Annotated in this window: 60 protein-coding genes and 1 tRNA gene (2 of these 61 running past the window's edge); 49 read left to right on the top strand and 12 right to left on the bottom strand. The window is 45.6% G+C overall.

Annotated features, from left to right (window positions below; all coding sequences use genetic code 11):
• From AAEU32_RS02465 to AAEU32_RS02450, 4 genes are all read left to right on the top strand, one after another.
• Positions 1–1,319: the 3' portion of an efflux RND transporter permease subunit gene (locus AAEU32_RS02465; protein ID WP_421968941.1), read on the top strand. It extends 1,792 nt beyond the left edge of the window; the window shows 1,319 of its 3,111 coding nt (coding positions 1,793–3,111); the start codon falls outside the window, past its left edge; the stop codon is at positions 1,317–1,319.
• A 128-nt stretch (positions 1,320–1,447) separates the two neighbouring features.
• Positions 1,448–1,762: an HI1450 family dsDNA-mimic protein gene (locus AAEU32_RS02460; protein WP_421968940.1), complete on the top strand. Its 315-nt coding sequence runs from the start codon at positions 1,448–1,450 to the stop codon at positions 1,760–1,762.
• Positions 1,763–1,771: 9 nt separating this feature from the next.
• Positions 1,772–2,587 carry a DUF481 domain-containing protein gene (locus AAEU32_RS02455; protein ID WP_421968939.1) on the top strand — a complete coding sequence of 272 codons (816 nt, stop codon included), beginning with the start codon at positions 1,772–1,774 and terminating at the stop codon, positions 2,585–2,587.
• A gap of 56 nt (positions 2,588–2,643) precedes the next feature.
• Complete coding sequence (locus AAEU32_RS02450; protein ID WP_421968938.1) at positions 2,644–3,081, top strand: hypothetical protein; 438 nt, start codon at positions 2,644–2,646, stop codon at positions 3,079–3,081.
• A 50-nt stretch (positions 3,082–3,131) separates the two neighbouring features.
• Here the strand turns inward: AAEU32_RS02450 and AAEU32_RS02445 are convergent, their stop codons facing one another.
• Both AAEU32_RS02445 and ygfZ read right to left on the bottom strand, forming a co-directional pair.
• A complete protein-coding gene (locus AAEU32_RS02445) occupies positions 3,132–3,617 on the bottom strand; it encodes an FKBP-type peptidyl-prolyl cis-trans isomerase (protein WP_421968937.1) in 486 nt (161 codons plus the stop codon).
• Positions 3,618–3,629: 12 nt separating this feature from the next.
• Positions 3,630–4,535 (bottom strand): CAF17-like 4Fe-4S cluster assembly/insertion protein YgfZ, encoded by a 906-nt coding sequence (gene ygfZ / locus AAEU32_RS02440; RefSeq protein WP_421968936.1) that lies wholly within the window; start codon positions 4,533–4,535, stop codon positions 3,630–3,632.
• A gap of 193 nt (positions 4,536–4,728) precedes the next feature.
• Between ygfZ and AAEU32_RS02435 the strand changes: the two genes are divergently transcribed.
• A complete protein-coding gene (locus tag AAEU32_RS02435) occupies positions 4,729–4,980 on the top strand; it encodes an FAD assembly factor SdhE (protein ID WP_421968935.1) in 252 nt (83 codons plus the stop codon).
• Positions 4,967–5,398, top strand: coding sequence for a protein YgfX (locus tag AAEU32_RS02430; RefSeq protein ID WP_421968934.1), 432 nt, complete (start codon positions 4,967–4,969; stop codon positions 5,396–5,398). Before AAEU32_RS02435 ends, AAEU32_RS02430 begins: the two co-directional genes overlap by 14 nt.
• On the opposite strand, the gene nadB is transcribed toward AAEU32_RS02430, so the two are convergent.
• Positions 5,373–6,989 (bottom strand): L-aspartate oxidase, encoded by a 1,617-nt coding sequence (gene nadB, locus AAEU32_RS02425; protein WP_421968933.1) that lies wholly within the window; start codon positions 6,987–6,989, stop codon positions 5,373–5,375. The two genes, AAEU32_RS02430 and nadB, sit on opposite strands and share 26 nt — an antisense overlap.
• A 203-nt stretch (positions 6,990–7,192) precedes the next feature.
• Between nadB and rpoE the strand changes: the two genes are divergently transcribed.
• The 11 genes from rpoE to AAEU32_RS02370 all read left to right on the top strand — a co-directional run bounded on the left by rpoE (position 7,193) and on the right by AAEU32_RS02370 (position 15,970).
• The gene (rpoE, locus tag AAEU32_RS02420) at positions 7,193–7,774 is read left to right on the top strand and encodes an RNA polymerase sigma factor RpoE (protein WP_421968932.1); all 582 of its coding nucleotides are present in this window, start codon (positions 7,193–7,195) and stop codon (positions 7,772–7,774) included.
• 1 nt (position 7,775) lies between these two features.
• Positions 7,776–8,366: a sigma-E factor negative regulatory protein gene (locus AAEU32_RS02415; RefSeq protein ID WP_421968931.1), complete on the top strand. Its 591-nt coding sequence runs from the start codon at positions 7,776–7,778 to the stop codon at positions 8,364–8,366.
• A 6-nt stretch (positions 8,367–8,372) separates the two neighbouring features.
• Positions 8,373–9,314 carry a MucB/RseB C-terminal domain-containing protein gene (locus AAEU32_RS02410; RefSeq protein ID WP_421968930.1) on the top strand — a complete coding sequence of 314 codons (942 nt, stop codon included), beginning with the start codon at positions 8,373–8,375 and terminating at the stop codon, positions 9,312–9,314.
• Between the two features lie 8 nt (positions 9,315–9,322).
• Positions 9,323–9,772, top strand: coding sequence for a SoxR reducing system RseC family protein (locus AAEU32_RS02405; protein ID WP_421968929.1), 450 nt, complete (start codon positions 9,323–9,325; stop codon positions 9,770–9,772).
• Between the two features lie 69 nt (positions 9,773–9,841).
• Complete coding sequence (gene lepA / locus AAEU32_RS02400; RefSeq protein ID WP_421968928.1) at positions 9,842–11,629, top strand: translation elongation factor 4; 1,788 nt, start codon at positions 9,842–9,844, stop codon at positions 11,627–11,629.
• Between the two features lie 21 nt (positions 11,630–11,650).
• The gene (gene lepB, locus AAEU32_RS02395; protein WP_421968927.1) at positions 11,651–12,586 is read left to right on the top strand and encodes a signal peptidase I; all 936 of its coding nucleotides are present in this window, start codon (positions 11,651–11,653) and stop codon (positions 12,584–12,586) included.
• A gap of 2 nt (positions 12,587–12,588) precedes the next feature.
• The gene (rnc, locus tag AAEU32_RS02390) at positions 12,589–13,266 is read left to right on the top strand and encodes a ribonuclease III (RefSeq protein WP_421968926.1); all 678 of its coding nucleotides are present in this window, start codon (positions 12,589–12,591) and stop codon (positions 13,264–13,266) included.
• A complete protein-coding gene (era, locus tag AAEU32_RS02385) occupies positions 13,256–14,167 on the top strand; it encodes a GTPase Era (protein WP_421968925.1) in 912 nt (303 codons plus the stop codon). Before rnc ends, era begins: the two co-directional genes overlap by 11 nt.
• A 5-nt stretch (positions 14,168–14,172) precedes the next feature.
• Positions 14,173–14,868 carry a DNA repair protein RecO gene (gene recO, locus AAEU32_RS02380; RefSeq protein WP_421968924.1) on the top strand — a complete coding sequence of 232 codons (696 nt, stop codon included), beginning with the start codon at positions 14,173–14,175 and terminating at the stop codon, positions 14,866–14,868.
• 6 nt (positions 14,869–14,874) lie between these two features.
• A complete protein-coding gene (pdxJ, locus tag AAEU32_RS02375) occupies positions 14,875–15,606 on the top strand; it encodes a pyridoxine 5'-phosphate synthase (protein ID WP_421968923.1) in 732 nt (243 codons plus the stop codon).
• Positions 15,607–15,766: 160 nt separating this feature from the next.
• Positions 15,767–15,970 (top strand): DUF1289 domain-containing protein, encoded by a 204-nt coding sequence (locus AAEU32_RS02370; protein ID WP_421968922.1) that lies wholly within the window; start codon positions 15,767–15,769, stop codon positions 15,968–15,970.
• On the opposite strand, the gene AAEU32_RS02365 is transcribed toward AAEU32_RS02370, so the two are convergent.
• Positions 15,967–16,455, bottom strand: coding sequence for an acyltransferase (locus AAEU32_RS02365; RefSeq protein ID WP_421968921.1), 489 nt, complete (start codon positions 16,453–16,455; stop codon positions 15,967–15,969). The genes AAEU32_RS02370 and AAEU32_RS02365 overlap by 4 nt on opposite strands.
• Positions 16,456–16,871: 416 nt before the next feature.
• Between AAEU32_RS02365 and AAEU32_RS02360 the strand changes: the two genes are divergently transcribed.
• The gene (locus AAEU32_RS02360) at positions 16,872–17,351 is read left to right on the top strand and encodes an MgtC/SapB family protein (RefSeq protein ID WP_421968920.1); all 480 of its coding nucleotides are present in this window, start codon (positions 16,872–16,874) and stop codon (positions 17,349–17,351) included.
• Positions 17,352–17,366: 15 nt separating this feature from the next.
• On the opposite strand, the gene barA is transcribed toward AAEU32_RS02360, so the two are convergent.
• Positions 17,367–20,126: a two-component sensor histidine kinase BarA gene (barA, locus tag AAEU32_RS02355; RefSeq protein WP_421968919.1), complete on the bottom strand. Its 2,760-nt coding sequence runs from the start codon at positions 20,124–20,126 to the stop codon at positions 17,367–17,369.
• 78 nt (positions 20,127–20,204) lie between these two features.
• Here barA and rlmD point away from each other — a divergent pair, with 78 nt between their 5' ends.
• From rlmD to eno, 5 genes are all read left to right on the top strand, one after another.
• The gene (gene rlmD, locus AAEU32_RS02350; RefSeq protein WP_421968918.1) at positions 20,205–21,512 is read left to right on the top strand and encodes a 23S rRNA (uracil(1939)-C(5))-methyltransferase RlmD; all 1,308 of its coding nucleotides are present in this window, start codon (positions 20,205–20,207) and stop codon (positions 21,510–21,512) included.
• 8 nt (positions 21,513–21,520) lie between these two features.
• Entirely contained in the window at positions 21,521–23,683 is a 2,163-nt protein-coding gene (relA, locus tag AAEU32_RS02345; RefSeq protein WP_421968917.1) for a GTP diphosphokinase, read from the top strand.
• A 35-nt stretch (positions 23,684–23,718) separates the two neighbouring features.
• Positions 23,719–24,450 (top strand): nucleoside triphosphate pyrophosphohydrolase, encoded by a 732-nt coding sequence (mazG, locus tag AAEU32_RS02340; RefSeq protein WP_421969049.1) that lies wholly within the window; start codon positions 23,719–23,721, stop codon positions 24,448–24,450.
• Between the two features lie 107 nt (positions 24,451–24,557).
• The gene (gene pyrG, locus AAEU32_RS02335) at positions 24,558–26,192 is read left to right on the top strand and encodes a CTP synthase (protein ID WP_421968916.1); all 1,635 of its coding nucleotides are present in this window, start codon (positions 24,558–24,560) and stop codon (positions 26,190–26,192) included.
• 71 nt (positions 26,193–26,263) lie between these two features.
• On the top strand, positions 26,264–27,556 hold the full coding sequence (eno, locus tag AAEU32_RS02330) for a phosphopyruvate hydratase (RefSeq protein ID WP_421968915.1): 1,293 nt from the start codon (positions 26,264–26,266) through the stop codon (positions 27,554–27,556).
• Positions 27,557–27,622: 66 nt separating this feature from the next.
• Here the strand turns inward: eno and AAEU32_RS02325 are convergent, their stop codons facing one another.
• On the bottom strand, positions 27,623–27,868 hold the full coding sequence (locus tag AAEU32_RS02325) for a hypothetical protein (RefSeq protein WP_421968914.1): 246 nt from the start codon (positions 27,866–27,868) through the stop codon (positions 27,623–27,625).
• 457 nt (positions 27,869–28,325) lie between these two features.
• Here AAEU32_RS02325 and AAEU32_RS02320 point away from each other — a divergent pair, with 457 nt between their 5' ends.
• Complete coding sequence (locus tag AAEU32_RS02320; protein WP_421968913.1) at positions 28,326–28,667, top strand: hypothetical protein; 342 nt, start codon at positions 28,326–28,328, stop codon at positions 28,665–28,667.
• On the opposite strand, the gene mutH is transcribed toward AAEU32_RS02320, so the two are convergent.
• Positions 28,657–29,325, bottom strand: coding sequence for a DNA mismatch repair endonuclease MutH (gene mutH, locus AAEU32_RS02315; RefSeq protein WP_421968912.1), 669 nt, complete (start codon positions 29,323–29,325; stop codon positions 28,657–28,659). The two genes, AAEU32_RS02320 and mutH, sit on opposite strands and share 11 nt — an antisense overlap.
• A gap of 412 nt (positions 29,326–29,737) precedes the next feature.
• Here mutH and rppH point away from each other — a divergent pair, with 412 nt between their 5' ends.
• From rppH to AAEU32_RS02270, 9 genes are all read left to right on the top strand, one after another.
• Positions 29,738–30,259 (top strand): RNA pyrophosphohydrolase, encoded by a 522-nt coding sequence (gene rppH, locus AAEU32_RS02310; protein ID WP_421968911.1) that lies wholly within the window; start codon positions 29,738–29,740, stop codon positions 30,257–30,259.
• 12 nt (positions 30,260–30,271) lie between these two features.
• A complete protein-coding gene (gene ptsP / locus AAEU32_RS02305; protein ID WP_421968910.1) occupies positions 30,272–32,557 on the top strand; it encodes a phosphoenolpyruvate--protein phosphotransferase in 2,286 nt (761 codons plus the stop codon).
• A gap of 133 nt (positions 32,558–32,690) precedes the next feature.
• A complete protein-coding gene (locus tag AAEU32_RS02300) occupies positions 32,691–33,497 on the top strand; it encodes a sulfite exporter TauE/SafE family protein (RefSeq protein ID WP_421968909.1) in 807 nt (268 codons plus the stop codon).
• A 16-nt stretch (positions 33,498–33,513) separates the two neighbouring features.
• The gene (gene lgt / locus AAEU32_RS02295; protein WP_421968908.1) at positions 33,514–34,320 is read left to right on the top strand and encodes a prolipoprotein diacylglyceryl transferase; all 807 of its coding nucleotides are present in this window, start codon (positions 33,514–33,516) and stop codon (positions 34,318–34,320) included.
• 6 nt (positions 34,321–34,326) lie between these two features.
• Positions 34,327–35,160: a thymidylate synthase gene (locus AAEU32_RS02290; protein ID WP_421968907.1), complete on the top strand. Its 834-nt coding sequence runs from the start codon at positions 34,327–34,329 to the stop codon at positions 35,158–35,160.
• A gap of 190 nt (positions 35,161–35,350) precedes the next feature.
• Positions 35,351–35,944 (top strand): FlgO family outer membrane protein, encoded by a 594-nt coding sequence (locus AAEU32_RS02285; protein ID WP_421968906.1) that lies wholly within the window; start codon positions 35,351–35,353, stop codon positions 35,942–35,944.
• Between the two features lie 12 nt (positions 35,945–35,956).
• Entirely contained in the window at positions 35,957–36,685 is a 729-nt protein-coding gene (locus tag AAEU32_RS02280) for a FlgO family outer membrane protein (RefSeq protein ID WP_421968905.1), read from the top strand.
• A 62-nt stretch (positions 36,686–36,747) separates the two neighbouring features.
• Positions 36,748–37,323 (top strand): FlgO family outer membrane protein, encoded by a 576-nt coding sequence (locus tag AAEU32_RS02275; RefSeq protein WP_421968904.1) that lies wholly within the window; start codon positions 36,748–36,750, stop codon positions 37,321–37,323.
• Between the two features lie 77 nt (positions 37,324–37,400).
• A tRNA-Arg gene (locus tag AAEU32_RS02270) sits at positions 37,401–37,475 on the top strand.
• Between the two features lie 15 nt (positions 37,476–37,490).
• Here the strand turns inward: AAEU32_RS02270 and AAEU32_RS02265 are convergent.
• Both AAEU32_RS02265 and AAEU32_RS02260 read right to left on the bottom strand, forming a co-directional pair.
• On the bottom strand, positions 37,491–38,225 hold the full coding sequence (locus AAEU32_RS02265) for a glutathione peroxidase (RefSeq protein ID WP_421968903.1): 735 nt from the start codon (positions 38,223–38,225) through the stop codon (positions 37,491–37,493).
• A gap of 166 nt (positions 38,226–38,391) precedes the next feature.
• Positions 38,392–39,561, bottom strand: a complete 1,170-nt coding sequence (locus AAEU32_RS02260; protein ID WP_421968902.1) for a flagellar assembly protein T N-terminal domain-containing protein — start codon at positions 39,559–39,561, stop codon at positions 38,392–38,394.
• Between the two features lie 136 nt (positions 39,562–39,697).
• Between AAEU32_RS02260 and AAEU32_RS02255 the strand changes: the two genes are divergently transcribed.
• Positions 39,698–40,153, top strand: a complete 456-nt coding sequence (locus tag AAEU32_RS02255; protein ID WP_421968901.1) for an LPP20 family lipoprotein — start codon at positions 39,698–39,700, stop codon at positions 40,151–40,153.
• 493 nt (positions 40,154–40,646) lie between these two features.
• On the opposite strand, the gene flgN is transcribed toward AAEU32_RS02255, so the two are convergent.
• From flgN to flgA, 3 genes are all read right to left on the bottom strand, one after another.
• A complete protein-coding gene (gene flgN, locus AAEU32_RS02250; protein ID WP_421968900.1) occupies positions 40,647–41,072 on the bottom strand; it encodes a flagellar export chaperone FlgN in 426 nt (141 codons plus the stop codon).
• Positions 41,065–41,385 carry a flagellar biosynthesis anti-sigma factor FlgM gene (flgM, locus tag AAEU32_RS02245; RefSeq protein ID WP_421968899.1) on the bottom strand — a complete coding sequence of 107 codons (321 nt, stop codon included), beginning with the start codon at positions 41,383–41,385 and terminating at the stop codon, positions 41,065–41,067. The genes flgN and flgM overlap by 8 nt, the downstream gene beginning before the upstream one ends.
• Positions 41,386–41,456: 71 nt before the next feature.
• Positions 41,457–42,119, bottom strand: a complete 663-nt coding sequence (gene flgA / locus AAEU32_RS02240; protein ID WP_421968898.1) for a flagellar basal body P-ring formation chaperone FlgA — start codon at positions 42,117–42,119, stop codon at positions 41,457–41,459.
• 219 nt (positions 42,120–42,338) lie between these two features.
• On the opposite strand from flgA, the gene AAEU32_RS02235 reads away from it, so the two are divergent.
• The 15 genes from AAEU32_RS02235 to AAEU32_RS02165 all read left to right on the top strand — a co-directional run.
• Positions 42,339–43,271, top strand: coding sequence for a chemotaxis protein (locus tag AAEU32_RS02235; protein ID WP_421968897.1), 933 nt, complete (start codon positions 42,339–42,341; stop codon positions 43,269–43,271).
• Between the two features lie 46 nt (positions 43,272–43,317).
• A complete protein-coding gene (locus tag AAEU32_RS02230) occupies positions 43,318–44,151 on the top strand; it encodes a CheR family methyltransferase (protein ID WP_421968896.1) in 834 nt (277 codons plus the stop codon).
• A gap of 73 nt (positions 44,152–44,224) precedes the next feature.
• Complete coding sequence (gene flgB / locus AAEU32_RS02225) at positions 44,225–44,635, top strand: flagellar basal body rod protein FlgB (RefSeq protein WP_421968895.1); 411 nt, start codon at positions 44,225–44,227, stop codon at positions 44,633–44,635.
• 2 nt (positions 44,636–44,637) lie between these two features.
• Positions 44,638–45,060 (top strand): flagellar basal body rod protein FlgC, encoded by a 423-nt coding sequence (gene flgC / locus AAEU32_RS02220; RefSeq protein ID WP_421968894.1) that lies wholly within the window; start codon positions 44,638–44,640, stop codon positions 45,058–45,060.
• Positions 45,061–45,075: 15 nt separating this feature from the next.
• A complete protein-coding gene (locus tag AAEU32_RS02215) occupies positions 45,076–45,756 on the top strand; it encodes a flagellar hook assembly protein FlgD (RefSeq protein WP_421968893.1) in 681 nt (226 codons plus the stop codon).
• A 37-nt stretch (positions 45,757–45,793) separates the two neighbouring features.
• The gene (flgE, locus tag AAEU32_RS02210; RefSeq protein WP_421968892.1) at positions 45,794–47,155 is read left to right on the top strand and encodes a flagellar hook protein FlgE; all 1,362 of its coding nucleotides are present in this window, start codon (positions 45,794–45,796) and stop codon (positions 47,153–47,155) included.
• 254 nt (positions 47,156–47,409) lie between these two features.
• A complete protein-coding gene (locus tag AAEU32_RS02205) occupies positions 47,410–48,153 on the top strand; it encodes a flagellar basal body rod protein FlgF (protein ID WP_421968891.1) in 744 nt (247 codons plus the stop codon).
• 21 nt (positions 48,154–48,174) lie between these two features.
• Positions 48,175–48,963 (top strand): flagellar basal-body rod protein FlgG, encoded by a 789-nt coding sequence (gene flgG / locus AAEU32_RS02200; protein ID WP_421968890.1) that lies wholly within the window; start codon positions 48,175–48,177, stop codon positions 48,961–48,963.
• A 54-nt stretch (positions 48,964–49,017) separates the two neighbouring features.
• Positions 49,018–49,707, top strand: coding sequence for a flagellar basal body L-ring protein FlgH (gene flgH / locus AAEU32_RS02195; RefSeq protein ID WP_421969048.1), 690 nt, complete (start codon positions 49,018–49,020; stop codon positions 49,705–49,707).
• Positions 49,708–49,718: 11 nt separating this feature from the next.
• Positions 49,719–50,813 (top strand): flagellar basal body P-ring protein FlgI, encoded by a 1,095-nt coding sequence (locus AAEU32_RS02190; protein WP_421968889.1) that lies wholly within the window; start codon positions 49,719–49,721, stop codon positions 50,811–50,813.
• 114 nt (positions 50,814–50,927) lie between these two features.
• Complete coding sequence (gene flgJ / locus AAEU32_RS02185) at positions 50,928–51,884, top strand: flagellar assembly peptidoglycan hydrolase FlgJ (protein WP_421969047.1); 957 nt, start codon at positions 50,928–50,930, stop codon at positions 51,882–51,884.
• A 3-nt stretch (positions 51,885–51,887) separates the two neighbouring features.
• Positions 51,888–53,897 carry a flagellar hook-associated protein FlgK gene (gene flgK, locus AAEU32_RS02180; RefSeq protein WP_421968888.1) on the top strand — a complete coding sequence of 670 codons (2,010 nt, stop codon included), beginning with the start codon at positions 51,888–51,890 and terminating at the stop codon, positions 53,895–53,897.
• 5 nt (positions 53,898–53,902) lie between these two features.
• A complete protein-coding gene (gene flgL, locus AAEU32_RS02175) occupies positions 53,903–55,150 on the top strand; it encodes a flagellar hook-associated protein FlgL (RefSeq protein ID WP_421968887.1) in 1,248 nt (415 codons plus the stop codon).
• A 276-nt stretch (positions 55,151–55,426) separates the two neighbouring features.
• A complete protein-coding gene (locus tag AAEU32_RS02170; RefSeq protein WP_421968886.1) occupies positions 55,427–56,392 on the top strand; it encodes a flagellin N-terminal helical domain-containing protein in 966 nt (321 codons plus the stop codon).
• A 397-nt stretch (positions 56,393–56,789) separates the two neighbouring features.
• Positions 56,790–57,442 carry the 5' portion of a flagellin N-terminal helical domain-containing protein gene (locus tag AAEU32_RS02165; protein ID WP_421968885.1) on the top strand. It continues 316 nt past the right edge of the window, so 653 of the gene's 969 nt are visible here — the first part of the coding sequence; the start codon lies at positions 56,790–56,792; the stop codon falls past the right edge of the window.

Here is a 57,442-nt window from a genome sequence, read left to right as displayed (position 1 = left end):
ACCCTGCTACCGAGGATTTCATTGGTGTTTCTGGTTTTTCATTGCTTGGTGGAGCGGGATCAAACAATGCATTAGGTATTGTGATTTTGAAAGATTGGGAAGAGCGCACCACTGCTGAGTTAGGTCTGCGACAAATCATAGGCCGTTTACAGGGGCAGCTATGGGCTATGCCTGACGCTCAAGCGATGGTCTTTAATGCGCCACCTATTCCAGGCTTGGGTTCTAGCTCGGGCTTTGAATATCGCTTACTTGATTCTGAGGGGCGCGATCCCGCTGAATTAGCTGCGGTCATGAATAGCTTAATTTATGAAGCCAACAACCGTCCTGAGTTACAGCGTGTATTTAGTACCTACAGAGCTAATGTGCCACAGTACTTTTTAGAGGTAGACCGCAATAAAGCGAAGGCGCAGGGGATCACGCTGGGCAATATATTCTTAACACTGCAAGCACAGTTAGGCTCTTTGTATGTTAATGACTTCAACCAATTCAGCCGCACCTATCAGGTGAAGATACAGGCGGAAGCGAACTTCCGTGCTAAGCCTGAAGACTTGCAATATTACTATGTGCGTAATAGCCAAGGGGATATGGTGCCATTAACTACAGTCGCTACATTGAAGCCAATTTTGGGGCCAACGGCGATGAATCACTTTAACTTGTATCGCAGTGTCAGCCTTACAGGTAATGCCGCACCGGGGTACTCCTCTGGTGATGCCATCGAAGTTATGAAAGAGCTATCGACACAGCTACCAAGTGGCTATGTTTTCGACTGGGCAGGGCAAACGCGCCAAGAAATTATGGCAGGTGATGTCGCCGGCGTATTGTTTGGGCTCGCGGTATTGTTTGTATTTTTGTTCCTTGTTGCGCAATACGAGAGTTGGACCATTCCCTTTTCGGTTATCGCCGCGGTACCGCTGGCAATATTCGGAGCCATGAGCACCTTGTTTATGATTGGCATGACCAACAACATTTATGCTCAAGTCGGCTTCGTGTTACTCATTGGTATGTCGACCAAAACGGCTATTCTGATAGTCGAGTTTGCAATGGAGCTACGAGCACAAGGAAAGAGTATTTTTGATGCTGCCTTGTTCGCTGCGCAGCAACGTTTTCGCGCCGTGTTGATGACGGCGCTATCGTTCATATTAGGTGTACTGCCGTTAGTGCTAGCCAGTGGTGCAGGCGCCGCAAGTCGCGTGTCTTTGGGGGTTACGGTGATGTCAGGTATGATTGCTGCCACCGTGCTTGGTACCTTGTTGGTGCCACTGTTCTACAGCTACATCCAGAACATGCGTGAAGCTGTAAAAAGCAAGTTTGCCCCCTGATCGCACTGTGAAAGTATCAACAATTGAATAAGCCGGGAATATCCCGGCTTTTTATTGGTCGTATGTCTGTGCACATTAGTGAAAACTTTTGTTATCATCGGCGAAAATAAGTTAACAAAGACGTCATCATGTCGGGACCTCGTTTATTAACAGAAGAAGAAATTACGCATCAGGCGTACGAAGTGTTTTTGGAGCTTGCGCCTGAGCACCTCAGTGAACAGGACATTGATGATTTCAATGCGCATCGTGAAGCACTTGGTTTTATTGAAGAAAGTGCACCAAGCGAACAATGGCATGAAATTGTGGCAATGGAAATTGAGCCAGAATTCTACAGTGAAGTAACAATAGGCCTTGAATTAGAAAATCAGGATTTAGTGTTTGCGCGTGTGCTGATCAGCCGCGACCAAGACGCACCTTTTTGTCACATCATTTGGAAAGAATAAGTAGTTGTTATGCGTTTTTTGCCTCTCATTGTTGGCTGTTGGAGTGTGAGTTGTTGGGCCGTCGACCCATTTGAGGACTTCCACGAGTATGGACAATTAACAGACGCAGAAATTCATGAAATCCACAAAGGTGAAATGTTCTACGGTGATGCCGAGTTCGGGTTTATTGTCACTAGTGGTAACACCGACTCAACCAGTTTTAAGTTGCGTGGCAATGTCTATCAGGACTTCGAGCATTGGCGTAATCAGTTCAAGTTTGACTCCCTGTACAGACGTGACGTTGATAGCGAAACCGGTGAAAGTACGGTTTCTGCACAGCGTTTTTTCGCGTCAGCGCAGTCTAACTACAAAGTGGGTTCAAAAGATGCGTCACTGTTTCTTTATGCCGACTATGAAGACGATGAGTTCTCGGGTCTTGAATACAAGACTACGGTTGCAACTGGGTATGGTAATCGGCTCTATAGGGGCGTAAAGAATACCGTAGATTTTGATATCGGCCCGGGCTTATATCACTCTCGCAGCCAAAAAAATGAAGCCACTCCAGAGGTGGCTGGAGAAAACGTAACGGGTTATCTGCTGCGTTTGGCGTTGCAATGGGAGCGTAAAGTGTCAAAGCGCACCCGCTTTAACCAGTTTGTGAGTGCTGAGCAGTCACTTTCAGGGCATAATTCCCGCCTTAAATCAGAAACATCATTAATCAGCCAAATTATGGGGCAATTGAGCCTGAAGTTTGCCTATTTGTACCGTTATAACTCAAAGCCAGAGAGTGACAAGCGCAGTTATGATGCTGAGCTTAGCGCGACCTTTGTTTATAGCTTTAACTAGGGCGTGTTGATCTTTGCTGTTTGTTTATTGCAGTAATCATTGGAGTCTTTTTTATCATGTATCAACATAAACAGTATGCTTGGGCCATTTTCGCTATCTTGCTTTGGATTGGCGCCTTCGTGGGCATGGCCTTTTACTTGATGGGGGGTGATGTACCCTTGCTTGTGTTTGCTGCTATTTTGATACTGTGTGGATTCTTATTTCATGGCCTGACGGTAAAAGTAGACGAGCAGGGAGTTGAGTGGTTTTTCGGCCCTGGTATTGCTAAGAAGCGCGTGCATTTTAACGACATAAAATCAGTCGCTGTAGTGAGTAATTCATTTCGTCACGGCATTGGTATGCGCATCACTCATGATGGCTGGGTTTACAGCGCTAATGGCTTCGCCGCGGTAGCGCTAGAGATGCACGATGGCACATTTTATCGTGTCGGAAGTAATGATGCCGATAACCTTGCCGCGATCATCAATGAGCATATACCAGCGCAAGAATCATAAAGTACAAAAGGACGCGTTAGCGTCCTTTTTTGTGTCATTGTGCAGTGCTATTAGTGGTCGTGACCACAACCACCTTCACCATGAACGTGACCGTGTGCCAGCTCTTCAGCTGTTGCATCACGCACATCAACCACTTCAACATCAAATTTTAAGGCGATACCAGCGAGTGGGTGGTTGCCATCAACAATGACGTCTTCTCCTTGAATATCGACGATGATTACAGTTTGTTCGCCATCATCAGTGGTTGCACGAAACTGCATGCCCACTTCAATATCCATACCTTCAAACATTGACTTAGGAACAGCTTGCATCAGTTGTTCATGACGCTCGCCATAGCCATCTTGTGGTTCTACAGAAACACTAAAAGTGTCACCCGCTTGTTTGCCCATCAACGCTTGCTCTAGGCCGGGGATCAAAAAGCCTGTGCCAACGATGAAAACGAGTGGCTCGCCATCAAAGGTGTTGTCGATGGTGTTGTCGGCCTTATCAACCACACTGTAGTGCATGGTTACGACTTTGTTCTCGGCTATATTCATAATAAATCCTGATTATTCTGCGTTAATTGAGTAAGGTAGTGGCTCAAGAGTAAACACCACCTCAGGAGCATGTTTTGCACGAAGCTGAGTATCGAGCTCAGTATCGTTTGGCAACACAGCTAAGCCAACTAACTCGCCATCATGGCAAGCTTGAGAAATTAATGACCCTGCACGGCGCCAGTTCTGGCCAACTTGGCGCTCTAAGTCGAGCATCTGCTCTTCGTTTTGCGCTGTTTCACTCAATAGCTCAGAGTGAGCCGCCTTAACTATAAACATAGCGCGTTTATTTTTACCTAGGTACTTCATACGCGCCACAGTCTCTTGGCCAGTGTAACATCCCTTGGTAAAACTGATACCACCAAGCGCTTGTAAGTTAACCATTTGTGGTACGTATTCATTAATAGCCGCAGCATTTAAACTTGGCTCACCGGCTTTGATCTGTAGGGTACTAAATTGTTGTGTACTATCGCTTTGTGCTGACAATGCGCAGGGACCAGCAACAAGATAACGATTGACATCGAGCTGTAATATTAGCGCTTCGCCATGGACTGTTACTGGGTGCTCTACAGTGATATTGAGTTCGCTAGCAAGCTGCTCTTGGGTGGCGATGAGACCTAACACTGGAGCATTAGTTGCGCTGATTTCAACTTTGCTGAATACGGCATACTTTTTTAATTCGGCCAGTGCGATGTGCGCTTCTGCTTTGCTGCAAAATAGCGCATAGCCATTTTGGTATTCACATACGCGAAAGCATGCCCAAAGTTTACCTTTGGCGCTACAATGGCCAGCCCAGAGCCACTTGCTGGCAGTCACATCGTTTAAATCTTGAGTCAGTTGTCCTTGTAAATAGGACTTTGCATCTTCACCTTGAACGTAAATAGCGGTTTGATCAGTGGCGTGAACCGACAAAGCGGACATGCGTTACTCCTTATATAACGAGCATTAAATTGCGAGGCTGTAACTGTGCTTTTCACTGCATAAATACAGTGAGAAGTGAGCTAACACTTTTAAACTGTATGTGATTCTATCATGGGCCGCATAAATGCAAAATTGCTGTGTAACACAGGATATTTTGATACACTGCCCGCAGCGACAAAATGAGAGGAAAACAATGGCGAATTTAGATAGTAAAGCGCGGTTACGTTGGGCATGTCGCCGTGGCATGCTGGAACTTGATGTATTGTTTATGCCATTTGTTGAGCAAGGCTATGATGCGCTCAGTGATGACGATAAGTTTATTTTTCAGCGTTTGCTAGAAGCGGATGATCCGGATCTTTTCGCTTGGTTTATGGGTCATGAGCAATGCACAGACCCAGAGCTTGCTCGCATGGTAAAGATCATTCTTGATCGTGTCCGTGTTTAGCGGCTCATTTGCTAATAATCATGCCAAACACCGCCCTGTCTCGGCGGTGTTTATTTTTATCTACCTCGTATTACTTTTAAGTGAGCCATCATGGCTGTGGGCGATTGTCAGTGGTACAACACTACTCGTTGCTTACGTTCACTTTCGACGCGTATACACCTCTTTTTGGCCCGTAGATGGGCATGTATCGATAAAGGCTAACAGAGCCAAGATCTGTTGGGGTAATAACGAGCTATCAGCGGTGATTTTGCCGCAATCTAGTGTTCACTCAGGCTTGGTTCATTTGAAATTGAAAGATGACGTGAGTGCGAAGTCTCATCATGTGCTAATTGCACAAGATGCAATGCAGCCCGAACTATTCAGTGCTTTAGCCCGGGCTGTAAATGCGGCGATTATTTATCGTGATGATGTGGACTGAGCTGGGTGATGTGTGGCTCAGGTAGATGCTCTGGGTAGTCTAGAGTGTAGTGCAGCCCGCGGCTCTCTTTACGTGCCAACGCGCTGCGGATGATTAGCTCTGCTACTTGTACCAAGTTACGTAGCTCGAGTAGGTTATTACTCACTCGGAAGTTGGCGTAATACTCATTTATCTCTTGTTGTAGTAACTCTACGCGTCTGAGCGCACGCTCAAGGCGTTTGGTGGAGCGAACAATGCCCACATAGTCCCACATAAATAGACGTAGTTCATGCCAATTGTGGGTGATCACCACTTCTTCATCTGAATCTGTAACACGGCTTTCATCCCACTCAGGAAGTGTTTGAGGGGAGGTGTCCAAATTAAGTTTGGCTACAATGTCTTTGGCTGCTGCATGTGCAAATACAATACATTCTAGCAGCGAGTTACTGGCCATGCGGTTTGCGCCGTGCAAGCCTGTGTATGCTACTTCACCAATGGCGTAGAGGTTGTCTAAATCTGTTTTACCGTTGAAGTCGGTCATCACACCGCCACAGGTGTAGTGCGCTGCAGGTACAACCGGGATTGGTTCTTTCGTGATGTCGATTCCAACACTCAAACACTTGGCATAAATGGTAGGGAAGTGCTCGATGATGAATTCTTTGTCGCGATGAGAAATATCGAGGTATACACAGTTTGCACCCAAACGTTTCATTTCAAAGTCGATAGCGCGTGCCACTACATCACGAGGTGCGAGCTCTGCGCGCTCGTCGAATTCTGGCATAAAACGCGTGCCATCCGGGCGCAATAAGTATGCACCTTCACCACGCATCGCCTCGGTGATTAGGAAGTTCTGCAGCTTCGGGTGATATAAACTGGTCGGATGGAATTGGTTAAACTCCATGTTTGCCACGCTACATCCTGCGCGCCATGCCATTGCGATACCATCGCCACTTGCCACGTCAGGGTTTGAGGTATACAGGTAAACTTTACTCGCACCGCCAGTTGCTAGGGCAATGAAGCGTGCGCTGAGAATTTCAACTCGCTCTTTGAGGCGGTTGAATACATAGACACCATGACAATGTTTACCTTCATTACCAAGTTTCTCATCGGTAATTAAATCAATGGCGTTGTAATTTTCCAGCAAGGTAATATTAGGGTGCGCTTGCACACGCTCGATGAGCGTCGTTTGCACCGCTTTACCGGTAGCGTCTGCTGCGTGCAGAATACGGCGGTGGCTATGCCCGCCTTCTCGGGTAAGATGGTAGCGCTCTTGTCCAGTGGCATCCGTTTCCATATCAAATGGCACACCTTGTTCAATCAACCAACGCATACATGCTTTGGCGTTTGACGCTGTGTAGTACACCGCTTCACGGTCACATAAGCCATCACCTGCGGCTAGGGTGTCTTCAACATGTGACTCTACACTGTCGTTTTGTTTGTCAAACACGGCAGCAATGCCACCTTGGGCATAAAGGGTTGAGCCTTCAGTTAACGCGCCCTTGCTGATAACGGTAACTTGGCAATGATTGGCCAATGACAGTGCCAGCGAAAGACCGGCTGCTCCGCTACCGATGATGGCAACGTCGCTGTGATGTTGTTTGTTCGGGTTCATGTTATAGTGTGGACAGAGGTTTACTTACCTAGGTTGCCCCTATATGTATCATATTTACTGCGCTCACACGACTGAAGTTAACTCAAGATCAGAAAAAAATGCAGATAATGCGAACTTTTTCTTTTCACCTAAGTCATAGAGAGTGTATTTGGTAGCTTGGATACAACACGAAAGCATAATAACGCAGAGGAGTACCGGCTCGAATGAGCGAGCAGGATTTGGATTTAGCGCTGGTTAGGAAGGTTCAACAAGGAGATAAAAATGCTTATAACCTGTTGGTCACCAAATATCAGAATAAAGTAGCAGGATTGATCTCGCGCTATGTTGCCAATCATGGTGATGTAGCTGATGTGGCCCAAGAAGCATTCATAAAAGCCTATCGTGCTTTGCCGAACTTCAGGGGAGACAGTGCGTTTTACACTTGGCTTTATCGCATCGCCGTGAACTGTGCAAAGAATTACCTTGTTGCACAGGGACGTCGGCCGCCAGCGAATGATGTTGACGCCGAAGATGCGGAGTTTTACGAAGGAGCTGATTCGCTTCGTAGTAATGCTAGCCCCGAGAACCTGTTGCTAAGTGACGAAGTCAGAGAAGTAATATTCGCCACAATAGATAAGCTACCTGAAGATTTAAAAACAGCGATTACACTCAGAGAACTCGAGGGTATGAGCTATGAAGAGATCGCCGCAGTCATGGACTGCCCTGTCGGTACGGTGCGTTCACGTATTTTTCGTGCTCGAGAGGCGATTGATAATAAATTACTTCCGTTAATAGGTGAGTCGTAATATGACTAAAGCAAAGTGTAGTGAGCAGGATAAAGCGTTAATTTCTGCCTTGGTAGATAACGAAACCAATGTGGATACGCTCGATGCCGCTGATGTAGACACTCAAACATTTGCGCGTTATAGCTTAATTGGCGACGTGATGCGCTCTGAAACCGCACCTAGCATTCAAATTGATATTGCCGCTAAAGTAGCCTTACAACTAGAACAAGAACCTGTGCACGCTCAGTTTGGCCAACAAGTTAGTAAATCAACATCACAGCGCCAAGAGAATGTTATTCGTCCAAGCTGGTGGCGTGGCATTACTCAAACGGCCATTGCCGCAAGTGTTGCTGTGGTTGCTGTGGTGGGTGTACAACAATACGGTGCTCCTGTTGATGATACGCAAAACGTGCCGCCATTACAGTCAAACCCATTTATTGGTGCCGCGTCTCCTGTTAGTTACTCGTCTGAGCCGGCGCTTGAAAATGCGGAACGTGGTTTACGTGAACTTCAGCAGCAGCGCATTGGTGCGCTGGTTCTAGAACATCAGCGTCAAACCCGCGAAGCAGCCCGCTTAGCAGCCCACGCTGAGCAAGAAGAAAAGGAACAATAAGCGTTAATGAAGTACCTTTATGTTGCACTTTTATGCCTGATTCTATCCCCCTCTCAGGCATTTTCTCAGGCAACTGCTAAGCAGTGGTTAGACGATATGGCCACTGCGGTTAAGCAGCGTAACTTCGTTGCCTCTTTTGTGGTGGTTAAAGACCGAGCCATGGAACCTTACCGTTGGAGCCATGGTGTTCACGATAACAAAGAACTCGAATTATTAACTTTGCTCAACGGCGCAGGTCTAGAGATGGTACGTGTGGACGACCAAGTGACCTATTACGAGCCGCAAGCGACTCCTTATTCAGTAAAAACCTCAGCCATAAGTGGCCCCATTCCTGAAGTTCTTTTTGGTGATATAACGTCGCTTGAAGAAAGCTACAACTTTGTGCTTGGCAACAAAGGTCGTATAGCAGGTCGCCCAGCGCAGCTTATTCGTATTGAGGCAAAGGATGAGGATAAGTACAGTTACTGGGTGTGGTTAGACACCGAAACGTCACTGCTACTCAAATCTGCCTACGTCAACAATGCAGGAGAGTTTTTAGAGCAGTTGCAGCTTAGTCATCTTAATGTCACTGAAATGCCAGCCGCAGAGCTCATTGAAATGAGTCAACGTGAGTTTCCTCAAGCACTCCCTAGCATCGCTGCTCTCAATGACGAAGGTAGCTGGCAAATTGGTTGGTTACCACAAGGCTTTGAGCTGCTAAAATCTGACAGACATAAACTTAATTTGAACAACGAACTAGCAGATTACTATTTGTACTCAGATGGTTTAATTGATGTGTCGGTGTTTGTGCAACGTCCATTGGCGGGTCAGCGTCCAAGTGGCTCGCTCACATCTGGTGCGACAACCATTTACATTCACAATGCAGGCGCGTTTGATGTGTCAGTAATTGGTAACATTCCAGTACAAACGGCTAAAAATATCGCCGAGTCTGTGCAACGGCCGTTGTAACGCCCACTATGATTGAACAAGTTCTTACCGTGGTGTCACTTAAAGGTGATACCGCGTTTTTACAAGCCGAACCAAAGCCGTTGTGTGCAGGTTGCAACGGCAAGTGCGGCTCGCAGGTGTTTGCCAAGTTATTTGGCACCGACAAAAAACACTTCCCATTTAAGTTTGATGAACCTGTGCAAGTGGGGCAGAAGGTCAAACTTGCGCTTGATGATTCACACATTGTTTCTAGCTCTTTTATCGTCTATGTATGGCCTTTGTTATTGGCTTTGGTCAGTGCTGTGTTGGTGCAAACGTTTTTTAGCGCCAGTGAACCTGTGCAAATCGTCAGCGCATTTTTAGCTGGATTTATTGGCTTTATACTCGCCAAACAAAGGCTTAAACGCGTTATTCATGATTTAAAAGTATTAAAAATTTACCCAATTAGCCTGCCAATCTCGCAAACAGTTGGTGATTAGCGTCAATTACAGGTAAAATCGGGGCCTTTGTTTATACACGCTCAGTTTTAAGAAGTCAGAATCCAATTTATGAAGCATATCCGTAACTTTTCGATCATCGCCCATATTGACCACGGTAAATCGACCCTTTCGGATCGTTTGATCCAAGTGTGTGGTGGGTTAACCGACCGTGAAATGCAGCAGCAAGTATTGGACTCAATGGAACTTGAGCGTGAACGCGGCATTACCATCAAAGCGCAGAGTGTAACGTTGAACTACACCGCTAAAGATGGTGAAACATACCAGCTTAATTTCATCGACACTCCTGGGCACGTTGACTTCTCATACGAAGTGTCGCGCTCGTTAGCGGCTTGTGAAGGTGCGCTACTAGTTGTTGATGCGGGTCAAGGTGTAGAAGCGCAAACGCTTGCTAACTGTTACACCGCAATAGAAATGGACCTAGAGGTTGTGCCAATCTTAAACAAGATTGACTTGCCACAGGCTGACCCTGACCGCGTAGCCGAAGAAATTGAAGATATTGTTGGTATCGATGCAACTGACGCGGTGCAGTGTAGCGCAAAGACCGGTATTGGTATTGATGATGTGCTTGAGCGCATTGTGCGTGACATTCCACCACCGCAAGGTGACACGGATGGCCCGCTGAAAGCCTTGATCATCGATTCATGGTTTGACCCATACCAAGGTGTTGTATCACTTGTACGTATTATGCAAGGTGAGCTCAAAGCAGGTGACAAGATTAAGATCATGTCAAATGAGCAAGTGCACATTGCCGATAAAGTGGGTATTTTTACTCCAAAACAAACAACTACGGGCACGTTAAAAACGGGCGAAGTAGGCTTTATTATTGCCGGTATTAAAGAAATTCATGGTGCGCCAGTAGGTGATACCATCACTCTTGCTCGTAATTCAGCCACTGAACGTTTGCCTGGCTTCCAGCGTGTTAAACCGCAGGTTTACGCGGGTATGTTCCCAATTTCTTCTGATGAGTATGAATCATTCCGTGATGCACTTGATAAGCTGAGCCTTAACGATGCGTCACTGTTCTTCGAGCCTGAAAATTCAACCGCTCTTGGTTTTGGTTTCCGTTGTGGATTCTTAGGAATGTTGCACATGGAAATCATCCAAGAACGTCTTGAGCGTGAATACGATATCGACCTTATTACCACTGCGCCAACAGTAGTGTACGAGGTTGAGACTAAAGACGGCACGATTCAAATTGATAACCCGTCAGAACTACCGCCAGTTAATGACATTTTGGAAATCCGCGAGCCAATCGTAGAAGCGAATATTCTTGTACCACAAGAGTACCTTGGTAATGTGATTACCTTGTGTATCGAAAAACGTGGTATGCAAACCAAGATGAGTTACCACGGTAACCAAGTTGCGGTGACCTACGAATTACCCATGGGTGAAGTGGTGATGGACTTCTTCGATAAGCTGAAGTCAACCAGTCGCGGCTTTGCTTCTTTGGATTATAACTTCAAAGAGTTCCGTCCTGCGGACATGGTACGTGTTGATATTCTTATCAATGGCGATAGGGTGGATGCGTTGGCGATTATCTGTCACCGTGACAATGCGCAAGGTCGAGGCCGGGAGCTTGCCGAAGCATTGCGTGAACTGATCCCTCGTCAAATGTTTGATATCGCAATTCAGGCGGCTATTGGCAACCATGTTATCGCGCGCTCGACAGTGAAACAGCTTCGTAAAAACGTAATTGCCAAGTGTTATGGTGGTGACGTGAGCCGTAAGAAAAAGCTTCTGCAGAAGCAAAAAGAAGGTAAAAAGCGTATGAAGCAACTGGGTAACGTAGAAGTTCCTCAGGATGCCTTCTTAGCGATTTTGAAAGTCGGAAAATAATAATAAAAGGAAAGGCTTAGAATGGCTGGATATTTTTCTATTTTTCTCGTGGTGCTAACGTTAGGCTCAGGTCTAATTTGGCTAGTCGACCACTTGGTTTATGCGCCAAAGCGAAAAGAGCGTATTGCGCTTGCAGAGGGTGCCGCTGGTAAACCACTCGATGAAGAGTTGAAAGAAGAAATCGCACCTATGCCAGTGCTTACAGAGCATGCAAAGTCGATTTTCCCGATGATTGCAATTATCACGGTATTCCGTTCGTTCCTGTTTGAGCCTTTTCAGATTCCATCAGGTTCAATGATGCCAACGTTGTTGGTGGGCGATTTCATCTTGGTGCAAAAGTATTCGTACGGCATCAAAGACCCGGTATGGCGCACTGAATTGGTGGCCACAGGTCAGCCAGAGCGCGGTGATATAGCGGTATTTAAATTTCCACCCAATCCTAAATTAGACTTTATCAAACGTGTTATTGGGATGCCGGGTGACCACATCGTCTACCGTAATAAGCAATTGTATATCAAGCCAAATTGCGCAGAAGGTGAAAGCCAGCAAGGGTCATTGCAATGTGGCGAATACAATAAAATTGCACTAGATATTATTAACAGGGACGAGTTCACACAGGGCGGCTATCCGTTAGTTCGCCTTGAAGAGCATTTAGCAGGTGTACAACACGATATTTTAATTAATCCCACGCTGCCGGAATTCAAGAGTAAGTACTATCGTCAAGACGGTACCAAAATTGATGAATGGGTGGTACCACAGGGCCACTACTTCATGATGGGCGATAATCGCGACAATAGTGAAGATGGACGTGCATGGGGATTTGTTCCAGAGGCCAACTTAGTAGGAAAGGCTGTATTTATTTGGATGAGTTTTGAGTTTGAAAACACACCAGAAGATTTCTTACCAAGTTGGGTTCCAACCGGTGTTCGCTTTGAACGCCTAGGTAATATTCAGTAACAATGAAGAAAAACGTAACAGAACTGTACAGTAAAATAGGATATAGCTTTACCGATCAGGGCTTGCTTGAGCAGGCCCTTACTCACCGTAGCCATAAAGGTCAGCACAATGAGCGCCTTGAGTTTTTAGGTGACTCGATTTTAAGCTTCGTGATAGCTAATGCCTTGTATCACAAATTTCCAAAGGCCCGTGAGGGAGACTTGAGCCGCATGCGCTCAACACTGGTTCGAGGTCAAACACTGGCAGAATTTGGCCTTGAGTTTAACCTTGGCGAGTACCTACGTTTAGGTCCCGGTGAGCTGAAAAGCGGTGGCTTCCGCCGTGAATCAACGCTCGCAGATGCCGTTGAAGCCATTATTGGCGCGGTATTCCTAGATTCAAACATAGATACTTGCAGCGAACTAGTTTTGAGCTGGTATGAGTCGCGTTTAGACGCTATCTCTCCGGGAATGAATCAAAAAGATCCGAAAACACTGCTACAAGAGTTTTTGCAAGCCCGTAAATTGCCACTTCCTGGTTATACGGTTATCGATACAAAAGGTCAGGCACATAACCAGACGTTCACGGTTGAATGTATCGTAGAAGGGATGGATAGCATTATCTCTGTGGGCAGCTCACGCCGTAAAGCCGAGCAAAAAGCCGCAGAAAAAGCCTTAAAGATATTAAAGAATGACAGCTGATACGCACACACAAACACACTGCGGCATGGTGGCCATTGTTGGTCGTCCTAACGTAGGTAAATCTACCTTGCTGAACAAGATTGTTGAGCAAAAGGTGAGTATTACCTCGCGCAAACCACAAACTACACGCCACCGCATTATGGGTATTCACACTGAAGATAATTATCAAACAGTGTATGTGGATACTCCGGGCTTGCACATTGAAGAAAAGCGCGCCATTAACCGCTTAATGAACCGTGCAGCGTCAAGCTCAATTGGTGATGTGGAGTTAATCATCTTTGTTGTTGAGGGCACACACTGGACTGAAGATGACGAGATGGTGCTCAATAAAGTATGTGCGGGAAAAACGCCTGTGCTACTGGTAATGAATAAAACGGATCAGGTTAAAGACAAAGACCTTATCTTGCCGCACATGAAGTGGCTAAGCGAAAAAGGTAATTTCGCGGGGATCATTCCAGTATCAGCAAAACATAATCGCAATTTAGATTTTATTAAAAAAGAAGTGCGAGCACGTTTACCTGAGAGTGAATTTTACTTCCCTGAAGATTATGTCACAGACCGCTCAATGCGCTTTATGGCTGCTGAAGTGGTGCGCGAAAAACTCATGCGCTTTATGGGCGACGAACTGCCTTATTCGGTTACTGTGGAAATAGAGCAGTTTAAATGGCAAGACAACGGCGTATGGCAAATTAATGCGCTGATCTTAGTTGAGCGCGAAACCCAAAAGCGTATGGTTATTGGTAACAAGGGTGAAAAGCTTAAAACCATTGGCCGAGAAGCACGTCGCGACTTAGAAGAAATGCTAGATAACAAAGTCTTCCTCGAGCTTTGGGTAAAAGTGAAGTCGGGTTGGGCAGATGACGAACGTGCGCTGCGTAGCCTAGGTTACGGCGAAGACTAAGCTTTATGAATGCCGGCTTTGACCGCGCCTTTTTATTACATCGACGAGCATTGAGTGACTCTCAGTGGCTCGTCGATTTTTTAGTAGAAAACCGTGGTGTGATGCGCATGATAGCGCGCATTAGCGGCAAGCAGGCCATCAAGCAAAAAGCCCAACTCCAACCCTTCCAAGCTTTACTCATTCGCTATCAAGGTGGCGGTGAGCTTAAATACCTCCAGCACTTCGAACTTGATACTGCAATCGCTGCACTGCACGGTGACAGGCTTTATTGTGGCTTTTACATGAACGAGTTGGCGGCACGGATTATTCCTATCAATGAACCGTTAGAGCAGGTGTTCGAGTTGTATTTGCACCATTTGCAAACGCTGGCTGTTGCTGAAGATTTAGGCGCGAGTTTACGTTGTTATGAATTGCAGTTACTCGAAGCCCTGGGGTATGGCGTAAATTTTGATAGTGACTACCTCGGTGAGGGAATTGATGCTAATAGTCAATACGATTACTATCCAGAGCAAGGTTGGGTTCGCCAAGAGCAACCGACGCAAGGTTATGGCTTTAGCGGTGAACATATTTTAGCGTTTTCACGTTATGACTTTACACAGCCACAGATTCAACAAGCGGCGAAGCATTTTTGTCGATATATTCTAAAACCTCTGCTTGGGAATAAGCCGCTCAAAAGCAGAGAACTTTTTAAATCAAGGTAAAGCAAGATGAAAGAGATTTTATTAGGGGTTAACGTTGACCACATCGCAACCTTGCGCCAAGCGCGCGGGACGAGCTATCCGGATCCAGCTCATGCAGCTGCGGTAGCTGAGCATGCCGGCGCTGACGGAATTACCATTCACTTGCGCGAAGACCGACGCCACATTCAAGACCGCGATGTATACGTGATGAAAGACACCATACAAACACGTATGAACCTTGAAATGGCAGTAACAGAAGAAATGCTTGCTATTGCCTTAGAGGTAAAGCCTGCGTTTGTATGCCTTGTGCCAGAAAAGCGTGAAGAGTTAACAACTGAAGGGGGGCTCGACGTTGTTGGCCAATTCGATAAAGTGGCTGATGCGGTTACACGTTTGAGCGAGGCAGGTATTAAAGTCAGTCTGTTTATTGATGCGGATGAAGCGCAAATTGATGCCAGCGTAAAAGCAGGGGCACCATACATTGAAATTCATACCGGTGCCTATGCAGACGCTGAGAATGACCAAGAACAAGCAGCAGAGCTTGAGAGTATCCGCAAAGGGGTGCAGTATGCGCACGCAAAAGGATTAGTCGTCAATGCCGGTCATGGTTTGCACTACCACAATGTAAAACCAATAGCGGCAATGCCTGAGATTTACGAGTTAAATATCGGCCACGCAATCATTGCCCGAGCAGCCATTGATGGTATGGAAAAAGCAGTACGTGATATGAAGCGCATCATGCTTGAGGCGCGCACCTAGTTTGCTTTGACGATATTTTTTACACAGAGCCGGTCATGAGCCGGCTTTGTTATGCCCAAGAGATGAACCGTTTAATATAATTGGTATAACAACGTCCTGGCGTTGAATAAGATGCAGTAACGTCAGTCAATAAAGGCTACTATTGATAGTGGAGGACTTTATGGTTGATAGTCGCCAAGAGCATAAACAATCTAAAAGTGACATTGAGCACCCGTGTATTCGAAACTGTTGCTTAGATAGCAACGATGTCTGCATTGGATGCTTTCGCACGCTTGATGAAATCCTGCGTTGGTCATCGGCGAGTGCAACAGAGAAAAAGGCAATCTTAACCTTGTGCCAGCACAGGCGAAATCCGACTCTTTAGAATAGCTCAGTAGCCTCTTGGCAAAACCACCACATCACAGCATAACTCGCGAAGATAATGGCAGCATTAATAATGCTGCGAGTAACAAACTTGGCTGAGTGAAAGCGAATATGAAAGCCATCAAACAGATATGCAATGACGCCCATGAGCGTAAACCAAGGGGTGATTAAAAATACCACTTCCCATTTAACCAACGACACCGCGACATCATGCAACGCGCCACTGAGAGTGAAGGTCAGGATAAAAGCAATGGGCCCATAGAGGTACTTATTGAGCGGCCTCATCACATAGCGTGATAGATAGAAGCCCCAAATGGGATTCCAATAATTCCAAAAAATATCGAATGACGGCGCACCAAAAGCATTTTTTAACATAGCTTTGAGTGAGCCAGATGCGCCAAGAGGTAATCCGTTTCTTTTCTTGACGTATTGTTGCAGGGTAATTGAGTGCTTCAATATATGTGCAGAGTGTACTGTAACATTCACCCACTATATCGGCTTTGTTAACTGACTGCCACTGAAGATGGACGTTAAAACGTAACAAGATTTGCTAAGGTGTTGTAAGCAGAATAAGGGGTGCAGATGTTTAATTGACCTTGCTAACTAGCTGCTATTATTAAGGCGTGTGGACCTTTGAAGTATGAATGTTTTGCGAGCATTGGGTTTGAGCCCTTGGGCAGCGCCATTAGTGCCTATGGAGTGTTTTCTGGGCGTTATTCCCTAAGTTAAATAGAATCACACTGCGACGCAAACTCTGCCTTGCCTAAATACCTCAATGAGCGCTGCACACTTAATTGGCAAAGACCAATGCGACCCAAATAAAATTTCATTGACGTTGGAGTTGGTTGAGGCGCATAATCCGCCGATTTTTTCATCGTTGAACCATAGTGAGCCCAATTTTCATGAATCTTATGACCTTGTTTTCCATCGAACCATTTAGTTGGTCTGCAATCGGTACGGCAGTTTTATGCGGCACAATTGTTGGGCTTGAACGTCAACTTCGTGGCAAACCTGTGGGCATTCGTACTTCTTCTTTGATTGTATTGGGAACCTATCTATTTATCGCAGCGTCACTATTGGTTGAAAATGAGGTAACCGACACCTCACGTATTATCGGGCAGGTGGTTACCGGCATTGGTTTTCTCGGCGCAGGGGTGATGCTGGCTAAAGATGGGGCGGTGGTTGGTGTAACCTCAGCAGCAACCATTTGGGCATTGGCAGCCATTGGCGTGTGCATCGCTGTAGTCGATACCTTTGTAGCCTTTAAACTTTCTATCTTGTTGGTGCTTATTTTGTATGGCGTAGATTTGTTAGAGAATTACTCCTCATTGTTTACGCGCGGTGTACATTCAAAGTACACCAAATGGCGCAGGAAACGTTAACTGTCACATCCCCCTTTAAAGTGATGTATTCTTTTCAAGCCCTGAATCTGTCATCAGATTGCGTAACTGATCTTGCAGTTCGAATAACTCTGGCTCGATGTCATTGATGCTCGCTTGTTCTTTCATCGCCGTTTCAATGAGCTCTGCAAGATTTTTGAGCTTTGGCACACCCGTATAGCAACAAGCGCCATGGAATTTATGGATAATAGACAATAAGCGCTCATGGTCGTTTGCTTCCATAGCCTCTTCAACCAAGCTTAACGTTTCAGGTATGCTCAGTAGCAACATATTGAGCATTTCATTGGCAAGATCTTCTTTGCCCCCTGCGCGTTGTAAGGCCAGCTCCCAATTTAAACTTGAGCTTTCAAATGGTGGCGGGATCGCCGCTGCTTTGGTGTTTTCGCGCACACGCCAATGCTTATTATTGGCAGCATACTGCATTAACATCTCACTGAGCATGTCCTCATCAAGGGGTTTGGTAAGGTAGCTCGAGAAGCCGACAGTTTTAAGTTGCTCTTTCTCACCCGCAAGCGCGTGGGCGGTCACTGCAATGATAGGAGTATCTTCATTGAGAGAGGATTCGCGAATAAGCTTACAGGCGGTAATGCCGTCCATTATCGGCATTTGAATGTCCATGAAAATGACATCGTATTGATAGCTTTTACACACCTCGACCGCTTGTGCACCGTTATGTGCTGTATCGAAGGCATCAATTCTGTCTTCGAGTAAGGCACACAGTAATTTTAGGTTAGCGTCATTGTCATCTACTACCAAAGCTTTAATGGGCAGCCGATTGGCTTCGCTTTGCTTGGTGTGAATAGTGGGATGATCCAGACGATATGGCGCAGCCAACATGTCACAAAACTTTCTGTGGTTGACGGGCTTACTAAGACAACCATCAGCACCACTACCAATAAGTGCTTCGCGCATATTGTGTGACACGGTGTTAAGCAACAGGTATACATAATCGCTGTGTTTGCGTGCTTGTGAGATGATTTGTTTGAGCAGCGTCATCGACTCAACGCCACCGGGGTCGCCGATGATGCAAATATCGTAACCAAATTCGCTTTCGTTTGCTTCTTTTAGCTCCTCAATTGTTCGGCATCCTGTAATGTGCACATCCCAACATTTCAAGATAGTCGTCGTAGCCATGTAGCTGTGTTCACTTTGCTCAAAGTACAACACACGCTTATTTGCTAACGATGCACAAGGCAGCTCGCTTTGATAATGATGCTCTGGTACTTTGAACACCGCATTAAATGTAAAGCAGGTGCCTTTGCCCGGCGCCGAATTGAGGGTAATGCGCCCGCCCATAGCTTCGACCAAGTGTTTGGTGATGATTAAGCCAAGACCTGTACCGCCAAACTTGCGCGTAATACTTGAGTCCGCTTGGCCAAATGGCGTGAATAAGGTGTCTTGCTTATCCATGGCAATACCAACACCTGTATCTTTTACAGAAATAAGCAACGATGTGCGCTCATCCGCTAGTAAGCGCCCACTAATGTCAATGGTTACTTCGCCTTGCTCGGTGAACTTAATAGCATTACTGACGAGGTTAGTGAGTATTTGCTTAAAGCGCGTTGGGTCACCAATGAGGTGTTCAGGTACTTTAGGATTAACATGGATCGACAGCTCTAGGTGTTTTTCATGAGCACCAGGAGCTAGAAGTGTCAGTACTTCGTTTACTGCATCACGCAGTTGGAATTGAATGCTTTCGAGCTCCATAGCCCCAGCTTCAAGCTTTGAGAAATCAAGAATATCGCTAATGATGAATAGCAGGCTGTTTGCTGATGCCTCAATCGTGTCTAAATAGTCTTTTTGGCTTTTATTTAGCGGTGTTTTATAGAGCTGGCGAGCAAAACCGAGCACACCGTTTAATGGCGTTCTCAATTCGTGACTCATTTTCGCAAGGAAGTCTGACTTTACTTGGTTTGCAGCAAGCGCTTCGCGCTTGGCGATATTGAGCTGGATGTTCTGTGTTTCATATTGCTCCAGCGTTTCTTGGTAGTCAGCTGTGGCTTGGTCAATATGGCGCTGCATTTCGTCTTTTTCTTGCGCCATGTGCTCAGTAATGTTCATCAAGCCTGTACGTAGTTGTTCTAACTCACCTTGCATCGGTTGGCCAATATTGTGAGGTTCACGGCCATGAGACACTTCAACGGCGGCTTGCACAAGACGTGATAACGGTTGCGTGATCATCCGACTGAGTCGAATCGAGATAATGACCGCGAAACCAATCGCTAATAAGATGACTGCAGCACTGATGAGAATCGCTTTTTGCTGTTGCACAACCGCTGCTTGGCGATTGAATTGCACCATAACGGTCCCATTGGTCCTAAACGGTAGTTGGCTTGAATAATCGGGGTCTAATACACCTTGATAAAAAATCAGAAAGTCGCCGTCACGGATGATCTTATTCAAACTTTGGTGCGCTTCAACGGGTATCTTGGTCAGTGGCGCAAAGTTACGATGCAAATTGCTGGTAACAATGAGCTCGTCGCTCGTATCAAATATGGCAACCGATTTGATTAGCGGGGAATGGGCGTTATGAATGTGCCTAGCTATACGCTCCAGCGCAGCCTTGTCGTTTTCTGCAAGAGGTTTTTCGATAGCAATGCTTAACGGTTCGATGATGGTATTGCCTTGTTCGATGAGAAATTCATCCAACTCAAGGTAGCGATTTATAGTAAAATAACCACCAAGCAGAAGACCAATCACCACGGTAGGCACCAAAGTCAGGATAAGTACGGAATCCCGAAGGCCTAGTCGGTTCATAATCAAACAAATTAAAAAGTCTGTGTTAAGTTTAGGTTATCGCTTACACCGACCTTTAGCAATGTATTAGGGCAAGCAATGGCGAACTTTTACAAGCCAACAAAGAAAAAAGTAACGAATCATAGCCAAGAATTGGTCATTGATAGCTTGGACCACCACGGTCGAGGTGTGGCAAAAAAAAATGGCAAAGTCATTTTTGTTAATGGCGCATTACCGAATGAGCAGGTGATTGCAACCATTACCGCAGACAAGAAGCACCACAGTGAAGCACGCTGTACTAAGGTGATTTCGCCAAGCCCTGAGCGTGAAAAACCCCATTGCCAACATTATCATCAGTGTGGCGGGTGCACATTGCAACATTTTAATATCGATGCCCAGTTGCATGCTAAACAACAAGCGGTGGGGGCACTATTTAAAAAGTTCAGTGCATTAGAACACCTGCCTTGGCAGCAAGCGATTGAAAGCCAGCCTTGGCATTATCGCCGCAGTGCGCGCGTCAGTGTTTTTGACGATAAAAATCAAGGTGTTAAAGTTGGTCTTAGACAAAAAGGCAGTAAGCGCATTGTCAACATCGAGTCTTGTCCTGTGTTGGATAAGGGGTATGACAAAATCTTCGCATTTTTCCAAGAGCAAATAAGCCAACATAAGGCGCTGCGCAGTGTCACTCATTTGCAATTGGTGGCCGCTCAAAACGAACACTTTGTGGTCATCCGTCATACTAAGTCAATTCCAGAATCCATCAAAGCCGCTCTTTCTCAGGCGGCCACTGATTATAACTGGAGCTTGGTGTTTCAAGGTGATGCAGAGCAAGCCTTACCTCAAGCCAGCTACAAACTGGAGCATGATCTGACTTTAGCTTTTGGACTAGATAACTTTATTCAGGTGAATGCCGAGGTTAACGACAAAATGCTGCATCAAGCAATGCAATGGTTAGCACTTGAAGACACTCATCAAGTGCTAGACTTGTTTTGTGGTGTAGGTAACTTCTCTTTGCTTGCCGCTAAGGCTGCTAAGCGTGTGGTAGGTATAGAAGGGGTGGCTTCAGCGGTTCGTTATGCACAACAAAATGCGCAAACTAATGCGTTAGATAATTGCGAATTTCACTGTTTTGACCTTACAGAGCCATTGCACAAAGCCAAATGGTTTGATAAATCACTCGATGTGTTGATCCTTGACCCATCAAGAATGGGGGCTGAGGCAATACTTGCGCAATTACCACTCAAACAGTTCACCCGCGTCTTGTACGTGTCGTGTGATCCCGTTACTCTGGCTAGGGACAGTAAAACGATACTCTCGGCCGGTTTTTCATTGAGTAAATTAGGGATAATGAATATGTTTCCTCACACCGGCCACATCGAAACAATGGCTTTATTTGAACGGAGGTAGAGTCCGCCATGGTGGCAACAAGACAGTCGCACCGCACCCATATTGAAAATTTTGATGCGGCATTGCAGCAGCTTTCTTTAAGCGCAGAAAAATATGAATTAGTGAAAGCCGCGGCTGAGTTTTGTGGAGAGTTACGCTGCGCCGAAAAAGATCGACTTGCTCTCGAGATGGTTGAAATATTGGCACAGCTCAATCTTGATGCAACGTCTCTTGCAACTGCGTATTTAACGCCTTATTTCCTTGCCAAAAAAGTAGCCATTACCGATGTGAGCGACAAATTCAACAAAGATGTCGGTCTGTTGCTCAAAGGGGTTGAGCAAATGGCGACAATTAGTACGCTTGCCCATGCCTCGAGCGGCCAAGTTCAAGTTGATAAAATACGCCGCATGTTATTGGCCATGGTTGAAGACGTGCGCGCTGTTGTTATTAAGCTTGCGCAGCAAGTATGCTATTTGCGCGAAGTCAAAAACGCCGAAGAAGAAGAGCGCGTTATCGCCGCCAAAGAAACGACTAATATATTTGCACCGTTAGCAAATCGCTTAGGCATTGGCCAACTGAAGTGGGAGCTAGAGGACTTTGCCTTTCGTTATCTGCACCCAGATACCTACAAACGTATCGCCAAGCTTCTGGAAGAAAAACGCTTAGACCGTGAAGCCTACATGAAGGACTTGGTGCATCAAGTACAGTCTAAATTAGACGAAGCGGGCATCAAGGGCGAAGTGTATGGTCGTCCAAAGCACATCTTCAGTATCTACAAGAAGATGACCAAGAAGAACTATGAGTTTGACCAACTTTTCGATATCCGCGCAATGCGTATTGTGGTTGAACGCATTCAAGACTGTTATGCCGCGCTTGGCATAGTGCATACCAGTTGGCGCCATTTGCCAAAAGAATTCGATGACTATGTGGCAACGCCTAAACCTAATGGCTATCAGTCGATTCATACCGTGGTATTTGGCCCTGAGGGGAAAACGGTCGAGATTCAAATTCGTACTCAAGAAATGCATGAAGATGCTGAACTCGGTGTCGCTGCGCACTGGATGTATAAAGAGGGTGCCCTTGGCTCAAAAGATTCCGGCTATGAGCAAAAGATCAGTTGGTTGCAAAAAATTCTGCAATGGCAAGAAGAGGTAGTCGATGGTACTGACCTTGCTGACGAGCTTAAAAACCAAGTGGTTGAAGACCGTGTTTATGTATTTACACCTCGAGGTGATATTTTCGATTTGCCATTTGGAGCGACGCCGTTAGATTTTGCTTATTATATTCACTCTAACGTAGGTCACCGCTGTATAGGCGCAAAAGTGTTTGGCAAGATAGTGCCATTTACGTATCAACTGCAAACGGGTGATCAAGTTGAAATACTGACGCACAAAGAGCCAAACCCGAGTCGTGATTGGTTAAATCCATCCCTTGGCTATGTGCGCTCGTCACGAGCTCGAGCGAAAATACATCATTGGTTTAAGCAGCTTGATAGAGACAAAAATCTCCAAGCAGGCAAGGATATTCTCGATAACGAGCTGCAAAAGCTCGATATTACTTACAAAGATTTAGACCCTGCGATAAAGCGTTTCAACTTTACTCATCTTGATGACTTGCTTGTCGCGATTGGGGCTGGCGATGTGCGTCTTAATCAGCTGCTCAACTTTGTGCAAAACAAGGGTGAGAGTGAACCACAAATTAAATTTAAGCAGCACAACCCTAATGCCAAAGGCGATAAAAATGGCATTGTGGTTGATGGCGTTGGTTCGCTCATGAGCCATATGGCGGGTTGTTGTGAGCCTGTGCCTGGTGATTCAATTTGTGGGTATATCACCCAAGGCCGCGGCATCGCAGTGCATCGCAGTGATTGTGAGCAATTTGCGAACTTGCAAGAGCGCAACCCAGAGCGCATTGTTGAGGTGAGCTGGTCAGCTAAAACTAGCAGTGATTTTGCTTTGTCAATTAAGGTTGAAGCGACCGATCGTCAAGGCTTAATTCGCGACATCAGTGCGGTGCTTGCTAATGAAAAGGTTAATGTAATGAGCATGAATGTGAATACCATTGATGAGAAACAATTGGCGATTTTCAATATGAAGATTTCAGTCTCGGATTTGAGTACCACTAACCGCTTACTAACCAAGTTGATGCAAATCGAAGGGGTGTATGATGCCTCTCGAGTGGGGGCAGGATAGTGACAACTGACGCGATTGCACAATTGCAAGCCATCATGGCTAAATTGCGCTGCCCAGAATCTGGCTGTGAGTGGGATTTAGCACAGCGCTTTGAGACAATTGTGCCGCATACCATCGAAGAAGCCTACGAAGTGGCTGACACGATAGAGCGCGGTGCATTTGATGAGCTCAAAGCCGAGCTCGGTGATTTACTGTTTCAAGTTATCTTCTACAGTCAACTTGCTAAAGAAGAGCAGCTTTTTGACTTTAACGATGTCGTCACTGGTTTAAATGCAAAGTTACAGGCGCGTCATCCGCATATTTTTGCAGGAGAACAGGTACAGGAAAACTGGGAAACGCGTAAACATCAGGCGCGCCAAAAGCGCGGAGCTAGGCTACTGCTTGAGGACATCCCAACGAACATGCCGAGCTTAAGCGCGGCATACAAAATTCAAAAGCGTGTCGCCAGTGTTGGTTTCGATTGGCCAAGCATTGATGGTGCTTTGGACAAAGTGCGAGAAGAGGTTCAGGAAGTCACTGAAGCCATTGAACATGACCCTACAAGTGAGCACTGCGCCGAAGAGATTGGTGATTTATTATTTGCCGTTGTAAATGTTGCGCGCCATCTTAATCGCGACCCAGAGCAACTATTGCGCCAAGCTAACCGCAAGTTCAGTCATCGCTTTAATCAAGTGGAAGAGCAAATTTTAACCACTGGTCAAGTGCTTACAGATGTAGGCTTAGAAGAAATGGAAGCAGCGTGGCAAGCGGTGAAGGAACGAGAATAACCATTCGCTAAAGCGCTAATTTTAACTGGATTGGCGTGCGCTGCTTTGCTATAATTTCGCCCCGTCTTGATTCTATTTAATCCATTTCCTGATATCTTAGGGTTCGCATGAGTACAAAATTTATCTTCGTTACGGGCGGGGTGGTTTCCTCGTTGGGTAAAGGTATTGCTGCTGCATCATTGGCAGCGATCTTAGAAGCACGTGGCTTGAAAGTCACAATCTTAAAGCTGGATCCTTATATCAACGTTGACCCGGGCACTATGAGCCCAATTCAACATGGTGAAGTATTTGTTACCGAAGACGGTGCTGAAACTGACCTTGACCTTGGTCACTATGAGCGTTTCATCCGTACCAAGATGACTAGCCGCAACAACTTCACTCAAGGTCGCGTATACGAAGACGTACTTCGTCGTGAGCGCCGCGGTGAGTACCTTGGTGCCACAATTCAGGTTATCCCACACATCACTAACGACATCAAACGTCGCGTAGTTGAAGGTGCGGAAGGTCACGATATCGCGATCGTTGAGATTGGCGGTACAGTGGGTGATATCGAATCACAACCGTTCTTAGAAGCAATCCGTCAGCTTGGTACTGAAATCGGCCGTGAGCGTGCGTTATTTATGCACCTAACACTTGTGCCATTCTTAGGCCCTGCGGGTGAAGTGAAAACCAAGCCTACGCAGCACTCTGTAAAAGAGCTTCGTTCTATTGGTATTCAACCAGACATTCTAGTGTGCCGTTCTGCGTGTAAATTACCTGCAAACGAGCGTGCAAAAATCGCACTATTTACCAATGTAGAAGAGAAAGCGGTTATTTCTCTGCAAGACGTAGACAGCATTTATAAAATCCCAGCACTGCTTAAGTCTCAGGATTTAGACAACATCATTTGTCGTCGCTTCTACCTTGATTGCCCAGAAGCAGACTTATCTGAGTGGGAACAAGTACTTTACCAAGAGTCGAACCCTACTGGTGAAGTAACAATTGGCATGGTAGGTAAGTACATTGAATTACCTGATGCCTACAAGTCAGTAAACGAAGCATTAAAGCATGCTGGTTTGAAAAACCGCTTAACGGTAAATATTCAATACGTTGATTCTCAGGATATTGAGAGCAAAGGTGTTGAGTTACTTAAAAACCTAGATGCGATTCTAGTACCAGGTGGCTTTGGTGGCCGTGGTGTAGAAGGTAAAATTTTAGCTGCGCAGTATGCCCGTGAAAACAAGGTTCCTTACCTTGGTATCTGTTTAGGTATGCAAGTAGCATTGATTGAATACGCACGTAACGTTGCAGGTCTTGAAGGTGCAAACTCAACTGAGTTTGATACAAACTCTGCGCATCCAGTTGTGGGTCTGATCACTGAGTGGTTGGATAAAGACGGTAACGTTGAAGTACGTGATGAAGAGTCAGATTTAGGTGGAACAATGCGTCTTGGTGCGCAGCTGTGCCACTTGAAAGAAGGTTCAAAAGTACGTGAGGTGTATGGTAGTGACCAAATCGTAGAGCGTCACCGCCACCGCTATGAAGTGAACAACAACTATGTTGAAAAGCTTGAGCAAGCGGGTCTTGAGTTCACCGGTCTCTCCGAAGATAAAAAGCTGGTGGAAATCATTGAAAATAAAGATCATCCTTGGTTTATTGCGGCGCAGTTCCACCCGGAATTCACGTCAACACCGCGTGATGGTCACCCACTATTCGAAGGGTTTGTGGCAGCTGCACACAGCTTCCAGAAGCAATCTTCGTAATTGATTGAAAAAAGCCGTGCCCTTGCACGGCTTTTTCGTTTTTACAATTGGGATAAGAGGAATCAATTGAGATGTCAGAAATTGTTAAAGTGATTGGCCGTGAAGTGATGGACTCACGCGGTAACCCAACTGTTGAAGCCGAAGTTCACTTGGCGAGCGGTGCTTGGGGTCGTGCGTGTGCACCATCAGGTGCATCAACGGGTACACGTGAAGCGTTAGAGCTTCGTGACGGCGACAAAAGCCGTTACCTAGGTAAAGGTGTACTTACTGCCGTAGGTTTTGTTAACAACGAAATCGCTACCGCATTAAAAGGTCAAAATGCACTTGAACAGCGCGCTATCGACAACATCATGCTTGAGCTTGATGGTACAGAAAACAAAGAAAAACTAGGTGCCAATGCAATCCTAGCTGTATCGCTTGCAAACGCTAAAGCGGCTGCTCAAGACAAAGGTGTTGAGCTATTCGAACACATTGCAGACATAAATGGTACATCTGGCCAATATTCAATGCCAGTGCCAATGATGAACATCTTAAATGGTGGTGAGCATGCGGATAACAACGTTGATATCCAAGAGTTCATGGTTCAGCCTGTAGGTGCTCCAAGCTTCCGTGAAGCGTTGCGTATGGGTGCAGAAATCTTCCACAGCCTGAAAAAAGTATTAAGTGCACGTGGTCTTAACACGGCCGTGGGTGATGAAGGTGGTTTTGCTCCAGATCTTAAGTCTAACGAAGAAGCGCTAGAAGTAATTGCCGAAGCGGTTGCTGCTGCGGGTTACGAGTTAAACAAAGACGTAACACTTGCGCTTGACTGTGCATCTTCAGAGTTTTATCACGATGGTAAATACGACCTTAAAGGTGAAGGTAAAGCATTCGACTCAGCTGGCTTTGCTGACTTCCTTGCAGACCTTGCTGCACGTTACCCTATCGTTTCTATCGAAGATGGTCTTGATGAGAGCGATTGGGCAGGTTGGAAAATCCTAACTGATAAGATTGGTGACAAAGTTCAACTTGTAGGTGATGACCTATTCGTAACTAACACTAAGATCTTGAAGCGTGGTATTGATGAGAACATTGGTAACTCAATTCTAATCAAGTTCAACCAAATCGGTTCACTGTCTGAAACACTTGACGCAATCAAGATGGCAAAAGACGCTGGTTTTACAGCGGTTATCTCTCACCGCAGTGGTGAAACAGAAGATGCAACGATTGCCGATTTAGCCGTTGGTACTGCTGCCGGTCAAATCAAGACAGGTTCGCTGTGCCGCTCTGACCGTGTGGCTAAGTACAACCAGTTGCTACGCATCGAGCAGCAACTTGGCGACAAGGCTGTTTATAAAGGTCGTTCTGAGATCAAAGGCCAGTAAGCAATAGCGTACTTGGTAACTATAAAAAAACCGCGGTTAGCCGCGGTTTTTTTATGCGCTTAACCCTTAGTGAGTTAATCCACCCGTTGTCGCTCGATTACGTTGTTGGTTGATATATTCTTGGCCTGCTTTTTCTTGCGCTTCTTTTTGTTCTTTTGTCATACATACACGCTTTGGAATATTCGAGCCAGTTGGCTTTTTCAATTCGCATATCATGCCATCTTCATTACTTGCTTGTTGTCCATCATGAGTGCTTGAGCAGCCCAGCAATATCATGGTGCACAGCACCGCTAGTGACATTTTTATTGTCATTGTGTCTCTCCTAAAACTGAAGTACTTCACGTTGCAAAACAACGCAGCGCCCAGTTATAAGAAAAAGTGACAGTCTTTACAAGGGCGTGTTGACCTTTGATGTATGAATTTTGTTCAAATCAAAGGCTTTCAATGCTAGGAATGGGTCATGGTGCATAGTGAACTATGTTCATGGCCCATGACAACGCATTGGTTGAACCCTTTGGGCAGCGCCATTGGGGTATTTTCACTGCGTCATCGCCTGAGTGGCATAGAACCACTATGCGACGCACTCTGCCTTGCCAAGAGTCCCAATGACTACAGCAAAAACAAACAGCAAAGATCAACATGCCCTCGCGATTAATTGTTATTTCATCGATTACAAGTTGAAAGTTAACATTTTGTTTATATATTTAACGTATGTGACAAATTCGTTTTTATACGCACACAAGTTACTGAATGAGCGGAGAGTAACTTTATGTATTGGTTTTATTTTTACGGTTGTAAAGAACTGGAAAGCTTGAGCACAGATCAGCGCAACCAAGTTGTTGAAGCTGCATTCAAAGGGTTTCGCAAAGAGCACCCTGTCGACCCTGTTTTGCGCGCTACCTTGATCCTACTGATCATGGTTCCGGCGTTGCTTTGTGGTTTCTTCTTTGCTGTTGAAGCTGCATTGGCAATGAGTGTGATTTCATTTGTGCTATTGCACATCATCATTGCTGAGCACGACAGCAAGCTTGCATGTGAGTATCTACATCAGCATTTTAATGAACTTGTTGCACTGGTAACACCAACAAGCCTTCATCATCTCAAGGGCTAAATTGCTCGGCTAAGATTTGTCTCGTAAACTGGGTTTTTAAGTAAAAGCCCCGCGGCAGTGTTTGAATACGCTGGCCGTTTGCACCAATCGCCTCCGTCAGTGCCTTACTGTTAGCTGCCTTAGGGCGTAACTGCAAGACTTCACCATAGTGACCGTTCACTTGCTCTATTTGCCCAAGGGCAATCATATCGATTAGCTCTTCCCAATCACGTTTCAGCTGCGCAAATTGAGCCGCACTAGGTTGCCATAAGAACCCACTGCCAATGACTCTATCAATGATGGGTATTTCACGTTCGGCCAAAATTGGAAGCCACAATACATGGCGGAGCTTTTTATATACAGTACTGTTTTCAAATTGCGCTCCAGTTACATCTACCAAAGGTGCAACACTGACAAAAGTGGTCTCAAGAGGTGTACCTGAGTGAGATATCGGTAGGGTCTTTAACTCTACCCCTAAATTAACAAAGTCTGGTTCAGGTAAAGAACCGGCACTGGCACCTAGTGCATACTCAAGTAGCTGTCCAACCCAGCCTTTTTCTCGCAGCAGATGTTCAGGGGTTTTAAAGCCATGTTCTTTGGCGAGTTCACCGAGCGTCATACCGGCGATCGCACTGACACGAGCGGTGAGTTCGGCTAATGTTTGCGGTGGTGGCGTCATGAAGTTATTACTACACTGATTAATATCGAGATTGTATCAAAGCCGTGGCTAATTCCCAGTGTTGTAATTTTGAGCAAAAACTCTTAGTGTGTTTTTTGTGCGATCTTTTCAATGTTATTTTTTTATAAGCAATTGAATTTTAATGAAAAAATAAAAGATCACTACTTTTTTGTCACAAAGCGCTGTTGTTTTAATCCACAAAATACAGAGGTATAAACAATTTTATCCACAGAATCTGTGGAGAAATCGACTTTTGCTAATGCTTATTGTGGATTTGTTTCAATTTTAGGCGTGAATATCAAAAGTTATGCACAACCTGTGAGTAAATTGGTGTTAGATCCGAATAATGTTTGCTGAACCTTAGGGATTATGGAACAATCGATAAAAATCGACTTATAAAAGAGGCACTAAGGTGATTGATGCCGAAGGTTTTCGTGCCAACGTCGGAATTGTAATTTGTAACAACCAGGGTCAGGTTTTTTGGGCCCGTCGTTATGGTCAGCATTCATGGCAATTTCCTCAAGGTGGTGTAGATGATGGAGAAACTCCAGAGCAGACTATGTACCGAGAGTTACATGAGGAAGTAGGCTTACTGCCAGAAGATGTCGAGATCATTGCAAGCTCACGTCATTGGTTGCGTTATAAGTTACCGAAGCGGTTAATACGCCGTGATTCGACACCGGTTTGTATAGGACAAAAACAAAAATGGTTCCTACTTAAACTAAAATGCAAAGATGAAGATGTAAATTTGCTCAAAACACATCATCCAGAATTTGATGACTGGCGATGGGTTAGTTACTGGTATCCTGTGCGCCAAGTTGTGGCGTTCAAGCGTGATGTGTACCGACGAGTTATGAAAGAATTTGCGCCATTTGCGATGCCGTTTAATAAAAAAGAGCCATCGCAGCAGGGGAATTGGCGCCACCGCCGTTAAGGAGATTAAGCAATGCTGGCCATTATGCGCACAATCGTTGAGGAAGTTGCTCAGCAACCAAGCCTAGAAAGTGCGCTTATGGTGTTTGTGAGCCATGTCAAAAAGGCCATGAAAACAGAGTGTTGCTCAATTTACTTTGCTGATTATAGCAATGATAATTTTGTGTTGATGGCCACCGATGGCCTCAACCCCGCTGCGGTAGGTCAGTTTCGCGTAGGTTTTACCGAAGGCCTTGTTGGTCTGGTGGCTCAACGCGAAGAACCCATTAACTTGGCTTATGCCAAGTCTCACCCACGCTTTATCACTTCCGATCTTGTCAAAGAAGAACAATACAACGCGTTTCTGTCGGTGCCTGTGGTGCATCAAAAACGTGTGCTCGGAGTGATTGTTGTACAGCAAAGTGCAGCGCGCGTATTCAGTGAAGATGAAGAGTCATTTCTGATCACTTTGTCGGCGCAACTTGCATCTCAGCTTGCAGATGCGCAAATTCAATCTTTGCTCAGTCACGACGACCAAAGTCATCGCTCAACGATGTTGAAGGGGATCTCTGGAGCGCCTGGAATAGCAATTGGCGACGCGTTTGTGGTGTTGCCAAAAGTTGATTTCTCATCGGTAGAGCTGCGCAAAGACCCCGATAAAACAAAACAAAAGCAGATGTTTTTTCAAGCTGTTGCAGCGACTCGCAATGAATTTAGTACGCTTGCTGTATCGATGCAGGAGCATATTCCTAATGAAGCTGTGGCTGTGTTTGAAGTGTACCTGCAGCTACTCGATGCCCGCAGCTTAGGTCGAGATGTGGAAATTGAGATAGCTGACGGCTGGTGTGCAAAGAGCGCGCTTAAGCGTGTGATAGAGCGTTTAGTGCAACAATTTAATGCCATGGAAGATCCGTATATCAAAGAGCGGGCCGTGGACATTAAAGATATTGGTCTGCGGGTTCTGCATCATTTGCTCAACACTGAAAAAGCGACCAAACCTTACCCTGAAAATACCATTTTAGTGGCGCACACCATCACACCTTCGATGCTTGCTCATGTGCCGAAGGAGCGTTTGAAGGGGGTAGTGAGTGTCCACGGGGCAGCTAACTCGCATGCCTCCATTCTCACCAAGGCCATGAATGTGCCTACAGTATGGGGTATTAATGATATCCCCTTGCTGCAATTTGATGAAAAAGAACTGATCATTGATGCCTATTCTGGTCGCGTCTATTTAAGTCCTAGCGAAGCGTTAAAACAAGAATACGAAAAGCTGCAGCATCGTGATGCGAAATTACATGATCAATTCGAGTCTGAATATCATCTCCCCTCGTGCACACCCGATGGCGTCACTGTTGATTTAATGCTCAATGCAGGGCTGGATTTACACAGTGAACTGGACAGTGCGCGCTATTGTGATGGGGTGGGCTTATATCGCACAGAATCTTGGTTCATGGAAAAAGACACTTTCCCGTCACAACACGAGCAAGAAAAGTGGTATCGGCAGGTGCTCAGCGCTTATCACCCTGCGCCGGTGACGATGCGCACACTCGATGTGGGGGGAGACAAAGCCCTAGATTACTTTGAAATCGAGGAAGAAAACCCATTTTTGGGCTGGCGCGGTATTCGCGTTAGCTTAGATCACCCTGAACTGTTTTTGGATCAACTCAAAGCCATGATCCGAGCTAACTCTGGGCTTGGCAATTTGCGTATCTTGTTACCTATGATCAGTGAAGTTGGCGAGGTGGAGGAGTCATTGTCCTTGCTTGAGCGCGCATACTTTGAGTTGCAACAAGATGAGCCAAGCGAGTTTAGTTACATTGATAAGCCGCTTGTAGGCGTGATGATTGAAGTGCCATCGAGCATATATCTGCTCAAAGAGTTTGCCAGCAAAGTCGACTTTTGCTCGGTAGGAAGTAACGATTTAACTCAGTATTTGCTGGCTGTAGATAGAGCCAATTCACGAGTTGCCAATTTATTTGACCCTTATCATCCGGCTGTTTTGCGTGCGCTCAATGATATCGCTCGACAGTGTAAAGAAGTTAACTTTCCATTTAGCTTGTGTGGCGAGCTTGCCAGTGAACCTGAGGGAGCGATTTTACTACTGGCGATGGGCTTTGATTGCTTAAGTATGAACTTTAGCTCATTGCACAAGGTGAAATGGGTCATTAGGCGAGTTGAAGTAAGTGCTAGTCAAACCTTATTGCAACAGTGCTTGGTCGCCAAAAGTGCCAAACATGTACACCGTTTAGTCCGTGATTTCATGCTCGAGCATGACTTGGGTCAGCTCTTATATAGCTCTAAAGACAGTGATGAGTATTAGTCCCTGCTACTGACCTTCAATCGTAAAGCTCAATGTGTTCAAGCTCGTTGAAAACATCCGGTGTTAATTGGCATGAATTCACCGTTATAACCTGATATATTACCGATATAAGAAAACAGTATAAGTATATTACATGGCAGATTTCATATGGCTTTTTGTGCTTTGCATGTTGCTCGGAAGCGTTGTTGGCTTTTTAGCAGGCTTGCTGGGCATAGGTGGTGGCTTATTAATCGTTCCTGCATTGAGTTCACTATTAGTAATATTCCATGTAACCGATGTTGAGCATGTACTCGTTATCGCCATTGCTACGTCGCTTGCATCCATATTATTCACATCAACGTCTTCTGCGTTGGCGCATCACCGCAATCAAAATGTTCCATGGGAAGTGGCTCCATGGGTACTTGTTGGCGTGTCCTCAGGTGCGTTACTCAGTGGCATTGTGGCGAGTTACATTCCGCAGCAAGGATTGAAAGCTATTTTCGCCGTATGTGTGATGTTTATTGCCATGCGTATGATTTACTCAACAAAAAAAGCAACCAGTACCCGAGCTATGCCATCGGGCCCAATAGTGGCCACGTTAACATCGCTGTTAGGTGCCTTATCTGGCATGATAGGAATTGGCGGTGGCGCTTTGTTGGTCCCTTTGCTTAGTTACTTCTCTGTAGACATGAAAAAAGCCATCGGCTGCGCCGCGGTAAGCGGTATTGCCATTGCGCTGTTTGGTTGCTTGGGGTACATTGCCTCGGGGTGGCAAGTTAAGAGCCTCAATGATGGCTTTTTGGGCTTTGTGTACTTGCCAGCATTGGCTGGTATTGTTGTTACCTCCTGGTTTACAGCGCCATTTGGTGCGCGCGCGACCCATTTTTTACCGGTGTCGCAGATAAAAAAAATCTTCGCTTTATTGTTAGTGATCATCGCTTTACGTATGGCGTTTAGTTAGGCAAATAATAAAAATTATGGCTTTAGAATTTCCGCAAATAGACCCTGTTATTTTTGAAGTGGGTCCACTTGCCGTACGTTGGTACGGTTTAATGTATTTAATCGGTTTTGCATGTGCAATGTGGCTTGCAAACCGCCAAGCAGCGAAACCTGGCTCCACGTGGACAAAAGATCAGGTCAGCGATCTGCTGTTTTACGGCATGCTCGGGGTGATCCTCGGTGGTCGAATCGGTTATGTGTTGTTTTATCAATTCGACTACTTCTTAGAAAATCCTCTGTATCTGTTTCGCATAGACCAAGGCGGCATGTCGTTTCATGGTGGCACATTGGGGGTGATAACGGCGGTTGCATGGTTTGCTAAATCTCGCGGTAAAACATTCTTAGAGGTAGGGGATTTTGTAGCGCCACTTGTGCCTCTAGGACTGTTGGCCGGGCGCATAGGTAACTTTATTAATGGCGAGTTGTGGGGAAGAACAACCGACGTATCTTGGGGGATTGTTTTCCCAACAGGCGGTCCAGAACCACGGCACCCGTCACAACTGTATGAAGCATTTTTTGAAGGGTTAGTACTGTTCCTGATCCTGCAATGGTTCATTAGAAAACCAAGGCCAGCGGGCAGTGTAGGCGGCGTATTTTTACTCGGTTATGGGGTGTTCCGCTTTGCCATTGAATACTTCCGTGAACCGGATGCCCACCTAGGTTTGTTTGGTGGTTTTATCTCGATGGGACAAATTCTATCTTTGCCTATGGTTATTGTTGGTGCTGGGTTATGCTATTGGGCATACTCACACAAACCAGCCGCACAAGTACAACAAAAGAACTAAGTAAATATGAAGCAATATCTAGAACTGATGCGCCATGTAAAAGAGCATGGTTTTAAAAAGGAAGACCGAACAGGTACAGGCACGATCAGTGTATTTGGTTATCAAATGCGATTTAACCTGCAAGAGGGTTTTCCATTAGTGACCACTAAAAAGTGTCATTTAAAGTCAATCATTCATGAGTTACTTTGGTTCCTCAAAGGCGATACCAACATCGGTTACTTAAATGATAACGGTGTGCGCATTTGGGATGGTTGGGCCACCGAAGAGGGCGAACTGGGTCCTGTGTATGGTAAACAGTGGCGCAGTTGGGAAGGCCCCAACGGTGAAGTGATTGATCAAATCAAAGATGTGATTGATCAAATCAAAACAAACCCTGACTCACGTCGATTAATTGTCAGTGCGTGGAACCCAGCATTGTTGCCAGACACTCAATACAGCCCAAGTGAAAATGCGGCGATGGGTAAACAAGCATTGCCACCATGTCACACGCTATTCCAGTTCTATGTGCTTGATGGCAAGTTGAGTTGTCAGTTGTATCAGCGCAGTGCAGATATCTTTTTAGGGGTGCCGTTTAACATCGCAAGTTATGCGCTGCTAACCATGATGATTGCCCAAGTATGTGATTTAGAGTTAGGCGATTTTGTGCATACATTTGGTGACGCACACTTATATCTTAACCATTTGGAGCAGGTGGATGAGCAGCTATCACGCACGCCATTCCCTAAACCAACGATGCGCATTAACCCAGAGGTAAAAGATATTTTCTCGTTTAGTTTTGAAGACTTCGAGTTGGTTGATTACCAAGCCCATCCGCATATCAAAGCACCTGTCGCAATTTAAGTGACACTGCAAAAAAAACGGCCGTCAGGCCGTTTTTTAATTTTAAAATATGTATTTCACTAGGCTCTGTTAAATCTGAAGGGGCATGATAGTGGCTAGGCGCTTGCGTCAAAACTTCTGCGTTTATGCTAATGGCACTTATTTTGCATCGCTTTTGCCATTCAGACTTGATGCAAACAGTGAGGCGAGTGTGCGTGTCATCCTAATTTTGCTTGTTGGGGCCTTATTACAGGCGTGTGCTCCTAGCCAGCGTATAGAAATCGTGCCCAGAGTGACAGAAGTTCATCCTGTGCAGCAAAATACCATTCATCAGCACAGTATCCGTTTGGCTAACACCATGGCTGAGTCACTGCGCTCAGTGGCGCCTGGAGCTAAAGTGGCAGTCGGCACATTTTTGCCACCAAAAACATTGCAACCAGATTCTGTGCCATGGCAACAACAAGATATTGCGTTGCAGCTACAAGAAAGCTTTATCACCATCTATTCTCAAATGGGCTTTGCGGTGGTTGAGTATCGCACCCGCGATCATATAGCGTTGCAAAATCACGCAGATGTGATGTTGTCACGCAATATCGACGTACTAGCAAATCGACAAGAAATCGATTTTTACGTTACTGGAACGCTGAGCGAACAAGAAGATGCTTATGTTGTAAATGTGCGCATGATTGATAGCCGTAATAACCAAGTGGTTGCTGCTGCTACTGATTACCTGCCTAACACCATTTTGACACGAGCGGACAAAGTGCGTCTTAACAACGGTCAGCTGCAACGCCGAGCATACTAACGAGGAATTATCATGAACAGATCATCAATGCTAATGTCACTTGCTTTTACGACAGTATTGTCCGGTTGCTCGACCATCGAAGGGTGGATGGCCAGCGAAGAGCAAGTCAAGCAACAAGCTATTGCACAGCACCAGCAAGCAAATCAGCAAGTGCAGATTATTGGCGCAGCACAGAGCGATTTACAACAGGCGAATGTCGCGCAGTATCAAAGCATGGCCAGTCCAATTCAAATTCACACTCAGCGCCAAGTGAATACTAATCACACAGTGAAGAATATTAATCAATATGTGCAGGCGTTGATGCAAGACATGGTGAGTAATATTGATCAAGGTGCTCTATCGATGCCCATGGCGGTCACCAGTTTTGTATTCCTCGATAGTGATTATCAGCAAGGGAGTTTGTTGGGCAATCAGTTAGCAGAGAGCTTTATTCATGAGCTTCATGAATTTGGTGTGCCTGTCGTAGACTTTAAAACGTTAGACTATATTCGCGTGACACCCACGGGGGATTTCACATTTAGTCGCGATTTTCTAGAGCTGCAAAGTGAGCAAAATATGCCTCACGTGTTGGCTGGCACCTTGGTTAAACATCAAGGCGGCGTGCTAGTGAATGCGAGGATTGTGAGTGTTGATAGCAAGATGGTTATTGCCACCTCACAAGGCCTACTCCCTCACGATGTAGTGGACTCATTGCTAAGCACATCGAGTTATGCAGGAGTCGAGTTAAAACAAGGCAATTGATCCTAAAGTTTCCCACTTGTTAGCCGATACAAGGTAAAGCTAATTAAGTGGGAAGCGTAAGCGTGCATAGATTAATTTGTAGTTTGTTAGCACTAGGGATGGCCAGTACTGCAGACGCTGGCAGCAGTGTGGCGCAAGCGAATACGGTAGATATCAACCCAACACATATTGATGTGTCGACAAAGGCACATAAAGCACATCACAAACAACTTGGCGATTACACCCAGCAGTTAGCGTTGGCCCTAAGCGATGGCATCTCAAGCCAGTATGTTAGCCATATAGCTATTACCAGCTTTGTTGATTTTGACCACACCCTACAAAACACCAATGCCCTTGGAAACCAAATCGCGCAAGAGTTAATGGCAGATATGCAGCGTTTTGGTTATGCCACGGTTGACCACAAACTCATGCCTAACATACAAGTGCTGCAAAGCGGTGACTTTGTGTTAACACGTGATGATGCTGCACTGAGCAAGCAAGTGGGTATCGACCATGTACTTACTGGCACTATGGTTTATCGCCCGAATGGGGTATTGATTCATGCCCGCATCGTGGCAACTCGCGATAAAGTGGTTAAAGCAACGGCGCGCCAGTTCATACCGTATTTCGTTATTAACGAGCTAATGGCGAAGAGTTAAGTGCTTATTTAATAGCCGATGAGGTGACTATAAGCTGTTGCTATTTAAATAGAATTTGGAAGATAATAGGGGCCAGTGGCCCCTTAGTTAAATGGATATAACAGCCCCCTCCTAAGGGGTAGTTGCAGGTTCGATTCCTGCAGGGGCCGCCACATTAGCAACAGAACTTAGCTGAAATAGTTTGCTAAATCATCTGAGCCGCCAATGTGCTCGCCACCAATGAATACCTGTGGCACTGTGTCGCGACCGGTCACGGCTTTTAAGCTCGTGAGCGTTACTGCATTACCCAGTACAATCTCCTCATAACTGTATCCTTTTTGCTCTAACAATGCTTTGGCTTTGCTACAAAACGGACAGCCAGGTTTTGTGAACAAGGTCACAGGTTGTGGCTTCACTTGATTTGGATTGATGTACTCTAGCATGGTGTCTGCGTCAGACACTTCAAAGGGGTCGCCCGGTTTGTTTGGCTCGATGAACATTTTTTCAATCACCCCGTCTTTGACTAGCATGGAATAACGCCAGCTTCGCTTGCCAAAGCCAAGATCGTTTTTATCAACCAGCATTCCCATGCCGTCGGTGAACTCACCGTTGCCATCTGGCAGCAAGGTAATGTTGGCAGCTTCTTGATGCTGAGCCCATGCGTTCATTACAAAGGTATCATTCACTGAAATACACACAATGTCATCAACGCCATTTTGTTTGAATACGTTGGCTAATTCGTTGTAGCGCGGTAGGTGCGTCGAAGAGCACGTCGGCGTAAACGCCCCCGGAAGTGAAAATACAATAACGGTTTTGCCTTTGAAAATGTCGTCAGTGGTTACCTTTTGCCATTGTTCATTTTTGCGAGTTGCAAATGTAACGTCTGGAACACGAAGGCCTTCGCGATTAGTTAGTTCTGTCATGATTGGGAGTTCCTTTTAAAACAATGACGATAGTATGACATACTCATTGTTAATCGGTAAAAAGGTATAAATAAATTACTGCAATCGGTATTTGCGATTGATTCGGTGGCGACTAACACGTACCTAATATGTTGATGCCAACCAGTAGTGTAGATGACTTTATCGTTTAATGCCGCACGAGCACTAGGTCGTTAATTTGAATGTTACTCAGTGGGCGAGCAGAGATGTTTTTAGCCAGCGCACTGTGTTGATGTAATTGGGTGATTTCAACTTTATACAAAGATGTTACTTGTCTGGGCAAAGTGGTGCCATTGCTATCAATCACATTGTTGCTGTAGGCCAAGGTCAGCTGCTGTCCTTGCTGTAGGCCGTTACTACTGCCAAGGTTTATGATCACTTGTTCACCGTCGATATGCTTTATTTGTCCTTTTGTTGGCAGACATTGAGTCACTTTATTGAGGTCGTACATAATACGTTCGCTGAGTTTGGTTATGCTGCGCCCGTACTTACTTTGCCAAAAAATACCACTGTTTACATCTACTAGGGCGGTCTTGTCGAACTCCCACTGTGCTTCAGTTTGGTATGATTGCTGCCACAGTTTTTCGAAGCTCAAACCGTCAAATAAGATAAATTCCACATTGAAGTAACGTTGAAAGCTGTCATCACGCCAGAATGCGTAACCATTGTCACGCTTTTGACCGAGGGATGTGTCGGTGATTTGGGAAAACAAAACAAACTGGCTGTTGCTAGCACTGCGAATATAGTCAATCACGCTCTGGTCATACGCATGCTGATGAGTAAAAAAGTCAGCCACGGCAACTGGATTTTGATAAAAAGCGGTAGGCGCAATGCTCAGCTGAGCTTGGCTCATTAGAGCATACAGTTGCTTGGTAAAGGCATAAGGAATGTCAAATATTTGACCATCGCGGGCGTGTTGCGGATTAACTAATGCTGTGCGGGTAAGGGCAAAGTGATTGATAAAATCAGCCTGCTTACACTGGCTTTGATCACCATACACTTCCATTTGCAGTGTGATGCTGAAAATACCATTTTCTTGTTGTTCTTCAAGGATATGTATTTGCCCAATAGCGCCTTGAGATTGCAAGGATAAGTGATCTTCAGTGAGTACCCCATTAGTGAGCGTCTGTACGCTTGATAATGATAATCCTGAGTACTGTAGCGCTTGTTTTATCGCGTCGCTCACTGCTTGCGCACGTGCTTGTTCAGTGGATTGATCTGCAAGCACCGCGCGCCCTGTGGCCTCAAGCCATTGGGCATGTGTGGGTAAAGTCATAAACGCTAATAAGGTAGCAGTGATAAAAGTAACAAGGCGCATAAAAACAGTCACACTAAATAGTCATAGTAATGAATTAGCAAAGAGTGTACCAAGTTACTGGCGGGGATTGATAAGGGTGGCATTTATTGTGCATATGATTTTATTATTAGCACACTCATTGCCGGCGGAGAGACAAATGCTGCGACTAATTGGATTTATCATCATCTTACTGAGCTTATCAGGATGCAGCAGCGTGTTTGATAAGCACGTCGAATACGAAGTACAACAACCTGATAGCTATCCCATTTTGCGCGCCATTGGCTATGCGCCTATTGCGCCACAGCCAGGAGGCAGTGCCCAGCAAAAGTCTATTATGGCGATGAAGGCGTCAAAGATAGAGGCCTATAGAGAGCTCGCTGAGCAGGTTTATGGTCAACAACTGCAAGGAAATACATCTTTGGCTAATGCCATAGCCTCTGACGATGTACTGCAAGCCAAAGTTCAGGGAGTTATTCGAGGCGCTAGAGTGACGCGTAGTTATGTGGTGGGTGACAGTTATGCTACCGAGTTGGAGTTGGATATGAAGTTAGTGTATGACCTCTACGTAACACAGACCAAGCCACGTAAAATTAAAAAAGTGACCTACTACTAAGCAAGTAAGCAAGAGCTCGCGGGGTGAGGCAACACCCCGCATTGTAATACAGCATTCGGGCATCCAGATTTAATCTGAAAAATCTCTTAGTAACTATACCAATTGAATTAAATAAATAACCTGCCTAGCGCGCTAAAGAGCATGCTCACTACGTTATAATTTTAATAAGTAGAATAACTACATACACAAAATTATGCCTTGCTATCACGCTACTTATCCAGCGCTATCCTTGCTCACTTTTCTAACGCAATTGGTATTACCATCCCCCCTCGGGCGCTGCCCTCAAAAATCACAGTCACACCTTTATCAATAGGGTATCGTTTTACACCAATGGGCATAACTATGTGAGCACGATGTTTAGCCCGCCAAACTGATTAGCGATTGAAGTTGATTGGTATTACTTCGTGGTATTTGGGGCTTGGCGATGATTGTTGTTCTAAGTGGACAGTGCGCGCGCCGTGCATGACAGCTCGTGCAAGACGATGCTGAAGGCTTACGCTTTGAGGTTGCGGACCAGCTTATTATCGCTGCGTTGAATAGCGCCATCAGCTGCATAGGTCACTGAGCTTGGGGCACCGATAAGAATGTCTTTAAGTTGTTTAACGCTAAGCTGCGCTTGATGCGCAGCTTGGGCATTGACTTGGTTTTGCTCTTTACACTGCATCAGTAAAGCACGACCTTGGGCGATCAAGGCTTGCTCTGATTCATCCTGCTCAGGTTGAGATGTTAACAGTTGGGCAATGTGTTGATCCTGCTTTTGAATAACCCCTAGCGCTTGAGCTTTTTTTGGGGTGATTTCCTTTAACTGCGCACCACTTCGACCGGCGATTGCATTGAGCTCATCTTTGAGCAGTGCAAGCAAGTCTGTCAGACTCGTGATCTGTTGGTTAAGTGCAACAGTTAAAGCAGAATCAGCCATACACATCAAACTCGAAAGCAGCGATGTTTTTCGCCAGTTTTTCACTGTCGACGTGATACTTTCCTTCAGCAATCGCTTTTTTCAGCTCAGCCACTTTTTGCTCGTCAAAACCTGATGAACGCTCAGCCTTTTCTTGCAGAGATTTCATTTGGCGTGCCTGAGGAGTTAGGCTAACTGAATCTGTTGCTGCTTTGACATTCGCTTTGCTGCTTGCGTCTGTGCTAGCAGATTGCGCTGTCTTCTGTTGTTCAACCTTTTGTTGTGGTGTGTTGTACACCGAGCCCTGTTGGCTCTTGTTTACTTGATTTACCATTTGCTATACCTGAGCTAAATTGACCTCTGCATAAGGTATCGGCCATATTTGCCATAACTTTAGCATAAAAATTAAATATTCACTGAAACAGTTTCAACGGCGGTGACTTGCGCATTGATAAGTCTACCGGACTTACGGTTGCGCACTCGAATATTTTCTCCCATTGCCCCATCTTCAAGGGCTTCACCGGTGGTTTTAATCATCAAACCATTAATGGTTGCGATGATAGTCACATTATCACCTTTACATACCATGCACAGCTGTCCTGTGTTAATAGGCAAACCGGAGCGAATACTGCGTTTACTGCGACTGCCAATTACATCTTGAGGTTGCTCTACGTATCGGGGGCGCACAAAATGTTGTGGTCGATATTCTACGCTAACATCTTGCTCATTGATAATTTGTCCCGGTGCAATGTGGCCATTGGCCACGACAATAGGAGAGAGTTTTTCAATGCGAACATGGACATACTGAGTCCATAATGCCGGAGAATTACATTTAAGTTGTACGGTTACCTGCCGATTAAAAGGAGGCTCATTGTTTGTTTCCAACTGTAATGGTTGCGAACAATAGCGCTCTGGAATTCGCGCATCTAGCTCGATGGCTTGAACAACAAGCTCTTGCTCCGGTTTAATTTGCGCAATTGTACTAATGTGTTGTTGTGCAAGTTGCTGAAGTTGCGCACGACTATAGAGAGTCTGGTCAGTTTCCAGAGCTGTTGCGGTATTCGTCACAGCACAAACCAAAAGTAACGTTAAGCTGTGGAATAATTGAATTTTTTTGAACATACTCATTGTGTTTCGACTATGCTTATTGGGTAAAACAAGGTATAAGTACGGGGCGTCAAAAACTAGGCGCAACACCGTATTTATGCTGATATTAGAGATAATAAGCAAAAAGCGTTCCTGTCTGGCGCAAACACGCAGTAGTAAAGTCAATGCTAGGAGAGTCTGATGGCTGGCATTTTAGATTCTGTCAATCAACGCACCCAGCTCGTGGGTCAAAATCGTCTTGAACTATTATTGTTCAAGCTCAAGGGACGCCAACGCTTTGGTATTAACGTATTCAAAGTGCGCGAGGTTTTGCAGTGCCCTAATCTCACGAGCATGCCCAAAAGTAATCAATACATTCGTGGGGTCGCGCACATTCGTGGCCAAACTATTTCTGTTATCGATTTATCTATGGCCGTCGGTGGCCCAGCTATTACTGATCTTGAAAACTGTTTTGTTATTATTGCCGAGTACAACCGCTCAGTGCAGGGGTTTTTAGTAGGCAGCGTCGAACGTATCGTGAACATGAATTGGGAAAAGATCATGCCACCTCCCTCAGGTGCGGGTCGCTATTCTTATCTCACAGCTGTTACTGAAATAGACAATGAGCTGGTTGAGATCCTCGATGTTGAAAAAATTCTTGCCGAGATAACCCCTATTAATACACAAGTGAGTGAGGGGCTTATCTCTGAAGGTGAAATGCAGCGCGACATTGGCGAGCGTATCGTCTTCATTGCCGATGATTCTGCGGTAGCACGAAATCAAGTAAAACGTGCGCTAGAACCTCTGGGCGTGCAAACTGAATTAGCCAAAAACGGTAAAGAGGCGCTACTAAGACTCAGAGAAATCGCTGAGTTAGATTGTCAAAACAGTATTACAGAGCGCGTCGCACTATTGATCTCTGATGTAGAAATGCCTGAAATGGATGGCTATACCCTGACTGCTGAAATAAAAGCAGATCCAAAGTTGTCGTCTTTGCATGTTATTTTGCATACTTCACTGAGTGGGGTATTTAACCAAGCCATGATACAAAAAGTGGGAGCGGATGACTTTATTGCCAAATTCAATCCAGATGAGTTGGCCACAGCAGTAAAAAAATGGGTGCACAGCGATTAAGCGCAGCAACTATATAGTCATATAACCACCATTGAGAGAGAGCAATTTGGAAAATAAGCACTTAGAGCTTAAAGAATATAATCAATTTCGCGCATTTCTGGAGCAGCAATGCGGTATTGTGCTTGGTGATAATAAACTCTATTTGGTTAAAAGTAGGCTTGCCCCTCTTATGACGCGCTTTGATGTACAAAGCCTGTCTCAACTCGTTACGAAAACCCTGAGTCCTCATGAGCGGCAACTTCGTGCCGCTGTAATTGATGCGATGACCACCAACGAAACTTTGTGGTTCCGTGATCAATATCCTTATGAGCTGCTCAAAACAAAGTTGTTGCCTGAGTTTAGAGAGTTACGCCGCCCGGTAAAAATTTGGTCGGCGGCAAGCTCGTCGGGTCAAGAGCCTTATTCTATCGCCATGTCCATAGCGGAATATCAACAAAGCAAGCCAGGAGCGCTTGGCTCTGGTGCGCAAATTGTTGGTACAGATATCTCTAATACCATGCTGGATATTTGTAAAAACGCGGAGTATGACTCTCTTGCCTTAGCGAGGGGGTTGAGCGCGGAGCGGCGGAAAAAGTTTTTCACCGACAGTGGCAACGGCATGGCTAAAGTGAACGACAACATCAAGCGTATGGTGAGCTTTCGCCACCTTAATTTACTTGATTCTTATGCGCTATTGGGTAAGTTCGACATTATCTTTTGTCGTAATGTACTCATTTACTTTGCACCTGAGATTAAGGCAAAAATTATTGGCCAATTTGCACAGGCCCTAAACCCTAGAGGTTACCTCTTCCTTGGCGCCAGTGAATCCATGACTGGACTGAGCGATCAATTTGAAATGATCCGGTGTAACCCCGGCATCATTTATCAAAAAAAGACATAAAATCATAATCTTATAACCAATGGTACAAGAATTGCTGTAATACTCTCCAAAGAGTCAAAAATTTGGAGAGATTATGGCTATCAGTTTCGATAAAGCATTTGGTGTGCACCCGCACGCCATGCTAATTCGCTCCCAACGTGCAGAAGTTTTAGCGTCGAATATTGCTAATGCAGACACCCCTGGATACAAAGCCAAAGACATTGACTTTGCCAGCGCTTTAAAAGCGGCAAAAAGTGGGCAGATGCGCGGCAATAGTTTAACCCGAACTCATGCCGATCACCTCAGTGCAAGCACTCAATTAAGTAGCTCGGAAACAAAATTTCGCGTTCCAAATCAACCAGATACAGGTGACGGCAACGATGTTGATGTGCAAGTGGAACGGAATTTGTATACACAGAACTCAATAGAGTATCAGGCCAGCCTAAGCTTTATGAATTCGAAAATTTCGGGTCTTAAAAAAGCCCTAGGTGGTCAAGGAGCATAATCATGAGTTTATTTAACGTATTTGATGTATCAGGAACAGCGATGAGTGCGCAAAATGTGCGCCTTAATACCACCGCTAGTAACCTTGCAAATGCTAACTCGATTAGCTCTTCAGTGGAGCAAACTTATCGCGCTCGTCACCCAGTTTTTGCAGCTGAGTTACAACAAGCAATAGGGAAGCAGCATGGTGAGTCGGTAGGTGTGAAAGTATTGGGTGTAGTGGAAAGTAACAAACCACTGCAAATCGAATACAACCCTGGCCATCCCATGGCAGATGAAAATGGTTATATCTACAAGCCTAATGTCAATGTGGTGGAAGAAATGGCCAACATGATCTCAGCTTCACGCTCTTATCAAACCAATGTGCAAATAGCAGATTCAGCCAAGCAAATGCTTACAAAGACATTGCAGCTTGGTCGTGGATAAAGTGAGGGATAGGGCATGACTACCAATGTGCAATCTTCTGGCGGTTTGAGCTCGTTGTATTGGAATAACGATACACAGCCTAAAACCGAAGAGAAAAAAGATACGTTAACGCAAGAAGACTTTTTTAGCTTGCTGACGCAACAGTTGTCTTATCAAGACCCAAGTAAACCGGCAGATAATGACCAGATGATTGCGCAAATGACAAGCTTCACCATGGCTGAAGGGATCTCAAAACTCAATGAGAACTTCGACTCGTTAGCTGCTTCAATGACATCGAACTCGGCACTTCAAGCATCGACGCTTGTAGGTAAAAAAGCATTACTCGAGTCAAACAGCATTGAGTTAAACAGCGGTGAAGTAAGTAAAGGCACGGTATTGGCCCAGTCGCCAGTAGATAACCTGACCTTAACGATTAAAGATAGCTCTGGGCAAATTATCGATACCGTCGATATGGGCGCGCAGGGTGCGGGTGCAATTCGCTTTCAATGGGATGGTCTAGACGCAAACGGTCAACCATTCCCTCCGGGTGAGTACCAAGTTGTGGCAGAGGGAAGTATGAATGGTGAATATGCTTCATTGCCTCTGGCCACGTTTAAGAATATCGAGAGCGTCAATATTAACGGCGCAAATGGCATTATCATCAATACCAAAGAAGGCGCGGTACGTCTGTCTGAAGTAGCTGAGATTTCTGTGTAACGAATTTGCCGATAGGCACTAATCGACGAGGTGGAACATGAGTTTCAATATTGCATTAACAGGGCTAGCGGCGGCCCAAAAAGACCTTGATACTACAGCGAACAACATCGCTAACGTAAACACGACTGGTTTCAAAGAGTCTCGTGCTGAGTTCGCAGATGTGTACGCAGCTTCGGTGTTCAGTGCCGGTAGAACCAAAAATGGTGACGGTGTGCAAACCACAATGGTGGCGCAGCAGTTCCACCAAGGGTCATTAAAATTTACCAATAACGCACTGGATTTAGCGATCACTGGCGACGGTTACTTTGCCATGACTGAAAGTATCGCATCAGCAGATTTAACCTACACTCGTGCGGGTGCATTTAAGCTAAATGACGATAACTTTATGGTCGATGCAAAAGGCAACTTCTTACAAAGTTTCCCTGTAGACCCATCAACCGGTGACACGTCTTCAGTAAGCTTAAGTACAGCAAATCCAATTCAAATTCCAGATGCATCAGGTTCTCCACGAGCAACGCAAAACTTGTATCTATCATTTAACTTAGATGCGACGGCGGATGCCCCAGGCCTTCAGTTTGATCCAAATGAAAGTGCGACGTATAACTCGTCAACATCGACCACAGTGTATGATTCACTGGGTGAGCCACATATTTTGCAGTACTTTTTTGTAAAGATGGACCCTGCAACGAACCCGAACGAGTGGGAAGTATATGGCACACTAGACGGTAAAGTGATAGACCCAGCTACGGGCACGGAGCAGGCAGCTGCACCATACACACCACTGATTCAAATGGGCTTTAGCTCAAGTGGTTTACCAATCACGACCAACGGTGTGCCTAACGTCAATGCAACTACCTTTGACGAAGTGTTATTGCCAGCCGGTCCAGCAACAGGGTTATCAACCTTGCTTGATAATGGTGCGACGTTTCCTGCCACGGGGGTGGAACTGAACTGGCGTGATGAAAGTAACACGGCAAATAAAATACCCACTCAGTATGCGAGTCGCTTTGAAGTCAAAGCATTAGAGCAAGATGGTTCAACAGTGGGTCGTTTAGCGGGCATTGATATTGGTACCGACGGTAAAGTGGTGGCGTCATACAGTAATGGTGACTCGACTTTCCTTGGTCAAATCGCGATGGTGCGCTTTCCTAACTCACAAGGTTTGAATCAGGTCGGTAACACCAGCTGGAAAGAGAGTATCGACTCAGGTGAGCCTATTGCTGGTGAGCCAGGCACAGGTACACTCGGTACTATTAACTCGTCTGCGCTCGAGCAATCAAATACCAACCTGACTAACGAGCTGGTTGATTTGATCACCGCACAGCGTAACTTCCAGGCTAACTCGCGTGCCTTGGAGGTGAACTCGACGCTGCAGCAGACTATTCTGCAGATCCGATAATTTCCATCTTCCATCCAAAGGGCCACGTCGACAGTGGCCTTTTTTATCCGTCATTAATTTGTTGTCTTATGTTTACTCGCCTTTGGCTATGCCCTTGGTTCATATCTGCCGAGTGAACCACTTGTTGAAGTTCATTGATTCTAAGCGCTTTTTCAACGCTTTTATCTTCTTTTTACTGCCCTTTAAACGACTATCAAGTAGTTGGTATTAATCTTGCTTTTGCTTAACAAGTTAGAATTATTTGGAGCAAGTGCATGGATAAGATGCTTTACATAGCGACATCAGGAGCTAAACAAAGCCTCATTGGTATGGGGGTCAAAAGTAACAACCTTGCGAACGCCAATACCACAGGCTTTAAAGCGGATATCGCTCAGGCACGCTCAATGCAAGCCTTTGGTGAAGGGTTGCCAACACGCGTTTTCGCATTGCAAGAGCGCGCAGGAACGAATACGACAGCAGGTGGCATCTCACAAACTGGACGTGATTTAGACATCGCGATGAGTGAGCATGCTTGGCTTGCGGTGCAAGATGCTAATGGCCAAGAAGCTTATACCAAAGCAGGCTCCTTGGTGATGACCCAAGAGGGTATTTTACAGGACCGAGACGGCCGCCAAGTAATTGGTGAGGGGGGCCCTATTATCTTGCCCGTGCCCATTGAAAAAATTAGCTTCAGTGCGGATGGCATGATTCAAGTTCGCCCTCAAGGTGCGCCAGCTAACTTCCTCGAAGAAGTAGACCGTTTACGCATTGTTGAAGCGACAGGGCACCAAGTTGAAAAGGGCAATGATGGCTTGTTCCGTCCGCGCCAAGGTCAAAACATTGACGTTTCAGAGAATGTCTCAATCGTGCCAAGAGCGCTTGAGATGTCTAACGTCAATCCAGTACATGAGATGGTGGACATGATAAGCCACCAACGCCAGTTTGAATTACAAGTCAAGCTAATGAAAACCGCAGAAGAGAATGATCAGCGTGCTGAATCATTGCTGCGCATTATTTAATATTAGCGAGGAGTTATCACTATGAACCCTGCATTATGGATCAGTAAAACCGGCCTAGATGCCCAACAAACCGATATTTCGGTGATTTCAAATAACCTCGCTAATGCGAGTACCGTCGGCTACAAAAAGAGCCGTGCGATTTTTGAAGACTTACTTTACCAAAATATAAATCAGCCTGGTGGTCGTTCATCAGCTGACACCGAAATGCCCTCAGGTTTAATGTTGGGTGCCGGTGCTAAAGTCGTGGCAAACCAAAAGAACTTCTCTCAAGGGAACATGCTCAGTACCGAGAATTCGCTTGATTGGATGATCCAAGGCCAAGGCTTTTTCGAGGTGTTACTGCCTGATGGCAATATTGCCTACAGTCGAAACGGGCAATTCACAACTGATGAAGACGGTCGCATTGTGACCAGTGGCGCAGGCTTCCCAGTTCAGCCAGAAATGAACGTGCCTGATGATGCCCAGTCCATCACTATCTCGCAAGAAGGTGAAGTGTCGGTGCGTATTGCAGGTCAGCCAGACAATGTCGTTATTGGCCAATTGGTGATCAGCGACTTTATTAACCCAACCGGTCTTGAGCCTATGGGCCAAAACCTCTACACCGAAACTGCGGTGAGCGGCGCGCCTGTGCAGGGTAACCCGGGTGTTGATGGTCTTGGCATTATCGTGCAAGGAGCGCTGGAGACATCAAATGTAAATGTCACCGAAGAGCTGGTGAATCTTATTGAAACGCAGCGCATCTATGAGATGAACTCAAAAGTTATTTCATCAGTAGATCAGATGCTTAGTTATATTAATCAGCAACTGTAAGGCGGCTTAATTATGGCTAGGTTAACAATACAGAGCATGACAACGTCATCGACTATGTCGTTTGCCAGTGCCCTAGCAATAGTAGCTAGTGCGCTACTCACCAGCGGCTGCGTATCTACACAAAATGAAACTGTGGTTGAGAACGACCCCTATTATGCGCCTATGTATCCGCAAGAAGCACCGGCGAGCATGACCACCTCCGGTGGCTTGTTCAACCCGATGCTCAGTAATGATCTTTATGCGGATAAAAAGGCATTGCGCACGGGCGATATCATTACCGTGGTGTTACGCGAGTCAACACAAGCGTCGAAAACAGCGAAAACTGAAACCGACCGAGAAACGGACATTAGCTTAGATCCGGTCATTGGTTTAGGCGGTAACCCTGTGAATATCGGCAATGATAGCATTGGGCTTGGTGTGGGCAGTAGTAACTCCTTTACGGGTGAAGGTAAGTCCAATCAGTCAAATAGCCTATCGGGTAATATTTCCGTGAATGTGATGCGCGTTTTACCCAACGGTAACTTGGTCATTCGCGGTGAAAAATGGTTGACGCTCAACACCGGACAAGAATTCATTCGTTTGGAGGGCATTGTTCGCCCTGCTGATGTCAGTGCGGGCAATACCGTCGAGAGTAACCGTATCGCCAATGCGCGTATTCAGTACTCAGGTAAGGGTGATATGCAAGAAAGTCAAAGTGCTGGCTGGCTATCGCGCTTCTTTATGAGCACGCTGTTCCCGTTCTAAGGAGAATGATTATGCAATGGCTAAAAGTAATTTTAGTGTTATCACTGAGCGTCATATCAACCACAAGCTTCGCAGAGCGCGTCAAAGATGTTGCTATGGTTGAAGGTGTGCGTAGTAACCAGCTAGTAGGTTATGGTCTCGTTGTTGGTTTGCCGGGAACGGGTGAGAAAAACCGCTATACGCAACAAAGCTTTAAAGCCATGCTCAATGGTTTTGGCATCACGCTTCCTGCAAACTTACAACCAAAAATTAAAAATGTTGCTGCGGTGGCGGTGCATGCGGATATGCCAGCCTTTATAAAGCCGGGGCAAACAATGGATGTTACCGTTTCATCTATAGGTAGCGCACAAAGCTTGCGTGGCGGTACCTTGTTACAAACTTTTCTAAAAGGTGTTGATGGTAATATTTACGCCATGGCACAGGGTAGTTTGGTTGTTGGTGGCTTGGGAGCACAAGGCCTTGATGGTAGCCAAGTAGTGATCAATACCCCGACGGTAGGGCGTATTGCTAATGGTGCAACGGTAGAGCGTGCTATCCCGAGTCCATTTACCCAAGGCGATTTTATTACTTTTAATCTAAATCGCCCTGACTTCACGACTGCCAAACGCCTCTCAGACACCATTAATAACTTGGTGGGCCCAGATACCGCAATGGCAATGGATGCTGCGTCGGTGCGAGTGATGGCACCTCGAGATGTATCTCAACGCGTCGCATACCTATCGACGCTCGAGAATCTAGAATTTGAACCGGCTGATAACGCAGCCAAAATCATCGTAAATTCACGCACTGGCACGATTGTTATTGGTAAGAACGTGAAGCTCCAACCTGCGGCCATCACCCATGGTGGGCTTACTGTTACTATCTCTGAGAATCAAGAAGTGTCACAGCCTAACGCATTGGCAGGTGGTGACACTGTGGTCACTAATCAAAGCATTATTGATGTGCGCCAAGATGACTCGCGGGCGTTTGTCTTTGACCCCGGTGTGAGTTTAGATGACTTGGTGCGGGCAATAAATGAAGTAGGTGCTGCGCCCGGTGACTTAATGGCGATTCTTGAGGCGCTCAAAGAAGCAGGGGCAATTAATGGCCAGTTGGTGGTGATTTAAGCTCCCACGCACAGATACAAGTAACTGTATTGACCAACCAAAGCCCGCGACTGCGGGCTTTTTGGTATGTATATTGCAAAGAATTCATTATGTCGTCACAAGATTGTCAGCATGATGGATGCAAATCAACTACAACAGCAAAGTGTTTTTGACTTAACTAGCTTGGATAAGTTGCGCCAAGACGCCCTAAAACAGCCCAAAGGCAGTGATGGCGAACGTCAGGCGTTGAAGCAGGCTGCACAGCAATTTGAATCTATCTTTACACAAATGCTGCTCAAAAGTATGCGCCAAGCGAATGCTGCGTTTGAGGATGAAAATAACCCATTCAACGCTAGCAGCGTCAAATATTTTCAAGATATGCATGATCAACAATTGGCCAGTGAACTCTCAAATAATGGTTCCTTGGGACTTGCTGACTTAATCGTGCAACAACTCTCGCCGCAGCAAAATAACTTTATGCCAGCAAGTGCACTTCGCGGGGGGCAAAAGTTTGCACCTGATGCATCGTTGCCAAGTGCTGAGCAACCAGCCAAGACAAAACGCTCATCTGAAGCGCAACAACAGCAAGCACCATCATTTACTAATGCTAAAGAATTTATTGACGGTGTTTGGCAGTTTGCTCAGCAGGCGGCTGAAAAAATTGGTGTTCATCCAGGTGTGATGATTGCTCAAGCGGCGCTCGAGACTGGTTGGGGTAAACATATTATTACTGCGGCGAATGGCCAAAGTTCTAACAATCTTTTCAATATCAAGGCGCACCGAGATTGGCAGGGCAGCAGCATTGCCAAAACCACCGTTGAGTATGAACAAGGTGTGGCGGTGAGAAAAAAAGAGCCGTTTCGGGTGTATGACTCATTGCAGCAAAGCTTTGATGACTTTGTTTCTTTTTTGCAGTCAAACCCTCGTTATCAGCAGGCGTTAGACGTAGCAGACAAACCAGCTGCTTTTATTGATGCCATTAGCGAAGCGGGTTACGCCACAGATCCACATTATGCGAGCAAGGTTAAGAGGGTGCTCGCACAACCTGAATTAAAGGCTTTGGTAGGCGATCTACTAGGCCTTGGAGACTAAATCATGTCATTTAGCTTACTTAATATTGCCAGCTCAGGTATTCGTGCAAACACAGAGTTGCTCAATACCACGAGTAAGAACATTGCTAACGTTAATACCGAAGGGTATGTGCGTGAGCGCACTGAGCACAGCACCATATTTGATAACCAAGTTGGTCGTGGAGAAACCTTTCGTTTGCTCAATGAGTTTGCTCAGCGCCAGTTAAACCGTGATACCTCCAACCGCTCTTTCTTTGAGCGTTTTATGGAAGAGGCGCAGCGTGTAGACAGCCAGTTTTCAGAAGAATCAAACAGCTTGTCGACACAGCTAAACGGTATGTTCAATAACCTGCAAGAGGCACTCAATCAGCCCTCGAGCAGTGTGACCCGCTCGTTGTTCTTTACTAATGCGCAAAACTATGTGGACCAATTAAACCGCCTTGGCGGCATGGTTGCGCAGCAGCAAACAATCGTCAATGATCAGGTGTCAATTCTTGCTGGCGAAGCCAACGAGCTCATTGAAAAAATCAGTGAGCTTAATATCGAGATTGCTGGTGTACATGGTACTGACGCCCAAGATCAAGCCAGCACCGTGTATAACGAGCGCGACAAAGCGATTAAAGAGCTGTCTGAACTCATGAACGTTGAGACATTAGACGGACAAAATGGCGAAAAGCTGGTGTTTATGAGCACCGGTGAGGCCATTGTTATGGAAAACGGCACTTTTAACCTGTTTTCGTTACGTGGCGACCCTGATCCTAACCTTAAAGAGTTGCGATTGGATGTGACAAAAGGCGACGCCATCAGTTTAGAAGTTGATGCCAGCGCACTGAGAGGGGAGATTGGTGGCATATTAGCGTACCGCGACGAAGTACTTATTCCTGCGCAAAATCAGCTTGGCCAACTCGCACTGTCGCTAGCGGATGCCTTCAATCAACAGAATCACCTCGGGATGGATGCCAACGGCGAAATTGGTGAAGACCTCTTTATTTTACCCACTGCTAACGGCTTGGCGCACACAACCAATACAGGGACAGCTGATTTGGTCGCATCGCTAGAGCCTGGTTTTGGTGCCAATATCCCCGCTACTGATTTTCGTATTACGTACACCTCAGCGACCACCGTTGAGATTGTACCTTTGAATAACAAAGGTGAACCTGTTGGTACACCGTCAACAGCGGATATTGTTGCTGGCGTCATTGACTCAACAACGGTCACCAGTGGTGAATCTTTTGGCTTGCAAATCAATGTGACTGGTGCCGGTGCCGCAGGGGATGAATTTGATATCAAGCTCAATGCTGCAGCTGCAACGCAAATGGAGTTGGCGACAATGCGCCCTGAAAAGTTGGCGTTAGCTTTACCTATTCGTACCTCCACCTCGATAAACAACATTAGTGAAGCATCCATCTCACCAGGAGAAGTGACTGATATTGCTAATTCGACGGGGATCACAATAGGTCCACCACCGAGCTTAACCAATGGCCCAATCACGTTAGTAAAAACAGCCAATTCCAATGAATACAGCATTACAGATGGCAATGGCACCACAACATTTACCATTACACCGCCTGCTGACAATATCTTGGCGCAAGCGGGAGCTCCTTATAATACCTATGGCTTCGACTTTAATATTGAAGGCTCACCCCAAGCAGGTGATGAATTTACGCTAGAGTTCAACACCGGTGGCTTTGATGATAACCGTAATGGCTTAAAGCTCTCAGGATTACAATCGCAAGATTTGGTGCGTGAGAATGTGTTGTCCTCTACCACGGCAGATAACCTAAAAACATTCAATCAAGCATTTGCGGGTATCGTGACTGATATTGGTATTGTTACGGATCAAGCAAAAACCAGTTTTGCTGCGTTTTCGGCATTAGAGGATCAATCAAATGCGTGGTATGAATCCATGGCGGGGGTGAACTTGGATGAAGAGGCGGCAAATTTGTTACGTTTCCAACAGAGTTACTCAGCGTCGGCGCGTATTTTAACCACCGCGCAAACCGTGTTTGACACCTTACTTAGCTCAGCGAGGTAATAGCTATGCGTCTTTCTAACAACCAGATTTTTCAAAAAGGCCTCAACAGTATTCTAGAGAGTCAATCTAAGGTGTCGCGCGCGCAAGAGCAAATTAACTCGCAGCGTAAAGTACTCACTGCGTCGGATGACCCATCAGCGATAACTCGTGCCATTTTGTATGGAGACGCCATTGAAACCAATGAGCAGCTCACCAAAAACCTTAACTTGTTGACCAGTCGTCTAGAAACAGAAGAAAGCGTGCTATCTAACATTAAAGATTCTATTCAGCGTGCACACACCCTTACCATTCAAGCCGGTGATGGCGCGTTGTCTGAGCAAGATAGAGAAGGCTTAGCGCAAGAACTCAAAGCGCTGCAAGCAAACATTCTTGATTTGATGAATGCCAAATCTGAAGATGGGAAGTTCATTTTCTCGGGCTACCAAGATAATAACCAAACGTATCAGTTTGACAGTGCCACAGGGCGGTATGTATATGGTGGTGACCAAGGCCAACATGCGGTAACGGTTGCCCAAGGCGTGAGCATTAAATCATCGGATAATGGCTTTGATGTATTTGAGAAAGTGCCAGCCCGCCTTAATATTACCAGTAATACGGCGACTACAGCAGGTGGCGTAACTGCAGCAACTGCCTATATAAAAGAGCAAAATGCCTTTAACCAGTTTCACCAGCAGTTTTACAATTCTGACCCAGCAGCCCCAGCGACTGCCAATACCATGACTGTTGATATTGCTGCTGGTGCGCCCGCGACCTATCAAGTGTTGCAAGATGGTGTCCCAGTGGTTCCTGCAATAACGGGGACCTATACTCCTGGGCAACCTATTAAGCTTGGAGGAATGGAAATTAAACTTCAAGGAGCTGTGCCTGGACAAGTTAGTTTTGATTTGGCGCGACCTGAGCGTGAAAATGTTTTAAATACCTTGGAAGATTTGATCGCAGGAGTGACAACTAAAGGGCTTAGTGATGATGACTATCAGCAAGTGTTGGCGGATGGGCTGGTACAACTAAGTAATGCGCTCAACCAAGTTTCATTGACTCAAGCTGGCTTAGGAGGTCGACTAAACACTGCGCAACGTATTCAAATCTCAAATGCCGATGTAGATATTAATAATAAATCGGCACGCGCAGACTTGGTTGAGGTGGATATGGCGGAAGCGGTAACAGAGCTCACTCGTCAAGAAACGGCATTGCAAGCGTCACAAGCAACCTTTAATCGATTATCAAACCTTTCCCTATTTGACTACTTAAGATAATAATCCAGTTTCACAACAGGCCCGTAAGGGCCTTTTTTAATTATTCACTAATGCGTACTCATGTGAAATACATAACAAATCAGCCCATCTCCACATGATTTGTTTATTTAATTTAAACTTAAAAACAACTACTTATAAAAAAATTCAAAAAAATCCTAAAGGAAAATAATTGCCGCCCGATAACCTAAGTAACTTAAGCAAAACGTCAAAAATACAAGCTTTCGCTCAAGATTTGACAGTTTGAGAGTAAATTAACAGTTTACTGGGAGAAATATCATGGCACTTTATGTAAACACCAACGTAAGTTCACTAAACGCACAACGTCAGTTGATGAATTCAGGTCTACAGTTAGACACGTCTTTCAAGCGTTTATCATCAGGTCTTCGTATCAACAGCGCAGCTGATGATGCAGCGGGTCTACAAATCACAAACCGTCTTGGCTCACAAATCATGGGTCTAGACCAAGGTAACCGTAACGCGAACGACGGTATTTCTCTAGCGCAAACTGCTGAAGGTGCGATGGAAGAAGTAACCAGCATGTTCCAGCGTGTTCGTGTACTTGCTCAACAAGCAGCAAACGGTTCAAACACTGATGAAGACCGTTTGGCACTTCAAGAAGAAATTCGTCAACTATCTTCAGAAGTTAACCGCGTAGCGTCAGATACAACGTTTGGTGGCCAAAACTTACTGGATGGTACTTACTCAGCATTTTTCCAAGTGGGTGCGGATGCAGTTCAAACAATCGGCTTTAGTATGCAATATGTGGGTGCTACTGCTAACACAATGACAGCTAACGGCGGCTTCACGCTTTCAGGCATCGCGGGTATTGCATCAGCAGTAACAGGTGCGGCACTTTCTGATGGCGTAGCGGGTGTGAGTGAAGCAGGTGGTACAGCTGCAGCGACTACTTACAACTTCGCAGGTGTATTTACTGAAACAGGTATCAGTGTATCAACTCAAGGTAACGCGCAAGCAGTTATGGCGGGTATGGATGCGTTGATTGCAGTAGTAGATAAGAAGCGTGCAGAGCTAGGTGCGGTACAAAACCGTTTCCAATCTACAATTCGTAACCAAGCAAACGTTTCAGAAAACTTAAGTGCAGCTAAGTCTCGTATCAAAGATACAGATTTCGCGGCAGAAACTGCAAACCTAACTAAGAACCAAATCTTACAGCAAGCTAGCCAAACAATCTTGAGTCAGGCAAATCAGCGTCCTCAAGCGGCACTTAGCTTACTAGGTTAATAGAAAGAACAGCGCCCTTGCTGATGGGGTATTGGCAAGGGCGCTTATATTGGATTTTAAAGCGGAAGCTAATTGCTAAAAAAATCCTTAAGTTGGTAGAGCGTCAAAACGCTGACCAACTTATCCCAGTATAAGCAGTTATTATGCCAATGTAATTAATTTATTATTGGCAGCCAATTTCACTCTCAAACATTAGGGCCTTTTTAGGCCCTTTTTTCATTTTGGCGCATTTATTGCTCAGTACTCTACATACGCAGCTAGCGTGGACAAAAACGGCAACTAATTGCCCAGCCCTGTGCTGACAGCGGCGTAAAGTTACCGCCACTTAACTTTGTTGGCGAGAGCATATCGCCGCGTGCAGCGGTTAATGACAAATAGAGAGTGAAGAGAGGCTATTATGGCTTTATATGTAAATACTAATGTCAGTGCGCTAAATGCACAGCGCCAACTGTCGACTTCAGGTAATGCACTAGATACGTCGTTTAAACGTTTATCTTCTGGTTTACGCATTAACAGCGCCGCAGACGATGCGGCTGGTCTGCAAATTTCAGATCGACTGCAAACGCAAATCCTTGGTTTGAACCAAGGTAACCGAAATGCAAATGATGGTATTTCACTCGCGCAAACCGCTGAAGGTGCGATGGAAGAATTGACGTCTATGTTCCAGCGTATTCGAGTGTTAGCGCAACAAGCCGCGAACGGCTCCAATACTGATGAAGACCGCTTGGCACTGCAACAAGAAATTCGCCAATTAGCTTCTGAAACAAACCGAGTGGCATCTGATACGACATTCGGTGGTCAAAATTTGCTTGATGGTACTTATTCAGCATTCTTCCAGGTCGGGGCTGATGCAGTTCAGGTGATTGGTTTTAGTATGCAGTACGTAGGTGGCACGGCTAATTCAATGACTGCTAATGGCGGCTTTACTATCTCGGGTATTGCAAATATTGCCTCTGCAGTAAATGGTGCTGCTTTATCAGCTGATTTAGCAGGTGTGAGTGAGGCTGGTGGCTCAGCAGCTGCGGGTGCGTGGAACTACGCAGGTGTATT

Origin of the sequence: Pseudoalteromonas maris, assembly GCF_049257235.1 — a bacterium.
GTDB lineage: Bacteria > Pseudomonadota > Gammaproteobacteria > Enterobacterales > Alteromonadaceae > Pseudoalteromonas.
Note: the sequence above shows the minus strand (reverse complement) of the source record. Positions and strands in the feature narration are given on the sequence as shown.

Coding starts and splice junctions, on each gene's coding strand:
- AAEU32_RS02460 (WP_421968940.1), top strand. CDS start 1,448: ATGTCGGGACCTCGTTTATTAACAGAAGAAGAAATTACGCATCAGGCG.
- AAEU32_RS02455 (WP_421968939.1), top strand. CDS start 1,772: ATGCGTTTTTTGCCTCTCATTGTTGGCTGTTGGAGTGTGAGTTGTTGG.
- AAEU32_RS02450 (WP_421968938.1), top strand. CDS start 2,644: ATGTATCAACATAAACAGTATGCTTGGGCCATTTTCGCTATCTTGCTT.
- AAEU32_RS02445 (WP_421968937.1), bottom strand. CDS start 3,617: ATGAATATAGCCGAGAACAAAGTCGTAACCATGCACTACAGTGTGGTT.
- ygfZ (WP_421968936.1), bottom strand. CDS start 4,535: ATGTCCGCTTTGTCGGTTCACGCCACTGATCAAACCGCTATTTACGTT.
- AAEU32_RS02435 (WP_421968935.1), top strand. CDS start 4,729: ATGGCGAATTTAGATAGTAAAGCGCGGTTACGTTGGGCATGTCGCCGT.
- nadB (WP_421968933.1), bottom strand. CDS start 6,989: ATGAACCCGAACAAACAACATCACAGCGACGTTGCCATCATCGGTAGC.
- rpoE (WP_421968932.1), top strand. CDS start 7,193: ATGAGCGAGCAGGATTTGGATTTAGCGCTGGTTAGGAAGGTTCAACAA.
- AAEU32_RS02415 (WP_421968931.1), top strand. CDS start 7,776: ATGACTAAAGCAAAGTGTAGTGAGCAGGATAAAGCGTTAATTTCTGCC.
- AAEU32_RS02410 (WP_421968930.1), top strand. CDS start 8,373: ATGAAGTACCTTTATGTTGCACTTTTATGCCTGATTCTATCCCCCTCT.
- AAEU32_RS02405 (WP_421968929.1), top strand. CDS start 9,323: ATGATTGAACAAGTTCTTACCGTGGTGTCACTTAAAGGTGATACCGCG.
- lepA (WP_421968928.1), top strand. CDS start 9,842: ATGAAGCATATCCGTAACTTTTCGATCATCGCCCATATTGACCACGGT.
- lepB (WP_421968927.1), top strand. CDS start 11,651: ATGGCTGGATATTTTTCTATTTTTCTCGTGGTGCTAACGTTAGGCTCA.
- rnc (WP_421968926.1), top strand. CDS start 12,589: ATGAAGAAAAACGTAACAGAACTGTACAGTAAAATAGGATATAGCTTT.
- era (WP_421968925.1), top strand. CDS start 13,256: ATGACAGCTGATACGCACACACAAACACACTGCGGCATGGTGGCCATT.
- recO (WP_421968924.1), top strand. CDS start 14,173: ATGAATGCCGGCTTTGACCGCGCCTTTTTATTACATCGACGAGCATTG.
- pdxJ (WP_421968923.1), top strand. CDS start 14,875: ATGAAAGAGATTTTATTAGGGGTTAACGTTGACCACATCGCAACCTTG.
- AAEU32_RS02370 (WP_421968922.1), top strand. CDS start 15,767: ATGGTTGATAGTCGCCAAGAGCATAAACAATCTAAAAGTGACATTGAG.
- AAEU32_RS02360 (WP_421968920.1), top strand. CDS start 16,872: ATGAATCTTATGACCTTGTTTTCCATCGAACCATTTAGTTGGTCTGCA.
- barA (WP_421968919.1), bottom strand. CDS start 20,126: ATGAACCGACTAGGCCTTCGGGATTCCGTACTTATCCTGACTTTGGTG.
- rlmD (WP_421968918.1), top strand. CDS start 20,205: ATGGCGAACTTTTACAAGCCAACAAAGAAAAAAGTAACGAATCATAGC.
- relA (WP_421968917.1), top strand. CDS start 21,521: ATGGTGGCAACAAGACAGTCGCACCGCACCCATATTGAAAATTTTGAT.
- mazG (WP_421969049.1), top strand. CDS start 23,719: ATGGCTAAATTGCGCTGCCCAGAATCTGGCTGTGAGTGGGATTTAGCA.
- pyrG (WP_421968916.1), top strand. CDS start 24,558: ATGAGTACAAAATTTATCTTCGTTACGGGCGGGGTGGTTTCCTCGTTG.
- eno (WP_421968915.1), top strand. CDS start 26,264: ATGTCAGAAATTGTTAAAGTGATTGGCCGTGAAGTGATGGACTCACGC.
- AAEU32_RS02325 (WP_421968914.1), bottom strand. CDS start 27,868: ATGACAATAAAAATGTCACTAGCGGTGCTGTGCACCATGATATTGCTG.
- AAEU32_RS02320 (WP_421968913.1), top strand. CDS start 28,326: ATGTATTGGTTTTATTTTTACGGTTGTAAAGAACTGGAAAGCTTGAGC.
- mutH (WP_421968912.1), bottom strand. CDS start 29,325: ATGACGCCACCACCGCAAACATTAGCCGAACTCACCGCTCGTGTCAGT.
- ptsP (WP_421968910.1), top strand. CDS start 30,272: ATGCTGGCCATTATGCGCACAATCGTTGAGGAAGTTGCTCAGCAACCA.
- AAEU32_RS02300 (WP_421968909.1), top strand. CDS start 32,691: ATGGCAGATTTCATATGGCTTTTTGTGCTTTGCATGTTGCTCGGAAGC.
- lgt (WP_421968908.1), top strand. CDS start 33,514: ATGGCTTTAGAATTTCCGCAAATAGACCCTGTTATTTTTGAAGTGGGT.
- AAEU32_RS02290 (WP_421968907.1), top strand. CDS start 34,327: ATGAAGCAATATCTAGAACTGATGCGCCATGTAAAAGAGCATGGTTTT.
- AAEU32_RS02280 (WP_421968905.1), top strand. CDS start 35,957: ATGAACAGATCATCAATGCTAATGTCACTTGCTTTTACGACAGTATTG.
- AAEU32_RS02265 (WP_421968903.1), bottom strand. CDS start 38,225: ATGACAGAACTAACTAATCGCGAAGGCCTTCGTGTTCCAGACGTTACA.
- AAEU32_RS02260 (WP_421968902.1), bottom strand. CDS start 39,561: ATGCGCCTTGTTACTTTTATCACTGCTACCTTATTAGCGTTTATGACT.
- AAEU32_RS02255 (WP_421968901.1), top strand. CDS start 39,698: ATGCTGCGACTAATTGGATTTATCATCATCTTACTGAGCTTATCAGGA.
- flgN (WP_421968900.1), bottom strand. CDS start 41,072: ATGGCTGATTCTGCTTTAACTGTTGCACTTAACCAACAGATCACGAGT.
- flgM (WP_421968899.1), bottom strand. CDS start 41,385: ATGGTAAATCAAGTAAACAAGAGCCAACAGGGCTCGGTGTACAACACA.
- AAEU32_RS02235 (WP_421968897.1), top strand. CDS start 42,339: ATGGCTGGCATTTTAGATTCTGTCAATCAACGCACCCAGCTCGTGGGT.
- flgB (WP_421968895.1), top strand. CDS start 44,225: ATGGCTATCAGTTTCGATAAAGCATTTGGTGTGCACCCGCACGCCATG.
- flgC (WP_421968894.1), top strand. CDS start 44,638: ATGAGTTTATTTAACGTATTTGATGTATCAGGAACAGCGATGAGTGCG.
- AAEU32_RS02215 (WP_421968893.1), top strand. CDS start 45,076: ATGACTACCAATGTGCAATCTTCTGGCGGTTTGAGCTCGTTGTATTGG.
- flgE (WP_421968892.1), top strand. CDS start 45,794: ATGAGTTTCAATATTGCATTAACAGGGCTAGCGGCGGCCCAAAAAGAC.
- AAEU32_RS02205 (WP_421968891.1), top strand. CDS start 47,410: ATGGATAAGATGCTTTACATAGCGACATCAGGAGCTAAACAAAGCCTC.
- flgG (WP_421968890.1), top strand. CDS start 48,175: ATGAACCCTGCATTATGGATCAGTAAAACCGGCCTAGATGCCCAACAA.
- flgH (WP_421969048.1), top strand. CDS start 49,018: ATGTCGTTTGCCAGTGCCCTAGCAATAGTAGCTAGTGCGCTACTCACC.
- AAEU32_RS02190 (WP_421968889.1), top strand. CDS start 49,719: ATGCAATGGCTAAAAGTAATTTTAGTGTTATCACTGAGCGTCATATCA.
- flgJ (WP_421969047.1), top strand. CDS start 50,928: ATGGATGCAAATCAACTACAACAGCAAAGTGTTTTTGACTTAACTAGC.
- flgK (WP_421968888.1), top strand. CDS start 51,888: ATGTCATTTAGCTTACTTAATATTGCCAGCTCAGGTATTCGTGCAAAC.
- flgL (WP_421968887.1), top strand. CDS start 53,903: ATGCGTCTTTCTAACAACCAGATTTTTCAAAAAGGCCTCAACAGTATT.
- AAEU32_RS02170 (WP_421968886.1), top strand. CDS start 55,427: ATGGCACTTTATGTAAACACCAACGTAAGTTCACTAAACGCACAACGT.